Annotated in this window: 52 protein-coding genes, 3 tRNA genes and 1 pseudogene (2 of these 56 cut by a window edge); 19 read left to right on the top strand and 37 right to left on the bottom strand. The window is 67.1% G+C overall.

The features are described 5' to 3' along the window. The 7 genes from tuf to FHU31_RS06440 all read right to left on the bottom strand — a co-directional run. Positions 1-942: the 5' portion of an elongation factor Tu gene (tuf, locus tag FHU31_RS06470; protein WP_090359967.1), read on the bottom strand. It extends 249 nt beyond the left edge of the window; 942 of the gene's 1,191 nt are visible here — the first part of the coding sequence; the start codon lies at positions 940-942; its stop codon lies beyond the left edge, outside the window. Between the two features lie 84 nt (positions 943-1,026). Continuing rightward, on the bottom strand, positions 1,027-3,129 hold the full coding sequence (gene fusA, locus FHU31_RS06465) for an elongation factor G (RefSeq protein ID WP_167156826.1): 2,103 nt from the start codon (positions 3,127-3,129) through the stop codon (positions 1,027-1,029). A gap of 76 nt (positions 3,130-3,205) precedes the next feature. Beyond that, entirely contained in the window at positions 3,206-3,676 is a 471-nt protein-coding gene (rpsG, locus tag FHU31_RS06460; protein WP_090359972.1) for a 30S ribosomal protein S7, read from the bottom strand. Further along, entirely contained in the window at positions 3,676-4,050 is a 375-nt protein-coding gene (gene rpsL, locus FHU31_RS06455) for a 30S ribosomal protein S12 (protein ID WP_090359975.1), read from the bottom strand. The genes rpsG and rpsL overlap by 1 nt, the downstream gene beginning before the upstream one ends. Before the next feature lie 340 nt (positions 4,051-4,390). After that, a complete protein-coding gene (locus FHU31_RS06450) occupies positions 4,391-4,957 on the bottom strand; it encodes a TetR/AcrR family transcriptional regulator (RefSeq protein ID WP_090359977.1) in 567 nt (188 codons plus the stop codon). A 70-nt stretch (positions 4,958-5,027) separates the two neighbouring features. Next, entirely contained in the window at positions 5,028-5,561 is a 534-nt protein-coding gene (locus FHU31_RS06445) for a DUF3558 domain-containing protein (RefSeq protein ID WP_167156825.1), read from the bottom strand. Between the two features lies 1 nt (position 5,562). Then, a complete protein-coding gene (locus FHU31_RS06440; RefSeq protein WP_208410155.1) occupies positions 5,563-6,108 on the bottom strand; it encodes a DUF3558 domain-containing protein in 546 nt (181 codons plus the stop codon). A gap of 158 nt (positions 6,109-6,266) precedes the next feature. On the opposite strand from FHU31_RS06440, the gene FHU31_RS06435 reads away from it, so the two are divergent. The 3 genes from FHU31_RS06435 to FHU31_RS06425 all read left to right on the top strand — a co-directional run bounded on the left by FHU31_RS06435 (position 6,267) and on the right by FHU31_RS06425 (position 7,735). Next, positions 6,267-6,614 (top strand): DUF3060 domain-containing protein, encoded by a 348-nt coding sequence (locus FHU31_RS06435; RefSeq protein WP_409371223.1) that lies wholly within the window; start codon positions 6,267-6,269, stop codon positions 6,612-6,614. 94 nt (positions 6,615-6,708) lie between these two features. Beyond that, the gene (locus tag FHU31_RS06430; RefSeq protein WP_167156824.1) at positions 6,709-7,302 is read left to right on the top strand and encodes a M15 family metallopeptidase; all 594 of its coding nucleotides are present in this window, start codon (positions 6,709-6,711) and stop codon (positions 7,300-7,302) included. A 31-nt stretch (positions 7,303-7,333) separates the two neighbouring features. Then, positions 7,334-7,735, top strand: coding sequence for a DUF3060 domain-containing protein (locus FHU31_RS06425; RefSeq protein ID WP_167156823.1), 402 nt, complete (start codon positions 7,334-7,336; stop codon positions 7,733-7,735). Between the two features lie 10 nt (positions 7,736-7,745). On the opposite strand, the gene FHU31_RS06420 is transcribed toward FHU31_RS06425, so the two are convergent. The 4 genes from FHU31_RS06420 to FHU31_RS06405 are packed head-to-tail and all read right to left on the bottom strand — an operon-like array spanning position 7,746 to position 11,779. Next, complete coding sequence (locus FHU31_RS06420; protein WP_167156822.1) at positions 7,746-8,546, bottom strand: crotonase/enoyl-CoA hydratase family protein; 801 nt, start codon at positions 8,544-8,546, stop codon at positions 7,746-7,748. Further along, positions 8,543-9,247, bottom strand: coding sequence for a PaaX family transcriptional regulator C-terminal domain-containing protein (locus FHU31_RS06415; RefSeq protein WP_167160703.1), 705 nt, complete (start codon positions 9,245-9,247; stop codon positions 8,543-8,545). The genes FHU31_RS06420 and FHU31_RS06415 overlap by 4 nt, the downstream gene beginning before the upstream one ends. A 4-nt stretch (positions 9,248-9,251) precedes the next feature. Continuing rightward, positions 9,252-10,160 (bottom strand): crotonase/enoyl-CoA hydratase family protein, encoded by a 909-nt coding sequence (locus FHU31_RS06410; protein WP_167156821.1) that lies wholly within the window; start codon positions 10,158-10,160, stop codon positions 9,252-9,254. Next, positions 10,157-11,779 (bottom strand): acyl-CoA dehydrogenase family protein, encoded by a 1,623-nt coding sequence (locus FHU31_RS06405; protein WP_167156820.1) that lies wholly within the window; start codon positions 11,777-11,779, stop codon positions 10,157-10,159. Before FHU31_RS06405 ends, FHU31_RS06410 begins: the two co-directional genes overlap by 4 nt. 54 nt (positions 11,780-11,833) lie before the next feature. On the opposite strand from FHU31_RS06405, the gene FHU31_RS06400 reads away from it, so the two are divergent. Continuing rightward, complete coding sequence (locus FHU31_RS06400) at positions 11,834-12,157, top strand: cupin domain-containing protein (RefSeq protein WP_263988005.1); 324 nt, start codon at positions 11,834-11,836, stop codon at positions 12,155-12,157. Here the strand turns inward: FHU31_RS06400 and FHU31_RS06395 are convergent. Together FHU31_RS06395 and FHU31_RS06390 are read right to left on the bottom strand one after the other, a co-directional pair. Beyond that, a complete protein-coding gene (locus FHU31_RS06395; RefSeq protein ID WP_263988004.1) occupies positions 12,142-12,954 on the bottom strand; it encodes an extracellular catalytic domain type 1 short-chain-length polyhydroxyalkanoate depolymerase in 813 nt (270 codons plus the stop codon). The genes FHU31_RS06400 and FHU31_RS06395 overlap by 16 nt on opposite strands. Before the next feature lie 4 nt (positions 12,955-12,958). Continuing rightward, positions 12,959-13,708, bottom strand: a complete 750-nt coding sequence (locus tag FHU31_RS06390; protein ID WP_167156818.1) for a deoxyribonuclease IV — start codon at positions 13,706-13,708, stop codon at positions 12,959-12,961. Between the two features lie 139 nt (positions 13,709-13,847). Here FHU31_RS06390 and FHU31_RS06385 point away from each other — a divergent pair, with 139 nt between their 5' ends. Continuing rightward, on the top strand, positions 13,848-14,681 hold the full coding sequence (locus tag FHU31_RS06385; protein WP_167156817.1) for a putative endonuclease domain-containing protein: 834 nt from the start codon (positions 13,848-13,850) through the stop codon (positions 14,679-14,681). Positions 14,682-14,778: 97 nt separating this feature from the next. Here the strand turns inward: FHU31_RS06385 and FHU31_RS06380 are convergent, their stop codons facing one another. The 9 genes from FHU31_RS06380 to FHU31_RS06340 form a co-directional block, all read right to left on the bottom strand. Then, positions 14,779-18,732, bottom strand: coding sequence for a DNA-directed RNA polymerase subunit beta' (locus FHU31_RS06380; protein WP_167156816.1), 3,954 nt, complete (start codon positions 18,730-18,732; stop codon positions 14,779-14,781). A 70-nt stretch (positions 18,733-18,802) separates the two neighbouring features. Beyond that, positions 18,803-22,309, bottom strand: coding sequence for a DNA-directed RNA polymerase subunit beta (gene rpoB / locus FHU31_RS06375; RefSeq protein ID WP_090360006.1), 3,507 nt, complete (start codon positions 22,307-22,309; stop codon positions 18,803-18,805). A gap of 506 nt (positions 22,310-22,815) precedes the next feature. Beyond that, on the bottom strand, positions 22,816-23,907 hold the full coding sequence (locus FHU31_RS06370) for an ABC transporter ATP-binding protein (protein ID WP_167156815.1): 1,092 nt from the start codon (positions 23,905-23,907) through the stop codon (positions 22,816-22,818). A gap of 168 nt (positions 23,908-24,075) precedes the next feature. Beyond that, entirely contained in the window at positions 24,076-24,465 is a 390-nt protein-coding gene (gene rplL / locus FHU31_RS06365) for a 50S ribosomal protein L7/L12 (RefSeq protein ID WP_090360011.1), read from the bottom strand. A gap of 42 nt (positions 24,466-24,507) precedes the next feature. Further along, a complete protein-coding gene (gene rplJ / locus FHU31_RS06360) occupies positions 24,508-25,047 on the bottom strand; it encodes a 50S ribosomal protein L10 (RefSeq protein ID WP_090360014.1) in 540 nt (179 codons plus the stop codon). A gap of 283 nt (positions 25,048-25,330) precedes the next feature. Further along, positions 25,331-26,236 carry an ROK family protein gene (locus FHU31_RS06355; protein WP_167156814.1) on the bottom strand — a complete coding sequence of 302 codons (906 nt, stop codon included), beginning with the start codon at positions 26,234-26,236 and terminating at the stop codon, positions 25,331-25,333. A 66-nt stretch (positions 26,237-26,302) separates the two neighbouring features. Continuing rightward, on the bottom strand, positions 26,303-26,866 hold the full coding sequence (locus tag FHU31_RS06350; protein WP_167156813.1) for a DUF7158 domain-containing protein: 564 nt from the start codon (positions 26,864-26,866) through the stop codon (positions 26,303-26,305). Further along, positions 26,863-30,969: a glycoside hydrolase family 38 N-terminal domain-containing protein gene (locus FHU31_RS06345; RefSeq protein ID WP_167156812.1), complete on the bottom strand. Its 4,107-nt coding sequence runs from the start codon at positions 30,967-30,969 to the stop codon at positions 26,863-26,865. The genes FHU31_RS06350 and FHU31_RS06345 overlap by 4 nt, the downstream gene beginning before the upstream one ends. 9 nt (positions 30,970-30,978) lie before the next feature. Continuing rightward, positions 30,979-31,929 carry a helix-turn-helix transcriptional regulator gene (locus FHU31_RS06340; RefSeq protein WP_208410153.1) on the bottom strand — a complete coding sequence of 317 codons (951 nt, stop codon included), beginning with the start codon at positions 31,927-31,929 and terminating at the stop codon, positions 30,979-30,981. Between the two features lie 62 nt (positions 31,930-31,991). Between FHU31_RS06340 and FHU31_RS06335 the strand changes: the two genes are divergently transcribed. Further along, positions 31,992-32,516, top strand: a complete 525-nt coding sequence (locus FHU31_RS06335; RefSeq protein ID WP_167156811.1) for a DinB family protein — start codon at positions 31,992-31,994, stop codon at positions 32,514-32,516. A gap of 1 nt (position 32,517) precedes the next feature. Further along, positions 32,518-33,117, top strand: coding sequence for a DinB family protein (locus tag FHU31_RS06330; RefSeq protein WP_167156810.1), 600 nt, complete (start codon positions 32,518-32,520; stop codon positions 33,115-33,117). Positions 33,118-33,181: 64 nt separating this feature from the next. Here the strand turns inward: FHU31_RS06330 and FHU31_RS31430 are convergent. Then, positions 33,182-34,025: pseudogene (locus FHU31_RS31430) on the bottom strand (hypothetical protein). Between the two features lie 92 nt (positions 34,026-34,117). After that, positions 34,118-34,711: a TetR/AcrR family transcriptional regulator gene (locus FHU31_RS06320; RefSeq protein ID WP_167156808.1), complete on the bottom strand. Its 594-nt coding sequence runs from the start codon at positions 34,709-34,711 to the stop codon at positions 34,118-34,120. Between the two features lie 76 nt (positions 34,712-34,787). On the opposite strand from FHU31_RS06320, the gene FHU31_RS06315 reads away from it, so the two are divergent. The 5 genes from FHU31_RS06315 (at position 34,788) to FHU31_RS06295 (ending at position 40,097) form a co-directional block, all read left to right on the top strand. After that, complete coding sequence (locus FHU31_RS06315; RefSeq protein WP_167156806.1) at positions 34,788-35,789, top strand: oxygenase MpaB family protein; 1,002 nt, start codon at positions 34,788-34,790, stop codon at positions 35,787-35,789. A gap of 52 nt (positions 35,790-35,841) precedes the next feature. Then, the gene (locus FHU31_RS06310) at positions 35,842-37,212 is read left to right on the top strand and encodes an ABC1 kinase family protein (protein WP_167156804.1); all 1,371 of its coding nucleotides are present in this window, start codon (positions 35,842-35,844) and stop codon (positions 37,210-37,212) included. After that, positions 37,209-38,105, top strand: a complete 897-nt coding sequence (locus FHU31_RS06305) for an alpha/beta fold hydrolase (protein WP_167156802.1) — start codon at positions 37,209-37,211, stop codon at positions 38,103-38,105. The genes FHU31_RS06310 and FHU31_RS06305 overlap by 4 nt, the downstream gene beginning before the upstream one ends. A gap of 82 nt (positions 38,106-38,187) precedes the next feature. Continuing rightward, entirely contained in the window at positions 38,188-38,883 is a 696-nt protein-coding gene (locus FHU31_RS06300; protein WP_167156800.1) for a YciI family protein, read from the top strand. A gap of 11 nt (positions 38,884-38,894) precedes the next feature. Further along, positions 38,895-40,097 (top strand): RNA polymerase sigma factor, encoded by a 1,203-nt coding sequence (locus FHU31_RS06295; RefSeq protein WP_167156798.1) that lies wholly within the window; start codon positions 38,895-38,897, stop codon positions 40,095-40,097. A 68-nt stretch (positions 40,098-40,165) separates the two neighbouring features. On the opposite strand, the gene rplA is transcribed toward FHU31_RS06295, so the two are convergent. From rplA to FHU31_RS06230, 13 genes are all read right to left on the bottom strand, one after another. Further along, entirely contained in the window at positions 40,166-40,879 is a 714-nt protein-coding gene (gene rplA / locus FHU31_RS06290) for a 50S ribosomal protein L1 (RefSeq protein ID WP_090360043.1), read from the bottom strand. Between the two features lie 88 nt (positions 40,880-40,967). Then, entirely contained in the window at positions 40,968-41,396 is a 429-nt protein-coding gene (gene rplK, locus FHU31_RS06285; protein ID WP_167156796.1) for a 50S ribosomal protein L11, read from the bottom strand. Between the two features lie 71 nt (positions 41,397-41,467). After that, on the bottom strand, positions 41,468-42,277 hold the full coding sequence (gene nusG, locus FHU31_RS06280; RefSeq protein ID WP_167156794.1) for a transcription termination/antitermination protein NusG: 810 nt from the start codon (positions 42,275-42,277) through the stop codon (positions 41,468-41,470). Between the two features lie 29 nt (positions 42,278-42,306). Next, positions 42,307-42,765: a preprotein translocase subunit SecE gene (secE, locus tag FHU31_RS06275; protein ID WP_090360048.1), complete on the bottom strand. Its 459-nt coding sequence runs from the start codon at positions 42,763-42,765 to the stop codon at positions 42,307-42,309. A gap of 68 nt (positions 42,766-42,833) precedes the next feature. Further along, positions 42,834-42,906, bottom strand: a tRNA-Trp gene (locus FHU31_RS06270). Positions 42,907-43,061: 155 nt separating this feature from the next. After that, positions 43,062-43,574 carry a (3R)-hydroxyacyl-ACP dehydratase subunit HadC gene (hadC, locus tag FHU31_RS06265; protein WP_167156792.1) on the bottom strand — a complete coding sequence of 171 codons (513 nt, stop codon included), beginning with the start codon at positions 43,572-43,574 and terminating at the stop codon, positions 43,062-43,064. 3 nt (positions 43,575-43,577) lie between these two features. After that, positions 43,578-44,006, bottom strand: coding sequence for a (3R)-hydroxyacyl-ACP dehydratase subunit HadB (hadB, locus tag FHU31_RS06260; protein ID WP_090360053.1), 429 nt, complete (start codon positions 44,004-44,006; stop codon positions 43,578-43,580). After that, complete coding sequence (gene hadA / locus FHU31_RS06255) at positions 43,993-44,469, bottom strand: (3R)-hydroxyacyl-ACP dehydratase subunit HadA (protein ID WP_167156790.1); 477 nt, start codon at positions 44,467-44,469, stop codon at positions 43,993-43,995. Before hadA ends, hadB begins: the two co-directional genes overlap by 14 nt. 9 nt (positions 44,470-44,478) lie before the next feature. After that, on the bottom strand, positions 44,479-44,646 hold the full coding sequence (gene rpmG / locus FHU31_RS06250) for a 50S ribosomal protein L33 (RefSeq protein WP_090360058.1): 168 nt from the start codon (positions 44,644-44,646) through the stop codon (positions 44,479-44,481). A 25-nt stretch (positions 44,647-44,671) separates the two neighbouring features. Beyond that, positions 44,672-44,745: transfer RNA gene (locus FHU31_RS06245), tRNA-Met, on the bottom strand. A 39-nt stretch (positions 44,746-44,784) separates the two neighbouring features. Continuing rightward, positions 44,785-44,857 (bottom strand) — tRNA-Thr (locus FHU31_RS06240). 187 nt (positions 44,858-45,044) lie between these two features. Then, positions 45,045-46,214 (bottom strand): globin domain-containing protein, encoded by a 1,170-nt coding sequence (locus tag FHU31_RS06235; protein WP_167156788.1) that lies wholly within the window; start codon positions 46,212-46,214, stop codon positions 45,045-45,047. Then, on the bottom strand, positions 46,211-46,669 hold the full coding sequence (locus tag FHU31_RS06230) for an RrF2 family transcriptional regulator (protein ID WP_167156786.1): 459 nt from the start codon (positions 46,667-46,669) through the stop codon (positions 46,211-46,213). Before FHU31_RS06230 ends, FHU31_RS06235 begins: the two co-directional genes overlap by 4 nt. A 127-nt stretch (positions 46,670-46,796) precedes the next feature. Between FHU31_RS06230 and FHU31_RS06225 the strand changes: the two genes are divergently transcribed. From FHU31_RS06225 to recB, 7 genes are all read left to right on the top strand, one after another. Next, entirely contained in the window at positions 46,797-47,510 is a 714-nt protein-coding gene (locus FHU31_RS06225; protein ID WP_167156784.1) for an MBL fold metallo-hydrolase, read from the top strand. Between the two features lie 104 nt (positions 47,511-47,614). Continuing rightward, positions 47,615-48,736: a DUF2510 domain-containing protein gene (locus FHU31_RS06220; RefSeq protein WP_167156782.1), complete on the top strand. Its 1,122-nt coding sequence runs from the start codon at positions 47,615-47,617 to the stop codon at positions 48,734-48,736. Positions 48,737-48,955: 219 nt separating this feature from the next. Continuing rightward, positions 48,956-49,840, top strand: coding sequence for a phospholipase effector Tle1 domain-containing protein (locus tag FHU31_RS06215; protein WP_167156780.1), 885 nt, complete (start codon positions 48,956-48,958; stop codon positions 49,838-49,840). A gap of 82 nt (positions 49,841-49,922) precedes the next feature. Then, a complete protein-coding gene (locus FHU31_RS06210; RefSeq protein WP_167156778.1) occupies positions 49,923-50,765 on the top strand; it encodes a DUF8453 domain-containing protein in 843 nt (280 codons plus the stop codon). A gap of 11 nt (positions 50,766-50,776) precedes the next feature. Beyond that, a complete protein-coding gene (locus FHU31_RS06205; protein ID WP_167156776.1) occupies positions 50,777-51,496 on the top strand; it encodes a crotonase/enoyl-CoA hydratase family protein in 720 nt (239 codons plus the stop codon). Positions 51,497-51,562: 66 nt separating this feature from the next. Continuing rightward, positions 51,563-54,733 carry an exodeoxyribonuclease V subunit gamma gene (gene recC, locus FHU31_RS06200; protein ID WP_167156774.1) on the top strand — a complete coding sequence of 1,057 codons (3,171 nt, stop codon included), beginning with the start codon at positions 51,563-51,565 and terminating at the stop codon, positions 54,731-54,733. Further along, positions 54,730-57,671, top strand: the 5' portion of a protein-coding gene (recB, locus tag FHU31_RS06195; RefSeq protein ID WP_167156772.1) for an exodeoxyribonuclease V subunit beta. The gene runs 301 nt beyond the window's last position; 2,942 of the gene's 3,243 nt are visible here — the first part of the coding sequence; it begins with the start codon at positions 54,730-54,732; the stop codon falls past the right edge of the window. The genes recC and recB overlap by 4 nt, the downstream gene beginning before the upstream one ends.

The following is a 57,671-nucleotide window of genomic DNA, read 5'->3' as shown; positions in this document are numbered from 1 at the left end:
CAGGATGTAGACGCTGCCCTCGAACTCGGTGTGCGGGGTGGTGGTGCCCGGCTTCACGATGACCTGGCCGCGCTCGACATCCTCGCGCTTGATGCCACGAACCAGCAGACCGACGTTGTCGCCGGCCTGGCCCTGATCCAGCAGCTTGCGGAACATCTCGACACCGGTGACCGTGGTCTTGGTGGTGCCGGGACGGATGCCGACGATCTCGACCTCTTCGTTGACGTTGATCACGCCACGCTCGACACGGCCGGTGACGACGGTGCCACGACCGGTGATGGTAAAGACGTCCTCGACGGGCATCAGGAACGGCTTGTCGGTCTCGCGGATCGGGTCCGGGATCGACTCGTCGACGGCGTCCATCAGATCCTCGACGGACTTGACCCACTTCGGGTCACCCTCGAGGGCCTTGAGTGCGGACACCTGGATGACCGGAGCCTCCTCGTCGAAGTCCTGAGCGGCCAGCAGCTCGCGGACCTCGAGCTCGACGAGCTCCAGGAGCTCCTCGTCGTCGACCATGTCGGACTTGTTCAGCGCGACCAGGATGTAGGGCACACCCACCTGGCGGGCCAGCAGCACGTGCTCGCGGGTCTGCGGCATCGGGCCGTCGGTGGCGGCGACCACGAGGATGGCACCGTCCATCTGGGCCGCACCGGTGATCATGTTCTTGATGTAGTCCGCGTGACCGGGGGCGTCCACGTGTGCATAGTGACGCTTGTCGGTCTGGTACTCCACGTGGGAGATGTTGATCGTGATGCCACGAGCACGCTCTTCGGGCGCATTGTCGATCTGGTCGAATGCGCGCGACTCGTTCAACTCGGGGTACTTGTCGTGCAGAACCTTGGTGATTGCTGCAGTCAGCGTGGTCTTGCCGTGGTCAACGTGACCGATGGTCCCGATGTTGACGTGCGGCTTCGTCCGCTCGAACTTCGCCTTCGCCACTGTGGTGTCCTCCTGGACTTGTTGGTGCTTTGTTTAAAGCAGGTGTGTTGATGTGTTCAGTTGTGCGGTCTGCAAAGTACCGGACTACTGCCCGGTCGCCTTCGCGATGATCTCCTTCGACACGTTCGCCGGAACTTCGGCGTACGAGTCGAACACCATGGAGTAGTTGGCCCGGCCCTGGGTCTTCGACCGAAGGTCGCCGACGTAGCCGAACATCTCCGACAGCGGCACCTGCGCCTTGACGACGCGCGCACCGCTGCGCTCCTCCATGGCCTGGATCTGACCACGGCGGGAGTTCAAGTCGCCGATCACATCGCCCATGTAATCCTCGGGCGTGGTGACCTCGACAGCCATGATGGGCTCCAGGATGACCGGCTGCGCCTGTCCGGCAGCCTTCTTCAACGCCTGCGAACCCGCGACCTTGAAGGCCATTTCCGAGGAGTCGACGTCATGGTAGGCGCCGTCGAGCAGCGTCACCTTCACGTTGACCAACGGATAACCGGCCAGCACGCCGTACTGCATGGCGTCCTGTGCACCCGCGTCGACCGACGGGATGTACTCGCGCGGGATGCGGCCACCGGTGACCTTGTTCTCGAACTCGTAGGTCGCGCCGTCCTCGCCCTCGAAAGGATCGAGGCTGATGATGACCTTCGCGAACTGGCCGGAGCCACCCGTCTGCTTCTTGTGGGTGTATTCCACGTTCTGCACGGCGCGCTTGATGGTCTCCTTGTAGGCCACCTGCGGCTTGCCGACGTTGGCCTCGACCTTGAACTCGCGCTTCATGCGGTCGACCAGGATGTCCAGGTGCAGCTCGCCCATACCGCCGATGACGGTCTGGCCGGTCTCCTGATCCAGGTGCACCTTGAAGGTCGGATCCTCTTCGGCGAGCTTCTGGATCGCGGTGCCCAGCTTCTCCTGGTCACTCTTGGTCTTGGGCTCGATGGCCACCTCGATCACCGGATCGGGGAAGGTCATCGACTCCAGCACGATCTGGTTGTTCGGGTCGCTCAAGGTGTCACCGGTGGTGGTGTCCTTGAGGCCGATCACCGCGTAGATGTGGCCGGCGGACGCCGTTTCGACCGGGTTCTCCTTGTTGGAGTGCATCTGGAACAGCTTGCCCAGCCGCTCCTTCTTGCCCTTGGTCGAGTTGATGACCTGCGCACCGGAGTCGACCTTGCCCGAGTACACCCGGACGTAGGTCAGCTTGCCGAAGAACGGGTGGGTGGCGACCTTGAAGGCCAGCCCGGAGAACGGCTCGTCGGCCGAGGGCTTCCGGGAGATGATCTCGTCTTCCTTGCCCGGGACGTGGCCTTCGGCGGCCGCGACGTCCAGCGGGGTCGGCAGGTAGTCGATGACCGCGTCGAGCATGGGCTGCACGCCCTTGTTCTTGAACGCGGAGCCGCAGAGCACCGGGTAGGCCGCGCTGGTGACGGTCAGCTTGCGCAGGCCCGCCTTGATCTCCTCGACCGTGAGCTCTTCGCCGCCCAGGTACTTCTCCATGAGCTCGTCGTCAGCCTCGGCGACGGCCTCGATCATGGCGGTGCGGTACTCCTCGGCCTTCTCCTGCAGATCGGCCGGGATGTCGACGACGTCGTACTTCTCGCCGAGCTTGGTCTCGCCGCGCCACACCTTGGCCTTCATCTCGACCAGGTCGACGACGCCCTCGAAGTCGTTCTCGGAGCCGATCGGCAACTGGATCGGAATCACGTTCGCGCCGAGGCGGTCCTTCATGGTCTGCACCGAGAAGTAGAAGTCGGCGCCCAGCTTGTCCATCTTGTTGACGAAACAGATGCGCGGGACGTCGTACTTGTCGGCCTGCCGCCACACCTGCTCGGACTGGGGCTCGACACCTTCCTTACCGTCGAAGACGGCGACGGCACCGTCGAGCACGCGCAGCGAACGCTCCACCTCGACGGTGAAGTCGACGTGGCCCGGCGTGTCGATGATGTTGATCTGGTTGTCGTTCCAGAAACAGGTGGTCGCAGCCGAGGTGATGGTGATACCCCGCTCCTGCTCCTGCTCCATCCAGTCCATCGTCGCGGCGCCGTCGTGCACCTCACCGATCTTGTACGAGATACCGGTGTAGAAGAGGATGCGCTCGGTCGTCGTCGTCTTGCCGGCGTCGATGTGCGCCATGATGCCGATATTGCGGACCTTCGTGAGGTCGGTGAGCACGTCCTGTGCCACGGCTAGATTCCCACTCTTTCGCTTGCTTGGTTGCTATTGGTGTTTCCGCCGACGCCACTCCGCGTCGGCGTTGAGATCACCAGCGGTAGTGCGCGAAGGCCCGGTTCGCCTCGGCCATCTTGTGGGTGTCCTCGCGTCGCTTGACGGCGGCACCCAGGCCATTGCTGGCGTCCAGAATCTCGTTGGCGAGACGCTCGACCATCGTCTTCTCGCGGCGGGCCTTACTGAAGCTCACCAGCCAGCGCAGGGCCAGCGTGGTGGAGCGGTCGGCACGGACCTCGACGGGGACCTGGTACGTGGCGCCACCGACGCGGCGGCTGCGCACCTCGAGGGCGGGCTTGACGTTGTCCAGCGCGCGCTTGAGGGTGACGACCGGATCGGTACCGGTCTTGTCGCGAGCCTGCTCCAGCGCGCCGTAGACGATGCGCTCTGCCAGCGACTTCTTCCCATCGAGCAGGACCTTGTTGACCAGCTGGGTGACCAGCTGCGACCCGTAAACCGGATCATTGACCAACGGGCGCTTCGGTGCGGGACCCTTGCGCGGCATTAGCTCTTCTCCTTCTTCGCGCCGTAACGGCTACGTGCCTGCTTGCGGTTCTTGACACCCTGGGTGTCCAGCGAGCCGCGGATGATCTTGTAACGCACACCGGGGAGGTCCTTCACACGACCACCGCGCACCAGCACCATCGAGTGCTCCTGCAGGTTGTGGCCTTCACCCGGGATGTAGGCGGTGACCTCGACCGAGCTGGTCAGGCGCACACGTGCGACCTTCCGAAGCGCCGAGTTCGGCTTCTTCGGGGTGGTGGTGTACACGCGAGTGCACACGCCACGGCGCTGCGGGCTGCCCTTGAGGGCCGCGGTCTTCACCTTCGCGACCTTGTCGCGGCGACCCTTGCGGACCAGCTGGTTGATGGTTGGCATGTACCGGCTTTCTGTTTCTGCTCTGCTTGCGTAAGTCTCTGTACTGCTGTTTTCGCCCTATCGCTTACCCCGCGATCGGGCGTGTCGCACCCACCAGAAACCCATCGAATCGATAGCATTCCGATGCCTGCGGACATACGAATCCGCCCGGCGCGCAGGCATGCCGACCATTTTGAGGCAGCATGCGGCCCTGTCGACCAGGCACGGGGATCCACAATACCAGGGTGGCCCGCGCGCAACCAAACCCGTGCGTAGCGGCCTTATCGCAGGTCAGACACCACAGGTTGGAAGGGCATCAACCCCGTGCTTGATGCCCCGTCGCTTCGCTCGCCCCGGACGGCTAGCGCCGCTGCATCCCCGCTGCCAGCCGGAGCACCATATCGGTGAAGACGGCGTCGGTATCGACATCGTCCATGACCCCCGTCATCTCCAGCAGCACGAAGCCGTGCAAGGCCGACCAGAACTCCAGCGCCGCATAGAACGCGTTCTCGCCGTCGAGCCCGTAGGAGGCCAGCGCCGCCAGCACCGGCTCGGCCGCGGCCCTGGTGGCCGCCGTGTATTCAGGGTCGTCGCCACCGAGCGGCATCCGGGTGAACGCCGAGTACCGCCCCGGGTGGTGATGCGCGTAGCTGCGGTAGGCACTGGCCATGGTGACCACGGCGTCCTCGCGGGTCCGGCCCTCACCCACGGTGTTGAGCATGCCGATGATGTCGTCGATCACCCGCATCCGCACCGTGCGACGCAGGTCGTCCAGGCTCTGCACATGGTTGTAGAGGGAGGGCCCCTTGGTGCCGAGCTGGGTGGCCAGGGCGTTGATGGTCAGTGCGTCCCAGCCCTCGCGGTCCAAGAACACCAATGCCGAGTTCACGATGGCATCGCGACTGAGTTTGGTCACCCGCGCTGCCATATTCGCTTAATCCTTCGCTCGGCCGACCGTGTTCTCATGGACACCCGGCATTTCGGGTTAACGAAGGACTCTAGTTCACCCGGTCCTGGCTGAGCTGCGCAAGCCGCTGGGTGATCGAGCAGAGGTCGGGCAGCATGGCCGGATTCATCGTCTGGATCGACCACGTGATGACATCGTCGCCCTTGGCGACATAAATACTGCAGGCATTGGCGTCGAAGGCCTTGAATCCCCGGTTGCCGTCCACCGACAGTTCGGTGAGCGTGCGCCCGGCGTTCTGCTCCAGTGCGCGTTCGGTGTCCATGTCACTGCCGCGATACCACCAGGTCGAGATGCCCATACCCGCCCCGAACGAGCCGATGAGCGTGTTCTCCTGCCAGAAACAGCCGGCGGCGCTCACCACCGCCTGGCTGAACATCGCCTTTCCGGCCGCCGCGGTGATATCCGCATCCGTGATCCCGTTGCAGTCGGCTCCGCGGAAACCGGCGTGCTCACCGGCCTCCGATGCCGGGGTACGGGGCTTGTCGCGCTCCCCCGCGGCACCGCATCCGGCGCTCAGCGTGGCCGTCGCGCACACTGCGAGCAGTACCGTCAGCGCCCTGGTCATGTCAGAGATCCGATTGCAGGGTGGCCGACAACAACTTCTCCGCATCCGGGCACGGGTCGGCACTGTTCTGGTGCCGGTACTGGACCCACCAGCTGAGCACCCCGCCCCCGCCCGCAGCGGTCGCCGAGCACGCCACCCCGACCCCGTCCCGGCGAGCCAGGAAGGCCTTGTGCCGTTCGATGACCGTGTCGGTGAGCTGGGCGCCGCGCTGACCGGCGAGGGCCCGCTCACGATCGAGGCTGCCGGAGTCGAACCAGGCGAACACCACGTCGACCACGGCCTTCTCACGGTCCAGGACGTATTGACACACCGCACCGCTGTACGGCCGGACCACGTTGTCGGCGCCGAGGGTCTGCGCCACCGTGCTGTCCTCCAGCAGGCCGCACCGGTTGTCGGCGTAGCCGTAGCTGCGCTCGTCGGACGGGCCGCCGGGTGCGGCGGACTGCGCACTGCCGTCCACCGTCTGGGTGCACCCGGCCAGGGCAGGGATCATGGCGAGGACCACCGCGACGACCATCGCCACTGCTCGATTGCCGCGCCCACGCATCGAGCACACGCTACCGAGCAGCACCGTCCGCGGCGACCCGTCGAACCGAACCGGCCAACCGGCGATAACACGTTCTACCGAGGCCCCGGGCAACGTACTCTTCTCTCATCCATAGGAAGGTGGCGAACGTGACCGTGCAGAGAAGCCGACGGACCGCGGTGGCATGCGCCCTGGTGCTCCCGTCCGTCCTGACCGTCCTCGCCCCGCCCGCCGACGCCAAGAACGGCGACACCCACATCACCGGCCAGGGTGTCGTGCAGACCCTGGATTGCAACAACGCGACGCTGTTCGTCAACGGCACCGGCAACACGATCAACGCCAAGGGCACCTGCTGGGGTGTGGCGCTGCAGGGGTCGTCGAACATCGTGATCGCCGACAACGTCATCAACGACATCACGGTGTACGGCTACGACCAGACCGTGATCTACCACGACGGCGACCCGGCCGTCATCGACCGCGGGCCCGAGCTCGGTATGGCCAATCGCATCAACCGCGCACCCGCCTGATCTTGTGCGGAGACTGCTCGGTGTCGTCGTCGTGTGCGTCGTCGCGGTGTGCTCCGTGGCGGCATGCGCTCCGGCCTCGTTTCAGGTGAGGCCGATGTCCACCACGGTTCCGGTGCCCCCGGTGTCGGACGCGGCCGCAGCGGTGGGTTTCGTCGATGTGCGCACCGTCGTCCCCGACGCCGTCATCGATCTGCGCTATGCCACCGCAGACAATTTCGTGGGCGTTCCGCTCTACCCCGCCGGCGCACGCTGCCTGGTGCACGAATCACTGGCCGATGGCCTGACCACCGCGGCGTCGCGGTTGCGTGCCGACGGACTGGTACTGGTGTTCTGGGACTGCTACCGGCCGCACGATGTGCAGGTCCGCATGTTCGATGTGGTGTCCAACCCGGCCTGGGTCGCCAAACCCGGCCCCTACTCGAAGAGCCACGAGTCGGGACGATCGGTGGACGTGACGACCGCGGGCGCCGCCGGACTGACCGAGATGGGCACCGGTTTCGACAGCTTCACCCCGCAGGCCCACGCCTTCGCCACCGAGGGCGTGAGCGCGATAGCGCAACGGAACCGCGCACAGCTGCGCGCGGCGATGGTGGCCGGCGGTTTCACCCCCTACGCCGGCGAATGGTGGCATTTCGACGGTCCCGGCGCGGGTGAGCGGCGGCCCATCATCGACGTGCCCGTCACCTAATCTGGGAGGACCACCGGTGAATCGAGGAGTCATGCGTCTACACATCGTCGGGCCGCTGACGGCGGCCGTTCTGGTGCTCGGACTTGCCGGGTGCGGGACGAGCGACACCAAGCCCGCCCCCACCGCCACCGCCGGTACCTCCGGCGCGCAGGTGGAGATCGGCAACACCATCAACTACGGCTCGTTCGGCACCACGGCCGAAATCGACTGCGCCGAGGGCAAAGCCCTCAACATCGGCGGCTCCAACAACACGCTGACCGTGAAAGGCACCTGCTCCAGCGTGAACGTCGGCGGCGCGGACAACAAGCTGACCTTCGACCACGTGGACAAGTCGATCAGCGTGGTCGGCCTGAACAACACCGTGGTCTACAAGGACGGCGACCCCAAGGTCGACGATCTCGGGTCGGGCAACAAGATCAGCAAGAGCCCGTAGGCCCGTCCGATCAAGCCTGGGCGCCGTGCCGGCCGGCGCCGTCGGCGAAGCGCTTCGCTCCGGCGACCGACTCGGCGGCCACCGTCTGCAGGCTGGCGAACTCGAAATCCATTGCCGCCTGCTCGGATTCACCCCACTGCCGCAGCGCCGAGAGACGATCTGCACGCAGGCACAACTGCGGCAGCGCGGCCAGTTCGGCAGCCAGTTCCTCGGCCGCCCGGCGGGCATCGCCTCTGGGCACCACCCGGTTGGCCAGGCCGATCGCCAGGGCCTCCGCGGCGTCGACCGCACGGCCGGTGAGGATGAGATCCATGGCACGGCTGCGCCCGATCAAACGCGGCAACCGGACCGTGCCGCCGTCGATCAGCGGAACCCCCCAGCGCCGGCAGAACACCCCGAACACGGCGTCCTCCTCGGCGATCCTCAGGTCGGCCCACAGCGCCAGTTCCAGGCCGCCGGCCACGGCGTAGCCACTCACCGCGGCGATCACCGGTTTGGACAACACCATCCGCGTCGGCCCCATCGGACCCGGCCCGCTGCGGTGGGTCTGGTTCATCTCCGGTGTGCCGAAGGCCTTCAGATCGGCTCCGGCACAGAAAGTTCCGTTCTCCCCCCAGAGCACGGCGACGGCGGCGGTGTCGTCGTTGTCGAACTCGTCGAACGCGGCGTACAGCTGCGCCGCGGTGGGGCCGTCGACGGCGTTGCGGGCCTGCGGGCGGTCCATGATCACCGTGGTGACGGGTCCGTTGCGTTCCACCCGCACCGAATCGGTCCCCCCGGTCGCTGCGCTCCTGCCCGCCGAACCTGTCATATCGCCTCCACCTTGTCGCGCAGCGCCACCAATTCCGCCGCGAAGTCCTGATACGCCCGCCGCAAGTCCGCACCCGGCCAGTCGGCGGGCACGAGTTCGGCGGGTAACACGGGGTCGGTCACCAGATGCCGGACGATGCCGGCGGCGGCCACGAACCGCGCCGGCACATCGGCGGCGGCGTGCATCTCGGCCAGCAGGCGCCAACCCGTCTGAGACCACGCCTGCAGATCCCACAGCAGCGACGCCAGCCCGGCCGGATCGTCGTCCCGCGAGTGCAGTACCCGAACCCGGTCCGCGGCAGGCACCGGCTGGGCCAGATTGTCCGGCCGCAGCCACAACCCCTCACGAAGTTCGCCGAACCTGTTCTGCACCAAAGTATTCCGCAGTTCCGCGCGGCTGCGGGCATCAGCCCCCACGGCCGTGATCGCCAGCGTGATCCAGTCGCCGTCCCAGGTCCGGATCTGAGGGGCGATGGCATCGTCCTGCCGGCGTTGCCGCGTGAGCAGCCGTTCCGACAGCCGGTAACCGTCGTCGGAGCGAACCAGATCGCCCGCGCCGACCATCCGGGTCAGCGCCACCCGCAGGGTGGCCTCCTTGATATCGAAATCCGATGTCAGATGGATCAATTCGGCCACCGAGGCCCAGGCGGGGTGCGCACCGAGCAGCACGCTCAGCACCACCGACCGAGCCGTCAGGCGCAGCACCTCAGACCCCCGACGTGCGCCGGCCGTGATCCCCCAGCGGTTCGTCGCGGTGGCGCACCGCCTCGCGGAAGCCGTGCGCGGTCGCGTCGGCCACGAAGGCATGGCCCTCCGGCGTATGCCTGGCGATCCCGTCGAAGACCGTGCTGACCATCTGACTGGTGGCTACCCCCTGCTGCAACAGCGCGGTATTGCAGGCCAGCTTGGCCATGATGAGCTGGTTCACCGGCATCGCGGCAATGCGCCCGACCAGCCGCTCGGTGCGCTCATCCAAGTCCGCCGGCTCAGGGGCCTCTACGGCCAGGCCCCATTCGGCCGCCTGCGCCCCGGTGATGCAATCCCCGGTGAACAGCAGCCTTTTCGCGCGCTGGTCGCCGAGGCGGTGCGCCCACAGACCCGCCGCCGGCACCCCCCAGACCCGCATCGGCGGGTAGCCGATCTTGGCGTCGGAGGCGGTGATCACCTGGTCGGCATGCAGCGCGATATCGGTGCCCCCGGCCACGCAGTAGCCGTGGATCTTGACCACCGTCGGTTTGTCGGCCCGCATCAGGCTGGAGAACCCCCGCACGAACCGGCTCATCATCTGGTAGTCGATCATCGGGTCCCAGGGCCGGTCGGGGAGATGGTTGACGGCCTGGGTCCGGCCGTCCAGCACGGTCCCGTCGTAACGGCCCGCCCCGCCCGCGGACGAGGTGCCGTCGGCGTAGGCGCTCAGATCGAATCCCGCACAGAACCCCTCCCCCGCACCGGAGACGAGGATGACGTGCACCGCCGGGTCGAGGTCGGCCTGTTCCACGCACGCCGCGAGTTCCAGCGGGGTATCGGCGACGATCGAGTTGCCCTTCTCCGGGCGGTTGAAGGTGATGCGGGCGACGCGATCGGTGACCTCGTAGGTCATCGTCTGCAGGCTCATCCTTTGACCAGGGCTCGCTCGATGATCGGCGACAGGTCCAGCCCGGCCGGCAGCGTGCCATAGGCTCCGCCCCACGCCCCGCCGAGCCGGCTGGCCAGGAACGCCTCCGCGACCGCGGGATGCCCGTGCCGGATCAACAGCGCGCCCTGCAGGGCAAGGCTGATGTCCTCGGCGATCTTTCGGGCCCGATACTCGATACCGTCGAAATCGCCGAGTTGCGCCTTCAGCCCGGCGACGTGGGCATCCAGCCTGGGCTCGGAGGTCTGGGCCAGCTCGTCGAAAAGCACGTCGACGCATTCCGGTCGGGTTGCCATGGCACGCAACGTGTCCAGCGCACTGACGTTGCCCGATCCCTCCCAGATTCCCATCAGCGGGGCTTCGCGGTACAGCCTGGGCATACCGGATTCCTCGGCGTAGCCGTTGCCACCGAAGCATTCCATGGCTTCGGCGGCATGTGGGGTCGCGCGCTTGCACACCCAGTACTTCGCCGCGGCCAAACCGATACGGCGCAACAGGGTTTCGCGTTCGTCACCGCGTACCGCGGCGTCGGTGGCCCCGGCCATCCGCATGGCCAGCATGGTGGCGGCTTCGGCCTCGACGGCCAGGTCGGCCAGGACGTTGCGCATCAGCGGCTGGTCGATCAGATAGGCGCCGAAGGCCTTGCGGTGCTGGGCATGGTGCACGGCACGGGTCAGGCCGGTGCGCATGCTGGTGGCGCTGCCCAGGGTGCAGTCCAGCCGGGTCAGGTTGACCATCTCGATGATCGTCTTGACGCCGCGACCTTCCTCGCCCACCAGCCAGGCGGTCGCGTCGTCGTACTCGATCTCACTGGAGGCGTTGGCGTGATTGCCCAGCTTGTCCTTGAGCCGCTGGATGAACATCCGGTTGCGGCTGCCGTCCGGCAGCACCCGGGGCAGGAAGAAACAGCTGAGCCCGGTTGGGGCCTGTGCGAGCACCAGGAAGATGTCGCCCATCGGGGCCGAGGTGAACCACTTGTGGCCGCGCAGTGTGTAGCTGCCGTCGCCGTTGGGGGTGGCTTGGGTGGTACCGGCGCGCACGTCGGAACCGCCCTGCTTCTCGGTCATCGACATACCCGCGGTGAGACCGGCTTTGGTGGCGGGGACCTTCAGTTCCGGGTCGTAGACCCGGCTGGTCAGCAGCGGCTCGTACACCGCCGCGAGCTCGGGATTGCAGCGCAGCGCCGGCACCACGGCATAGGTCATCGAGATGGGACAGACGTGGCCCGGCTCGGGAGTCCAGACCGACATCTTGGCCGCCCGCACCACATGGGCACCCGGCCGGTCATCGGCCCATGGTGCGGCGTGCAGTCCGTGGGTGACCGCCGCATTCATCAGCTCGTGGTAGGCGGGGTCGTATTCGACCTCGTCGACGCGGTGACCGTAGCGGTCGTGGGTGTGCAGGATCGGGACGTTGCGATCAGCCAGGTCACCCCAGCGCTGAGCGCGCCGGCTGCCCCCGAGCGCGCCGACCTCGTGCACCTCGTCGATGCCCCATTCACCGCCCTCCCGGATGAGCGCTTCGGCCAGCGCAGGGAAGGTGGCGGCGTTGTAGTTCTCCAGCGGCGGGACCTGATTGGTCACGAGATGGGTATCCGGCATTCCTCCACTGTTACATTTTGCCGACAACTGCACAAGATCTGTAATGTGACGCTCGTGAAGCCCAACTCCGCCGTCCGTGCCGCCGATCTGGAACTAAGCCTGGAGCCGGTACCCGACAGCTCCGCGCGCACCGGCGTACACACCCTCACCGAGTTCGGCGGTCTGGAGCTCGGCATCTGGGAGATGACGCCCGGGGTGATGACCGACGTCGAGGCCGACGAGGTGTTCGTCGTGCTGTCCGGCGCGGCGACAGTCGAATTCGCAGACGGCACCGCACCATTGGCGCTCGGGCCCGGTGACGTGGTGCGGTTGGCAGCGGGAGCCGAGACGGTGTGGACCGTGACCGAGACCCTGCGCAAGGTCTACTTGGCCGGGTGAGCGGCGAAGAACTGCCATAGCCGGTCGGTGGCGAACCCCGGCCACTCATGGCCGCCGCCGTCGACCGTCATCAGCGTCACCGCGCGTCCGTCGGCACATTCGGCCGCCGACGTGGTGACCGATCCATCGACGGTGACCGCGGGCGCAGCACACTGATCGACGTTGCGCCAGAACGTGTTCACCGCCGGCACCGACGGCCCGTCGATATGCGCGAAGCCCTCACCCCGGCCGCCGTCGTAACGGATCCGGGTGTCCGCAGTGCCGTGGATGTGCAGCACCGATGTCGGGCGCGGGGCTGGGCAGGGATCCAACTGCGTCGCGGAGTCCGGGCCGATCGCGGCGAAGAGTGTGGTGTGGCAGGCCAGGGCGTACGTCATCATTCCGCCGTTGCTGATCCCGGTGGCGTATACCCGCTTCGGATCGACATCGACCTGACGGGCGATATCGCTGACGGCCGCGGCGATGAAACCGACGTCGTCGACACCATCGGCGGCCGACCGTCCGCAACAGCCGCCGCCCGCGTTCCAGGCGCGGCCCAGTCCGTCGGGGTAGGCGACCGCGAATTTCGCGGTGTCGGCCAACCGATCCCAGCCATAGGCTCGCTCGGCCTGGGCGGCACTGCCGAACCCGCCGTGCAACATGACCACCAGCGGAGCCTGGGCGGGCAGCCCGTCCGGGACGTAGAGCAGGTAGGTGCGGTCCCCCAGATGGTGCACGGTGGATCCGGCGGCCGCCGCGCTGAGTCCGGTGCAGCCCGCGGTGAGCAGGGCCACCGCCAGCAACGCGGCCAGGCGCACGGGCCTAGACGTTCTCGCGGAGGAAGGCGATATCGTCCTTGCGGCCCTCTTCGGAGGTCTCGCAGATGACGGGCGCGGCGGCGGCCTTCACGACGGCGGCCAGCAGTTGCGGATCGATCTGTCCCAGACCGAAATTGGCATGCCGGTCGGCGCCCGACCCGGCCGCGTCCCTGGAGTCGTTGCAGTGCACCAGGTCGATACGTCCCGTGATGGCCTGGATCCGCTCCACCGCGTCGATCAGGGCCTCCCCCGCCGCCCACGCGTGGCAGGTGTCCAGACAGAAGCCGATTCCCTTGTCACCGATGTGATCCCACAACCGGGCGATGGTGTCGAACTGGCGGGCCATGGCGTGATCACCGCCGGCGGTGTTCTCCAGGTACACCGGCACGTCGGTGTTGAGTGCGTCCAGGGCCTTGACCCACCGCTCGAATCCGGCCTCGATGTCCTTGTCGTCCGCGTGTCCGCCGTGCACGATGACGGCGGTGGCGCCGACCGCCGCGGCGGCGTCACAGGTGTCCTGCAGGATCTTGCGCGAGGGAATGCGCACCTTGTTGTTCGCCGACGCGACGTTGATCAGGTAGGGCGCGTGGACGTACAGCGGAACCGCGGAGGCACGCAGCGTTTCGGCATCCTCACGCGGCGCCGGCTTCTTCCAGCTCTGCGGGTTGCCGAGGAAGAACTGCACCACGTCGGCGCCGTCTGCGGTAGCGGCGGCCAGGGGATCTGCATTGTCGACATGCGAACCGATGAGCACGCCGTCCAGTCTAGGTGCGTGGCCCGACAGCGCCCGCGTCGAGCGTGAATCCGCTGCGCCGCAGACGCCGATTTTCCGCAGAAGTTTCACACTCGATTTCTCAGAGCTGTCACAACCGAGGCGGCCTGAGACTTCAATCATGGGAGACCCGTTCCTCGGCAGCGAAGCCTTGGCATCCGGGGCGTTGAACTCCCACAAGCTGCGCACCCGTTTCACGACCGTCTATCCGAACGTCCACGTCGACAGCGCTCTCACGGCGAGCAGCCGGGCCCAGGCCGCATGGTTGTGGTCGAAGCGGCGCGCCATCATCGCCGGCAACTCCGCCGCCGCCCTGCACCGCACGCCATGGGTCGGGGCACACGAGCCCGCTGAACTCATTCACGACAACCGCCACCCGCCACAAGGCATCCGAACCTTCTCTGACCACATCGAGCAGGACGAGATCGTGGAGATCCGCGGTATGCCCGTGTGTTCTCCGGTCCGCGCCGCGCTCGACATCGGCTGCCGGCGTCCACTCGACGCTGCCGTCGCCGCGATCGACGCCCTGGCCCATGCGACCCACCTGGAGTTCGTCGCGGTCGAGAAGCTGGCGGCGCGGTACCCGGGCCGGCGCGGACTGCGGAACGTCAGGAGAGCGCTCGAGCTGGTCGACGCCGGAGCCGAGTCTCCACGCGAAACCTGGCTGCGGTTGCTGATCATCCGGGCCGGATTTCCACGACCCCAGACGCAGATCACCGTTCGCGACGAGTACGGCTATCCGTTCGCGCGGGTGGACATGGGCTGGGAGAACCTCAAGATCGGGGCCGAGTACGACGGCGGTCAGCACCGCGTCGACCCGGAGGTCTTCGCCCGCGACATCCACCGCCTGGAGGCATTGGCGAACCTCGGCTGGGTCATCGTCCGGGTGACCAAGCGCGACCCCGAGCGCGGCATCATCAACCGTCTCAACCGAGCCTTCGCCCGCCGAGTGTGAATCCCCTGCGGCGCAAACGCTTCCAGCGCGCAGACGTTTCACACTCAACGCACGAAAAAGGCCCCCACGCTGAGCGCGGGGGCCTTTTCCGTACGAACTAGCGGTAGTCCGAGTAACCGTAATCGTCCAGCGGCACGGCAGCGCCGGTGCTCTGGCCGAAGTCCGGGCTGTAGTACTGATCCTCGTAGGACGGGATCGTGTACGCCGCAGCACGGGCCTCTTCGGTCGGCTGAACCTGGATGTCGCGGTAACGGGCGATGCCGGTACCGGCCGGGATCAACTTACCGATGATCACGTTCTCCTTCAGACCCTGCAGCTTGTCGCTGCGGCAGTTGATCGCCGCATCGGTCAGCACGCGCGTGGTCTCCTGGAACGACGCCGCCGACAGCCACGAATCGGTGGCCAGCGACGCCTTGGTGATACCCATCAGCACCGGACGTCCGGCCGCGGGCTCGCCGCCCTCGGCCACCACGCGACGGTTCTCGACCTCGAACTCGGCACGCTCGGTCAGCGACCCGGGCAGGAACTCCGTCGCACCCGAATCGATGATCGTGACGCGACGCAGCATCTGCCGGACGATGACCTCGATGTGCTTGTCGTGGATCGACACACCCTGGGCCCGGTAGACCTCCTGGACCTCCTTGACGAGGTGGATCTGCACCTCGCGCGGGCCCTGCACACGCAGCACCTCGTGCGGATCGGCAGCACCCTCCATGAGCTGCTGGCCCACGGTGACGTGGTCACCGTCGGAGAGCAGACGCTCGGAGCCGTCGTCGTGCTTGAACACCTTCAGGCGCTGGCGGCGGGTGAGCTTGTCGTAGACAACCTCTTCGCTGCCGTCGTCGGGAACGATGGTGATCTTGTAGAACTTGTCCGTCTCTTCGAGCCGGACCCGTCCCGTGACGTCCGCGATCGGGGCACGGTTCTTCGGCACGCGGGCCTCGAACAGTTCCTGCACACGGGGCAGACCGCCGACGATATCGGCGCCACCGGTCACACCACCCTGGTGGAAGGTACGCATGGTCAGCTGCGTGCCGGGCTCACCGATGGACTGCGCGGCGACGATACCGACGGCCTCGCCGATGTCGACGAGCTTGCCGGTGGCCATCGAGCGGCCGTAGCACATGGCACACACACCGGTACCGGTGGTGCAGGTCAGCACGGAGCGGACCTTCACCTCGGTGATGCCGGCTGCCAGCAGGGCATCGATCGCCGGGTCACCCAGGTCGTGGCCACGGGCGACGACGACGTTGCCGTCGGCGTCCACCGCGTCGGTGGCCAGGGTGCGGGCGTACGCCGAGGTCTCGATGTGCTGATCGCGCACCAGGGAACCGTCGGCCTGCTTCTCGGCGAGAGTGACGTTGATACCGCGCTCGGTCTCACAGTCGTTCTCGCGCACGATGACGTCCTGCGACACGTCCACCAGACGACGGGTCAGGTAACCCGAGTCGGCGGTACGCAGCGCGGTGTCGGCCAGACCCTTACGGGCACCGTGGGTGTTGATGAAGTACTCCAGCACGGTCAGGCCCTCGCGGAACGAGGACTTGATCGGACGCGGGATGTACTCACCCTTCGGGTTGGTCACCAGACCCTTCATGCCCGCCAGGGTGCGGGTCTGGGTCAGGTTGCCCGTCGCGCCGGACTTCACGATCGTGATGATCGGGTTGTCCTCGGGGTAGTACGCCTCCAGCGCCTTACCGACCTCTTCGGTGGCCTGCTGCCAGATCTTCACCAGCTCGCCGTTGCGCTCGTCGTGGTTGAGCTTGCCGCGCTGGTACTGCTTCTCGATCGAGTCGGCCTCGCCCTCGTAGCGCTCGAGGATCTCGGTCTTCTGCGGCGGCACGAGCACGTCGGCCATGGAGACCGTCACGCCCGAGCGAGTCGCCCAGTGGAAGCCGGCGTCCTTGAGCTTGTCCACGGTCTGTGCGACGACGATCATCGGGTACCGCTCGGCGAGATCGTTGATGATCGACGCCTGGGCCTTCTTGAACATCTGCGCGTTGACGAAGGGGTAGCCCTTCGGCAGCAGCTCGTTGAACAGCACGCGACCCAGGGTCGTCTCCGCGGTCCAGGCGTCGCCGGGCTTCCAGCCGTCTTCGAACAGCTCGGCCTCGACCGCGGCCGGCGGACGCTGCTGCGTCAGCCGCACCTTGATCTTGGCCCGCACCGACAGCGCACCACGGTCCAGGGCCATGATGGCCTCGGCCGGGCTGCTGTACACACCGGTCTCCGGGGTGTCCGTGGCGGCCGGCGTGTATTCGCCGGTATCGCCGGGGATCTCGGTGGTCAGGAAGAACAGCCCGGTCACCATGTCCAGACGCGGCATGGCCAGCGGGCGGCCCGACGCGGGCGACAGGATGTTGTTCGAGGACAGCATCAGGATGCGGGCCTCGGCCTGCGCCTCCGCCGACAGCGGGAGGTGCACGGCCATCTGGTCACCGTCGAAGTCGGCGTTGAACGCCTCACAGACCAGAGGATGCAGCTGGATGGCCTTGCCTTCCACCAGCTGCGGCTCGAAGGCCTGGATACCGAGGCGGTGCAGGGTGGGTGCACGGTTCAGCAGCACCGGGTGCTCGGCGATGACCTCTTCGAGGACATCCCACACCTGGGGACGCTGACGCTCGACCATGCGCTTGGCGCTCTTGATGTTCTGCGCGTGGTTCAGGTCGACCAGACGCTTCATCACGAACGGCTTGAACAGCTCGAGTGCCATCAGCTTGGGCAGACCGCACTGGTGCAGCTTGAGCTGCGGGCCGACGACGATGACCGAACGGCCCGAGTAGTCGACGCGCTTACCGAGCAGGTTCTGACGGAACCGGCCCTGCTTGCCCTTGAGCAGATCGGACAGCGACTTGAGCGGACGGTTGCCCGGACCCGTGACGGGCCGGCCACGACGGCCGTTGTCGAACAGCGCGTCCACCGACTCCTGAAGCATGCGCTTCTCGTTGTTGACGATGATCTCGGGTGCGCCGAGGTCGATCAGTCGCTTGAGCCGGTTGTTGCGGTTGATCACGCGGCGGTACAGGTCGTTCAGGTCAGAGGTGGCGAAGCGGCCACCGTCGAGCTGAACCATCGGGCGCAGCTCCGGCGGGATCACCGGAACGGCGTCGAGCACCATGCCCATCGGGGAGTTGCGGTTCATCTGGAACGCCGCGACGACCTTCAGACGCTTGAGGGCGCGAAGCTTCTTCTGGCCCTTGCCGTTCTTGATGGTGTCGCGCAGCGACTCGGCCTCGGCGTCGATGTCGAAGCTCTCGATGAGCTTCTTGATCGACTCCGCGCCCATGGCGCCGGTGAAGTACTCGCCGTAGCGGTCCTGCAGCTCGCGGTAGAGCACCTCGTCCACGATGAGCTGCTTGGGAGCCAGCTTGGTGAAGGTGGTCCAGATCTCGTCGAGCCGGTCCAGCTCACGCTGGGTCCGGTCGCGCAGCTGGCGCATCTCACGCTCGCCGCCGTCGCGCACCTTGCGGCGCACGTCGGACTTGGCGCCCTCGGCCTCCAGCTCGGCCAGGTCGGCTTCGAGCTTCTGCGCCCGGGCCTCCAGGTCGGCATCGCGCTGATCCTCGACGGCCTTCTTCTCGACGACCATCTCGGCTTCGAGCGTGGACAGCTCGTTGTGGCGCATCTCCGTGTCGACGGAGGTGATCACGTAGGCCGCGAAGTAGATGATCTTTTCCAGATCCTTCGGGGCCAGGTCCAGCAGGTAGCCCAGACGGCTGGGCACACCCTTGAAGTACCAGATGTGCGTGACGGGCGCGGCCAGCTCGATGTGGCCCATCCGCTCACGACGCACCTTGGCGCGAGTGACCTCGACGCCGCAGCGCTCACAGATGATGCCCTTGAAGCGCACACGCTTGTACTTGCCGCAGTAGCACTCCCAGTCGCGAGTCGGTCCGAAGATCTTCTCGCAGAACAGGCCGTCCTTCTCAGGCTTGAGCGTGCGGTAGTTGATGGTCTCCGGCTTCTTGACCTCGCCGAAGGACCAGTTGCGGATGTCGTCCGCGGTCGCGAGACCGATACGGAGTTCATCGAAGAAGTTGACGTCTAGCACGTAACTCCCTTTCCCCTTTCGGGACTAGAAAAACACTGCGTTCAATGACGGCTCGCGCAAGCGCTCGCCGCTAGGCCAGGTCCTCGACCGAAGCGGATTCGTTGCGGGACAGGTTGATTCCGAGGTTTGCAGCGGCACGCTCCAAGTCCTCGTCGTCACCGTCACGCATCTCGATCGCGGCTCCGTCGGAAGACAGGACCTCGACGTTGAGGCACAGCGACTGCAACTCTTTGAGAAGCACCTTGAACGACTCCGGGATACCGGGTTCGGGGATGTTCTCGCCCTTGACGATCGCCTCGTAGACCTTGACGCGACCCACCGTGTCGTCGGACTTGATGGTGAGCAGCTCCTGCAGCGTGTACGCCGCACCGTAGGCTTGCATGGCCCAGCACTCCATCTCACCGAACCGCTGACCACCGAACTGCGCCTTACCACCGAGCGGCTGCTGGGTGATCATCGAGTACGGACCGGTGGAGCGGGCGTGGATCTTGTCGTCCACCAGGTGGTGCAGCTTCAGGATGTACATGTAGCCGACCGTCACCGGGTACGGGAACGGCTCGCCGGAACGCCCGTCGAACAGACGCGCCTTACCGTCGGCATTGACCATGACCTCGCCGTCGCGGTTCGGCAGCGTCGAGCCGAGGATGCCCTGCAGCTCGCCCTCACGGGCACCGTCGAACACCGGGGTGGACACGATGCTGTCCGCCGGAACGCTGAGCAGTTCCTCGGGCAGGTTGCTCGCCCACTCAGGAGTTCCGTTGGCGACATCGATGTTCCAGCCGGCCTTGGCCACCCACCCGAGGTGGGTTTCCAGGATCTGGCCGATGTTCATACGACGCGGCACACCGTGGGTGTTCAGGATGATGTCCACCGGGGTGCCATCAGGCATGAACGGCATGTCCTCGACGGGCAGGATCTTGCCGATGACGCCCTTGTTGCCGTGGCGTCCGGCGAGCTTGTCGCCGTCGGAGATCTTGCGCTTCTGAGCCACGTAGACGCGGACCAGCTCGTTGACGCCGGCGGGCAGCTCGTCGTCATCCTCGCGGGAGAACACGCGGATGCCGATGACCTTGCCCGACTCGCCGTGCGGAACCTTCAGCGAGGTGTCGCGGACTTCGCGGGCCTTCTCGCCGAAGATGGCGCGCAGCAGACGCTCTTCCGGGGTCAGCTCGGTCTCACCCTTGGGCGTGACCTTGCCGACCAGGATGTCGCCGTCGCGGACCTCGGCACCGATGCGGATGATGCCGCGCTCGTCGAGATCGGCCAGCACCTCGTCGGAGACGTTCGGGATGTCCCGGGTGATCTCCTCGGCGCCCAGCTTGGTGTCGCGGGCATCGATCTCGTGCTCTTCGATGTGAATCGAGGTGAGCACGTCCTCTTCCACCAGACGGTTGGAGAGGATGATCGCGTCCTCGTAGTTGTGGCCCTCCCACGGCATGATCGCCACGAGCAGGTTCTTGCCCAGGGCCATCTCACCGTTCTCGGTGCAGGGACCGTCGGCGAGCACCTGGCCCACCTCGACCCGCTGCCCGTGATCCACGATCGGGCGCTGGTTGGCGCACGTGCCGTGGTTGGAGCGGTTGAACTTGCGCAGCACGTAGCTACGACGGGTGCCGTCGTCGGCCATCACGGTGATGTAGTCGGCGGAGACCTCCTCGACCACACCGGCCTTCTCGGTGACGACCACATCGCCGGCATCGATGGCTGCACGCAGCTCCATACCGGTACCGACCAGCGGGGCCTCGCTACGCACCAGCGGAACCGCCTGGCGCTGCATGTTGGCACCCATCAGGGCACGGTTGGCGTCGTCGTGCTCGAGGAACGGGATCATCGCGGTCGCGACCGACACCATCTGGCGCGGCGAGACGTCCATGTAGTCCACGTCGGCGGCGGAGACGAACTCGACCTCGCCACCCTTACGGCGGACCAGGATCTTGTCCTCGGTGAACCGGCCGTCGCCGTCCAGCGGCGAGTTGGCCTGCGCCACGACGTGGCGGTCCTCCTCGTCGGCGGTCAGGTAGTCGATCTGGTCGCTGACCTGGCCGTCGATCACCTTGCGGTACGGGGTCTCGATGAAGCCGAACGGGTTCACCCGGGCGTACACCGACAGCGACCCGATCAGGCCGATGTTCGGGCCTTCCGGGGTCTCGATCGGGCACATCCGGCCGTAGTGGCTGGAGTGCACGTCGCGCACCTCGAGGCCGGCGCGCTCACGGGACAGACCGCCGGGGCCCAGCGCCGACAGGCGGCGCTTGTGGGTCAGACCCGAGAGCGGGTTGTTCTGGTCCATGAACTGCGACAGCTGCGACGTTCCGAAGAACTCCTTGATCGCCGCCACGACGGGACGGATGTTGATCAGGGTCTGCGGCGTGATCGCCTCGACGTCCTGGGTGGTCATCCGCTCGCGGACGACGCGCTCCATACGTGACAGGCCGACCCGGATCTGGTTCTGGATCAGCTCGCCGACCGTACGCAGACGACGGTTACCGAAGTGGTCGATGTCGTCGACCTCGACGGGCACCTCGACGCCGTCGGGCGCCGTCATGCTGGTCTGGCCCTCGTGCAGGCGCACCAGGTACTCGATGGTGGCCGCGATGTCCTCGGGGGTCAGCGTCGAGTTGGTGATCGGCTGCCCGGCGTTGAGGCCGAGCTTCTTGTTGACCTTGTAGCGGCCGACGCGGGCCAGGTCGTAACGCTTCTCCTTGAAGAACAGGTTCTCCAGCAGGGTCTGCGCGGACTCCTTGGTCGGCGGCTCGCCCGGGCGCAGCTTCCGGTAGATGTCCAGCAGCGCCTCATCGGTGCCGGCGGTGTTGTCCTTCTCCAGCGTGCCCATCATGATCTCGGAGAAGCCGAAGCGCTCCACGATCTGCTCGTTGGTCCAGCCCAGCGCCTTGAGCAGCACGGTGACCGGCTGGCGGCGCTTGCGGTCGATACGCACACCGACGGTGTCGCGCTTGTCGACGTCGAACTCCAGCCAGGCGCCGCGGCCCGGGATGACCTTCACACTGTGCAGGTCCTTCTCGGTGGCCTTGTCGATCGAGGAGTCGAAGTACACGCCCGGCGACCGGACCAGCTGCGACACGACGACACGCTCGGTGCCGTTGATGATGAAGGTGCCCTTGTCGGTCATCATCGGGAAGTCACCCATGAAGACCGTCTGGCTCTTGATCTCACCGGTGTTGTTGTTGATGAACTCGGCCGTGACGAACAGCGGGGCTGCGTACGTCATGTCCTTGTCTTTGCATTCGTCGACCGGCGCCTTGACCTCGTCGAAGCGCGGATCGGAGAAGCTCAGCGACATGGAGCCGGAGAAGTCCTCGATCGGCGAGAGTTCGGCGAGCACCTCTTCGAGGCCACCCACCGGGTTGGCGAGGTCACCGCGGGCGATGGCCTTGGTGCGCCACTGCTCGGATCCGACCAGCCATTCGAACGAATCGATCTGAACGTCAAGCAGCCCCGGAACCTCGAGTGGTTCACGGAGCTTCGCGAACGAAATTCGGTTAGGCGCTCCCGGTACGGAGTTGGAAATATCGGACTTGCTCTGGCGAGAGACTGCCAAGATGCACCCTTCCAGCAACTGATGCGACCTATTGGAAGGGCTGTTCGCCGGTCCTTTTTGGCCGCTGTAATCTGCATCGGTTCGGCTGGCGTTCTCACAGTCCGAAACCTCTGGACACACGGCACGCGTCTAGGTCACTGAGCAGGACTCAGGCTAAGACCACAGTGTCAAGTGCGGGTGAGGGGTGGGCAGGATGCAGCCAGCGCAACGTCCAACGATAGCGCACGTCCGCCTGTTCTTCAAACAACATCCTTCGACCACCGCGTGTGATATCGGTTGGGCGCTGGCTGGCGTCCTCAATCCGTGCACACATGCTGCCCAACAGACTGGCCCGTTTGGGCGCTTCCGTCAAGACTTCACACGCGGTTTGCTGCGCACTTTTGGATAGTAGCGGGCACCACCGACACGAGCGCGCCTCAGAGGGCTGTGAGGAAGATCACATCAGTGTGCTCGGCGCCGCGTGGTGCGAAAACGACAACGGCCGGCGGGACCGTGATCGGTCCCGCCGGCCGGCGCCGTTCTGCTTACTGCTCGGTGGCCCGGGGTATCGAGGCCGTCGGGAACTCCTCGTCGTGGCTTTCCTGATGAGCGACGTGCCGGTGTGGCTCGCCGGCGAACTCATGGCTCTTGAACTGATGGGTGCCGTCCAGATCGTCGAGGATTGCGGCCTGGGCGGCCGGCGGCAGGGTGTGCAGGATCTCGCGCACCCGGGCCTGACGACGCGCCACACCCTTACGCTCAGGCATCCCCGGCGTCGCAATGAGCTGCGGCGGCACACCCTCGATCTCCTCCACACCACCATCACTCTGACCGGCATCCATCATCGCCTGCTCAGCCGCCGCAGTCGCCTCGTCCTTCTCCTCCGACATACCGATCGGACCAATCCGACGACCATTGAGGAACTGCTTGACCACCGGCTCCTCCGAGGTCAACAACACCTCACGCGGACCGAACATCACCAAATGCTTGCGGAACAACATCCCGATGTTGTCCGGCACCGTCCGCGCAATATTGATGTTGTGCGTCACGATCAGCACCGTCGCATCGATCTGGGCATTGATATCGATCAACAACTGCGACAGATACGCCGTACGCACCGGATCCAAACCCGAATCCGGCTCATCACACAAGATGATCTGCGGATCCAACACCAACGCCCGCGCCAAACCCGCACGCTTGCGCATACCACCGGAAATCTCACCGGGGAACTTATGCCCATCATTGGGCATACCCACCAGCTCGAGCTTCTCCATCACGATCTTGCGGATATCGGACTCGGACTTCTTGGTGTGCTCCCGCAACGGGAACGCCGTGTTGTCATAAATGTTCATCGACCCGAACAGCGCACCGTCCTGGAACAGCACACCGAACAGGGTGCGGATCTCGTAGAGCTCCTTGGCCGAGCACTCCAAGATATTGGTCCCATCGATGACGATCGAACCCTTCTCCGGGCGCAGCAGACCGATCAACGACTTCAAGAACACCGACTTACCGGTACCCGACGGGCCCAGCAACACGCTGACCTCACCCTCGGGAACCTTCAGCGTGACGTCTTCCCAAATCTTCGACGACCCGAACGACTTACTCAGTCCAGTTACGTCGATTGCGACGCCCATACGGTTTCCTTCCGACTACGACCCACCGCGCCACGTGCTACCCCGCCTGTGGCTTGAGTCACTGTAGCGCACGGCTGATTTCAGCAACACAGAAGTGAGTTGGCAAACAGGCCTGTCGACGACGATGGGCCGGGTCGTTACCGACCCGGCCCATCAACGAGGCTGAAACTACTTGACGGTGACCGATGCGCCGGCGGCCTCGAGCTTGGCCTTGGCGTCCTCGGCGGCTTCCTTGGTGACCTTCTCCAGCAGCGGCTTGGGGGCGCCGTCGACCAGGTCCTTGGCTTCCTTCAGACCCAGACCGGAAACGATCTCGCGGACGACCTTGATGACGCCGATCTTCTTGTCGCCGGCACCCTCGAGGATGACGTCGAACTCGGACTGCTCCTCGGCGGCCTCGGCGGCAGCGCCACCGGCGGCGGGGGCGGCCGCAACGGCGACCGGAGCGGCGGCGGTGACGTCGAAGGTGTCCTCGAACACCTTCACGAACTCAGAGAGCTCGAGCAGGGTCAGTTCCTTGAAGGCGTCGATGAGTTCTTCGGTGGACAGCTTTGCCATGGTGATTCCTTATCTCTATGGGTGGTGGTGGTTTTGTTGGTCTCAGGCGGCAGTGTCTGCCGAACCCTCTGAGGCCTTCTTCTCTTGCAGAGCTGCGGCCAGGCGGGCGACCTGGGACGCGGGCGCGACGAACAGCGCAGCGGCCTGGGACTGCTTGGCCTTCAGGGCGCCGGCGACGCGCGACAGGAGCACCTCGCGGGACTCCAGATCGGCGATCCGCTCGACCTCGGATACGGACAGCGCCTTGCCGTCCATGTAGCCGCCCTTGATGACGAGCGCCTTGTTGTCCTTGGCGAACTTCTTGATCGCCTTGGCAGCGTCGACGGGCTCGCCGTTGATGAACGCGATGGCGGTCGGACCGGTGAAGAGGTCGTCCAGACCCTCGATCCCGGCCTCGGACGCCGCACGCTTCACCAAGGTGTTCTTGGCGACGGTGTACGTCGTTCCGTCGCCCAGCGACCTGCGCAGCTCGGCAAGGTTGGACACCTTCAGGCCGCGGTACTCGGTGACGACGGTGGCCGTCGCCTCCTTGAACTTCTCGGCGATGTCGGCGACCGCGGTGGCCTTGTCAGCGTTGGCCATGCTTGCCTCCTCGTGATGGTTGGGATGTCCACCAACCGCCAGAGCCCGGATGGGCGGCAAAAGGGCCTGAAATCACAAACGCCCCGACACAGGACAGGTCGGGGCGCACAGGAAATACTGTTACCTCGTCCTCCTGCGTGGGCCGCCCGGGAATCCGGGACCTTCAACCGATTGCTCGGTGACCGACGGTCTTCGGTGGAACCCGGCAAGGATAGCGGACGCACGGCCGATCAGCCAAAACGAGCGCCACCGGTACCGCAGCGCTGTGCGATTGGGGACGCACTCACCTGGCCAGGGCCAGCGCGGCGGCCCCCACCAGTCCGGCGTCCCCGCCGAGTGCAGCGGGGACCACGCGGAGATCCCGCAGGAACGACAGTCCGGCGTAGGTGTGCAGCGCCGCCCGCAGCGGATCGAAGAGCAGAGCTCCCGACTTGGCCACCCCGCCACCGATGACGACAAGGTCCAGATCGCAGGTCGCCGCGACCCCGGCGATCATCATCGCCACCCCGGTCGCGCCCCGGCGGAACGCCTTGAGCGCGATCTCGTCACCTGCGACGGCGGCGTCGGCCAACACTTTCGCGTCGGCGCCGGGCGGGGCCGCCCAACCGTTCTCCCGCGCCCAGCGCACCAGATGCGGGCCCGACGCCACGGTCTCGACACAACCCCGGCCCCCGCACGTGCACGGCTCGCCCTCTGGTTCGACGATGACGTGACCGACGTGGCCGGCATTGCCGGTGCGCCCGTCGTACGGGGCGCCGTCGAGCACCAGTCCCCCGCCGATGCCCGTCGAGACCACCATGCCCAGCAGGAACTGCGCGCCGGCGCCGGCGCCGCGCCACTGCTCGCCGAGCGCCATACACAGTCCGTCACCACCGAGACGTACCGGGGCACCGGTCAGCTGCCGAGTCCGCTCGACGATCGGGAACGCTTGCCAGCCAGTGATATTGATAGGGCTGACCGTTCCGGAATGCAGATCGACGGGGCCGGCGGAGCTGATGCCGACACCGCGCACCGGGCCACCGGCGCGGTCCAGTGCATCGCGGATCAGCTGCGCGGCGACCTCCCATACGGTGTCTGCGTCGGCGTGTGGGGTGGGCTGCTGCGCGCGGTGCGTGAGCGTGCCCGCCGCATCGACCAGCCCGACGGCGATCTTGGTGCCGCCGACGTCGAGCGCGAGGGTGAGTGCCATCAGGTGCCCATCTCTATCAGGTGACACCGATCTGCTCGCCGAGGCATGGTCTGTCTGCCATGGCGGTCAATGCCGGTGGGTGTTGTCGGGTTGGCGCGGGTCTCCGGGATGCTCGTAACCCGGCGCCAGCCGGACCAGCTCCGCGCAGCGCGTGTCCAGCCAGTGCCGGAACACCCGTCTGCGGGCGGCCGCCCGCAGATGAGCGGTGACCGCGGGCCGCGCCTGCTCCAGTGCGATCGCTGTGCGGCGCGGGCCGAATCGAGTCGGGTTACGTTCGTGGTAAGCCGCGATATCGGCTTCGGAGACCTCGACCGCCGCGGTGATCCGTGCGAAAACGGCACGGGCGTGCGGTGATTCGAGCACCGCGGCGCCGATGCTGCCGATCTCCAGTCGTGCCGCCGGGTCGGGCAGCACATCGTGCAGGGCCGGCGGATCGGCTCCGCCTTGCTCACCTGCCACCACCGCCTCGGCCACCAACAGCTGGGTCAGCCAGCGGCGCAGCTGTCTGCCCTCGCTGGTTCCCGGCCGGGGCAATGCGGCAGCCCGCGATCCCGCCCGCAGCCGACGTTCGCGTTCGTCGACAGCGGTTTCCGGGATCGGCGTACCGGCCACCCAGGCCACCGCCGTCATGGCAGCACCCGTATCTCGACCGCCGGCGAGTACACCAGCCGGCCCGCGCAGGCCACCCTGACCAGCGCCCACCACCGGCCCGGATCCAGCCAGGGCGGCGGGGCGACGTCGAAGTCCAGTTGCCGAGTCCCGCGCGCGGGTACCTCTGCCCCGACGGCCGGCGGACCCAACCATTCCCAGGTCCCCCACGGGCTGATGAGGTGAGCTTCGACGGCCAGGTCGGCGCCCGCATCGGTACCGACCGTGACCGACAGCGCCGCGCGGCCGCCGGCCCGCACGCTCACCGGTTCGGGCCCGGAGACCAGCCGCAGTATCTCGTCATCCGTTGTTGCCTGGATCGACAGGATGCAGACGTCCTCGACGACCTGATGCCACGCCGCGGGCAGCCCGCGTCCGCCCGCGGCGAGTTCGGCGCGAACGGGATAGAGACCGCGCGGGATGCCCGCCGGTACCGTCACCCCCACCTCGGCCTCCAGGTACTCCCCCGGCGGCAGCACGAAGGACAGGTCGGCCGGCTCGGCGATCCAGCCGGGCGGCATGACCATCCGGACCCGGCCGTGCAGCGCCGTATCCGTACAGTCACTGGCCGCGGTGAGACGAAGGCGCACAACGGTATCCGACTCAGCCACGAGATGGCTGGGATGCAGATGTGCCACCAACGGCAAACCCCCCAACGGCGCGGGACCACGGTTGTGCAACCAGTAGCGCGCATAGAGCGGTTGGGCGTACTCGGCCTCCGGGGCCAGCGTCTGCTGATCGGCGTTGGCGATCCGGATCCCGTCCAGCCGGCCGCGCAGGGTGGCGATCTGATAGCCGTGCAGCGCCGTGGTCGCCGGACCGGACGGCCGCTCCAGCAGGTCCGCCTCGGTCAGCTCCGAGACACTGCAGATACCCGATCGGACCACGAATTCTGCGCTCCGGCCGTGTGTTTCGACAAGACGAAGGGAAATCGAGGACGGCTCGACCCGCGCGGTCGAACCCGCCACGAACGGGTTGCCGGCGGCCTTGAGCGCACCCAGGGTGACGCGACCCCCCGTCGAGTCGACGTCGAGTAGCGCGCCGTGGGCCGGCAGCCCGTCGGCACCCGCCCGCCGGTTGGGCACGGCGATCAGCGGATGCGAGAACTCCGCGCTGCGGGCCGGTATGTCGGCGTCACGCCAGTCCCCCTCGCTGGCCACCAGCGCGTAGTCGAAGGTGTGCGACCAGTGCTGAAGCTGGAAGTTGGAGCCGTCGGGGGCGGTGCGGCGTGGCGGGTCGATCCAGGTTCCCGAGGGCCAGCCGGTGCAGGACCGCATCAGGGAGGTGTGCAGCGTGCCGTCGGGTTCGACGGCGAAACCGGGCACGCCCCGGTTGCACAGCGCGACGGTCACCGACTCGAACGGGGTCAGCCCGGCGGCTGCGTCCTGGTGCACGGCGATCTCTGCGTCGGCCAGATCCCGCACCAGCGCCCCGATATCGCCGACGACGATGAGGACCGGCAAGCTGCGGACACCGCGCAGGTCGGCACCGGGTATCCAGGTGTCGGCGAGCGCCGAGGCCGCGGGGACCCACACCCGGGCCGTGCCGCCCGCGGCGAGCTGACGATCGAGCTCGTGCCGGTGTTCGGGCGAAGTGTGCAAAACCGCTGCGGTGAACGAATTCTCGTCCGGCGATCCGAGCGCGATCCGCGCATCGGGCAGGTTGGAGTCCACCGACAGGTCGCCGTAGCGGGGTTTGTCCGCCGCGCTGCAGGTGGCGGTGACGCCGGCGCGCACGAGGGCAACCATCAGGTCGCGGACGTCGAATTGTTCTTCGGGCGTCACGACTTCGGCCACCGATACGGCCCGGACCCCCGCGCCGACGCGCACCCGCAGCATCGAGGACAACCCGAACCAGCCGTATGCCGGGTTGTCCAGTGTGTACGGATACTGCGCGGAGTCGACGGCGTGCGCCGCCCCGTGCGGGTGCAGGAGTCCGAAGCCGCGACCGATCACCGCGTCGCCGACCTCGCTGACCGGCATCGCACCGGGCACCGGGCACGGCCAGCGAAGCCGCAGTAACTTGTCGGCGCCGGTGAATTCGTCAACCGTGGTGCGGCATTCGATACGCGAGACGCCGTGCCACAGCGTGATCGTCTGGGTGTAGCGAAGGATGTCGTCGATGCGTCCACGGACGGTCAGCCGCTCTCCGAGCGCGCAGCGGGAGGCCCGCACCTCGGCGGGATACGCCGAGGAACACACCACCGGGCCGGTGGGCAGCAGGTGCCACGGCCCCTCGCCGGCCTTCGGGTGTGCCGGGTACTCGTCGTAGACGGCGAGTTCGTTGCCCACCGTGGCGCCCGCGATCAGCTCGCGTCCGCCGGCGAGCACCGAACTCACCCCGCCGCCGCGGGCCGGGTCGACGCGGACTCGATGGTACTCGTTGCGTATCTCGTTGCCGTCCAACGGCTCCCACCCTGATCCCGGGCTGTCGTCATCGAGCCGGTAGGCCCGCCAACCCAGCGACCCGACGTCGCGGGCCAGCCAGCTCACCGTGTGTCCGTGCGACACCGACGGGACGGGGTCGCCGTGCTGGTCGCGCACCACGCCGGCGAACGGGCGGTCGAGCTGCGCGGTCACCACATCCGACCTGCGGTGCGCCAGCGGATTCCACACCACCATCGGCGCATCCACCGCACCGCTGAGCAGGCCAAGCGCGTTGTCGCGGGCGGCCCGGCCCAGTTCCCACGCATCACGCCAGCCAGTCAACAGGTCGAGATAGACCTGGTCGGATTCGGAGCCGGTGATCGCGTCGTGGTGGGCTCCGTAGGCCAGTTGCACCCAGGCCTTCTCCAGCGCGGCCTGCGGATAGGTGGCGCCGCAGAGTGTTCCGGCGAACACCGCGAAGCGTTCGGCTTCCAACACCACGTTCTCGGCGGCACGGTTGGCCTGCTTGGTGTCGATGTAGGAGACGTCCTTGCCGGTGTAGATCGGGTTCATGTCCCGGGTCTGCACCGAAGGCAGCGCGGCCCGGTCAGCCAGTTCGGCCCGGACGGCCGCGAAGAACTCCTTGGGCAGGGCGCACACGAATCGCGGCCAGGTGTAGCGGGCGTTCCAGTCGCGGTGGATCTGGGTGACCCACTTGTTCGGCGGGGTGTAGTCGGTACCGACGGGCAGGAGCACATTGCGAGTCAGCGCAACCTTTTTCAGGCTGGAGAACAGTCCGAACGTCTGCTGCTCCGCCTCGGCGAGGCCGGCGGAGGCGTCCATCCACCAACCGGCCGCATAGTGCGCCGGCATGTAGTGGGTGAGCAGGCCCCGACCGGACGGTGCCACCCATTCGAACTCGCTGGCGAACTGCATGCGCTCGGGGTCGCCGTGATCGGCCATCGGACCCCACTGGTGGTGCGGACCGCGGGCCCACGAACTGGACGTCAGCCCGGCGTCGGCGGCCATCCCGGGGAACTGCGGGTCGTGGCCGAACACGTCGAGCTGCCATGCCGTCGCCGGGTCGGCGCCGAGCACATCACGCTGAAAGCCGATGCCCGCCACGAAGTTCCGGATCGCCGTCTCCGGACTGGTGAGGTTGGTGTTGGGTTCGTTGTAGGTGCCGCCCATGATCTCGATCCGGCCGTCGGCGATGAAGCGGCGCAGATCGGCCCGTTCCTCGGGGTGGGTGTCCCAGAACGGCTTGAGGTAGTCCACCTCGGCGAGCACGAACTTGTACTCGGGCTCCCGGCGGGCCATCTCCAGATGCGCCGTCACCAGTTCGAATCCGTTGGTCTGCCGGCACGCGCCGGGTGGATCCTCGGTCCAGACGCTGGTGTAGGCAGCCTGGGTGTTCCACCAGACCGGGTCGTAGTGGAAGTGGCTGATCATGTGCATCGTCCAGCCGGGCTCCGCGACGACGAAGGTGAACGGCAGATCACCTGCCCGCGCCTGACGCAGTTGGCCGGGGACCGGATGGTCGACGTGAACCGGGATCTCGCAGGTGTCGCCGAGGACCGGTCCCTCGCCGCGCAGGCCCTCGCCCTCGATCCGGATCGTCTCGCCGGCGGCGTCCTGACAGGTGACCCGCACGATCTGCAGCGGCGCGCCCGCCGGCCCGACGAACAGTTCGGTCGACTCCGCTGCGGTCAGACGCATGAGCGCACCTTACGTTCGCGCGGCCGCCCTGCGAAGGCGTTCGGCGGCAGCCCGTACCGCCTCGGCCACCTCGGGCGGGTCCAGGACTTCGAACTCACACCCGGGCATGGCCAGGTACAACGCCATCCGCGCGGGATCGTCGGCGCCGGTGGTGACGATGCACGCGTCGGGCCCGTCCGGTTCGATCTGCACCGACGTCGCGGAAAAGGTCTGGGCGACAACATCGTGCGCGGCGTGATAGCGCACCCGGGCGATGTAGCGGTACGGCAACGAACTGATGGCGCGGCGCACGTAATCGGCGGCGTCGGGGGCAGATCGGGGGACGAAGGTGCTGCCGAGTGCACGGACGTCGGACATCCGGTCCAGGCGCAGGCTGCGCCAGTCGTCGCGGTCCCGGTCGTAGCCCAGCAGATACCAGCGCCGGCCGGTGGTGACCAGTTGATAGGGCTCGAGGCGGCGCACGGTGGCATTGCCGCGGATGTCGACGTATCCGCAACCGATGTGTTCGTGGTCGCGGCTGGCACGGGCCAGGGTCATCAGGATGTCGGGGTCGACGGCGTCGTCGGAGGCGGCGGTCAGGGTGACGGTGTTTTCGTGGACCGCGGCCACCTGGGCACGCAACCGTGACGGCATCACCTGGTCGAGTTTGGACAGTGCACGCAGCGCCGATTCGCCGATTCCGGCCACGCTGCCGCCCGCGGCCAGGCGCAGGCACACGGCCATGGCGACGGCCTCGTCCGACTCGAGCAGCAGCGGGGGCAGGGCGGCCCCGGCACCGAGTTGGTAGCCGCCGCCGTGCCCCTTGCTTGCGTGCACGGGATATCCGAGATCGCGCAGACGCTCGACATCGCGGCGCACGCTGCGCGTGGTGACCTCGAGGCGCTGGGCCAGCTCCTCGGAGGTCCAGACCCGGCGTGACTGCAGCAAGCCGAGCAGTTGCAGGACCCTGGCGGTGCTCATGTCCACCATCCTGACGCATTCATAGGACCGAAACTGTCCTATATGGATGTCAGTGTGGGTTCATGTACACCGAACTGCTGGCCGACCAGCTGGACTTCCACTGGACACACCAGCTGCGTCCGCGCTTCGAGGGCCTGACCGATGACGAGTACTTCTGGGAGCCGGTGCCCGACTGCTGGAATGTGCACCCCGGTGCGAACGGGACGACCGTCGATTTCGCCTATCCCCCACCACGACCGGAACCCTTCACCACCATCGCGTGGCGGCTGGCGCATGTCATCGTCGGCGTACTCGCCATGCGCAGCCACTCCCATTTCGGCGGACCGCCCGCCGACTACGAGACCTGGCAGTACGCCGCCGACGCGGCGGGCGCGCTGCGCCAGCTCGATGACGCGTACGCACGCTGGATCGCGGGGGTGCGTGCACTCACCGAGGCAGACCTGACCAAGCCCTGCGGACCGACCGAAGGACCGTACGGCGCTGAGCCGATGGCCGTCCTGGTCCTGCACATCAACCGCGAAATGATCCACCACGGTGCGGAAATCGCCTGCATCCGTGACCTTTACATCCACTCGAAGGAGAACTGATATGCCCGGAATGCCCGCCCCCGCCGCCGGCGAGCGCCAGACCCTGATCAACTTCCTGGCGTTCCAGCAGGACGCGTTCCTGGCGGTGGCCTACGGACTCACCGACGAGCAGGCGCGCTCCGCGCCCGCTGCCAGTTCGTTGTCCATCGGCGGGCTGGTCAAGCATGTGACCAACTGCCAGAAGGGCTGGACGGAACGGGCCGCGCACGCGCCGTCCATCCCGGTGCCCGATGCCAGGCCGATGGAAGAGCTCATGGCCGAATACGAGGAGCAGTACGTGATGCGCGAGGACGAGACCCTGCCCGGCCTCCTGGAAGCCCTGAAAGCACAGAATGCCGCGACCCTGCAGGTGTTCGCCGACGCCGACTTCGACACTCCGGTGCCGGTGCCCCACGACGTGCCGTGGTTCCCGCAGGACATCGACCACTGGTCGGTCCGGTGGGTGCTGCTGCACCTGGTCGAGGAGTTGTCCCGGCATGCCGGGCACGCCGACATCATCCGCGAAACAGTCGACGGCGCAACCATGTACGAGTTGCTGGCCGCCGCCGAGGAATGGCCGGAGACGGACTGGATCAAGCGCTGGCGGCCGGCGTCGGTCTAGCTTCGGCGCCGAGGTCGACCAAAGGACTGTCCGCAGCACCGTGTGAGCAACCCTTTCGTCGATCTCAACCCGACCAGCCGCGGGCCTTCAGAGCGGCGCGGGCGTCCGCGACGACATCGCGTCCGCGGTCCTCCTTGATCACGTGTACGAGGTGCCAATCCAGCCGGCGCAATTCGCGATTCGCCCACACGTCCTTCGCGTACTGCGCGCGCTCGGTCAGATGTTGCTGACCGTCGTACTCGGCACCGACCTTGAACTTCTCCCAGGCCATGTCGATCCGCCGGACGTAGCGGCCAGACTCGGTGCGGACGACGAACTGCGTGGTGGGCGTGGGCAACCCGGCGTCGGCGAACAACAAGCGCAACCACGTCTCCTTCGGCGACTCGGCACCACCATCGACAAGAGGCAATGCGGAATTCAGCCGGGTCAGCCAGCGCCGTCCAGGATGGACCTTTGCGAGCAGCTCGACATCTTCGACGGCGAACGGCTTCGCATTCATCAGGGCGTCGAGACGGGCCACCGCCATATCCCGGGTCAGGTGGCGCCCCAGGTCGAAAGGCCGTCCGGACCGGTGACGTCACCCGAATCCCACGCACTGTGATGATCTCGCCCTCACCCAGCGCCTCCCTGCGCACCACGAGGCCCGGCTGAGGCCGACATGCCGCGATCAACTCGACGTCCACGTCATCGTCGACCCATTTCGCCCCGTGCAGCGCCGACGCAGCCACACCTGCGACCACGGCACCGGGCGCGACGAGCAACGCCCCTTCGATCCGATCCCACAACGAGGGCAGATGGTGCTTGGGGATGTAGATCCCCCGGAATATCGGTCGATAGCGGTGACGAAGCTGGGCACGGGTGAGGCGCCCGGCCGTCACCGCGTCACCCCCGACGAATGCAACCGGCACACCTTCTTGGACGCGCCATGCCGCCCGGCGGATCCATCTCCGTCGAGATCGACGACATGGTCGCTGTCACCGCACCGGGAACGACCTTTTCGTCAATCTCGGCCGAGCACGAGCCCGAGCGCCGCGTCGACCACCGCATCCAGGTCCGTACCCAACGCGCCCGCAAGCCACTGCTGGGCCAACTCCGCCATCGCGCCGGTGTACATCGCCGCGCCGACCCGCGCGACCACCGGGTCGGCGCCCGGCTGCACCTCGGCGAGCACGGCGGCCAGCAGCAGATCCTGGGTGGCGGCCCGGCGCGCGATCAGCACGGGATTGGACCGGGCATCGGTGAACAGCACCCGGCCCCGGCGCGGGTCCGCCGAACCGAAGTCCAGCACCGCCGCCATACCCGCCCTGGTGCGGGCGCGCAGCGCGTCGGCGGCCGATGCCATCGCCGCGTCCACCGTCTTGGCGAGTTCGGCACTCACCTTGTCGTACACCGCGCCGAGCAGCTCGTCGGTGTCGGCGAAGCTCTCGTAGAAGTACCGGGAGTTCAGCCCGGCGGCCCGGCACACCGAACGCACCGACAGGGCCGCCTCGCCACCGTCGCCGAACAACGCATAGGCGGCGTCGACCAGGAGTCCGCGCCGCTCGGCGCGCCGGTCGGTCAGCGGGACACCCGCCCACCGGGTTGGGGTCGACATCGGTCCAGATTAGTTCTGGCTACGGCTGTGACCAAAATGTATTCTGGTCACAATCGTGACCAGAAGGGATGTGGGCATGGATCTGCCGCACCAGCACGTCGAGCGGTTGTTGCAACGCAAGTTCGATCAGGACATCCGCAAGCACTACTTCCGCGGCCTGGAGTTCGCCGAACCCGCGGGCGATCCGGGCTGGTTCGGCCCGGGCAGCGCGGTGTGGCACGTGCACTCGCACACCGAGGCCCTGATCTTCGGCCTGCAGTGCGCGGCCTACATCGAACGCCTGGACCCGTCGATCTACTGGATGGGCATGCACCACTCACGACTGGTCAAGCGGGACGACCAGGGCAATGCCATCCCCGCGGTGGACCCCAAGGGCGCCGCGGTCCGGCTCGGGCACTCGATCGCCTTCTTCATCGGGACGGCCTACGGCAACACCGAGTCCGCCGAACGGGTGGCCCGCACCGTGCGCGCCATGCACCACACCATCAAGGGCACCCGGCCCGACGGCGCCGCCTATGACGCCGACGACCCGCAGTGGCTGCGCTGGAACTACGCCACCGTCGTGTGGGGCATCGCCACGGCCCATGAGCTGTACCACCCGAATCCGTTGCGCGGCAAGAAACTCGACCGCTACTACGGCGAGTTCATCCGGGTCGGCCACGCGCTGGGCGGCACCGACCTGCCCACCACCAAGGCCGAGACGCTGGACTGTCTGCACTCCTACCTGCCCCGCCTGGCGCTGACCCACGGCGCAGCCATGGCCACCGGCCCCAACCTGCCGATGCCGCAGAGCGCCATCGACTGGGCGATCCGCGACACCATGCCCAGATGGGCCAAGCAGCTGATCGGTCACACCGACCCCAACCCGATCGAGCGGGCCGCCCGGCGGGCCATCGTGTGGTCTGCGATCAACGGCCTGCACACCGCCGCCGGCCCGGCACGCGAATTCAGGGAGGCGCAGCAGCGCGTCAAGAACGGCACCACCGTGCCGCACACCGAGCCCAGCTATGTCCCGGGGACCGATCCGCAGGTCAGCCGCGCCGATATCGAGCGCAGTTTCGCCGCCAGCTCTCTGTGACGCACACCACTCAAGTTTTTGGCGTTACCGGCGGTTTTGAGACACTGCAGGGATGAGCACTCAGCCAACGAGACCCAAGCACCGCGAGGTCGCCAGGCTCGATCGGGTGCCCCTGCCGGTTGAGGCCGCCCGGATCGGGGCCACCGGCTGGCAGGTCACCCGCACCGGCGCCCGCGTCGTCGCCAACCTCCTCACCAAGGGCAGTCTGCAGCAGAAGGTCCTCAAGCAGATTCCCCAGACGTTCGCCGACCTGGGACCCACCTACGTCAAATTCGGCCAGATCATCGCGTCCAGCCCCGGCGCGTTCGGCGAGCCGCTGTCCCGGGAGTTCCGCGGACTGCTGGACCGGGTGCCGCCGGCCGACAAGGACCAGGTGCACAAGCTGTTCGTCGAAGACCTGGGCGACACCCCGCAGAACCTGTTCAAGTCCTTCGATGAGGTCCCCTTCGCATCCGCCTCGATCGCGCAGGTGCACTACGCCACACTGCACACCGGCGAGGAGGTCGTGGTCAAGATCCAACGCCCGGGCATCCGCCGCCGGGTGGCCGCCGATCTGCAGATCCTCAAGCGCGGCGCGCAGGTCGTCGAGCTCGCCAAGCTGGGCCGGCGGCTGTCCGCCCAGGATGTGGTCGCCGACTTCTCCGACAATCTGGCCGAGGAGCTGGATTTCCGCCTGGAGGCGCAGTCCATGGACGCGTGGGTGGCGCATATGCACGCCTCCCCGCTCGGTGAGAACATCCGGGTGGCGCAGGTCTACTGGGACCTGACCAGCGAACGTGTGCTCACCATGGAACGCATCCAGGGCACCCGCATCGATGACGTGGCGACCATCCGCAAAAAAGGGTTCGACGGCGAGACGCTGGTGAAGGCCCTGTTGTTCAGCGTGTTCGAGGGCGGGCTGCGCCACGGCCTGTTCCACGGTGATCTGCACGCGGGCAATCTCTACGTCGACGACGACGGCAAGATCGTCTTCTTCGACTTCGGCATCATGGGCCGCATCGACCCCCGCACCCGCTGGCTGTTGCGCGAACTGGTCTACGCCCTGGTGGTGAAGAAGGACCATGCCGCGGCCGGAAAGATCGTCGTGCTGATGGGTGCGGTGGGCACCGTCAAACCCGAGGCCCAGGCGGCCAAGGATCTGGAGAAGTTCGCCACGCCGTTGACCATGTCCTCACTCGGCGAGATGAGTTACGCCGATATCGGGAAACAACTCTCCACCCTCGCCGACGCGTACGACGTCAAGCTGCCGCGCGAGCTGGTCTTGATCGGCAAGCAGTTCCTCTACGTCGAGCGGTACATGAAGCTGCTGGCGCCGAAGTGGCAGATGATGAGCGATCCGCAGTTCACCGGCTACTTCGCGAACTTCATGGTGGAGATCAGCCGGGAACACAAAGAAGGCGACAAAGAAGAGGGCAACGAATGAGCGTCCGCACCGGGACCGCGACCCACGGCGACATCGAGATCGTCTACGAGGACATGGGCAATCCCGATGATCCGGCAGTCCTGCTGATCATGGGCCTGGGCGCACAGCTCCTGTTGTGGCGCAAGGGATTCTGCGAGAAGCTCGTCGACCAGGGACTACGGGTGATCCGATTCGACAACCGCGATATCGGACTGTCCACCAAGCTGCCCCACGCCCGCAGCGGCGCGCCGCTGCCGACCCGGATGGCGCGGTCGCTCCTCGGCCTGAAGAGCCCGGCCGGCTACGTCCTGGAGGATATGGCCGATGACGCGAACGCGCTGCTGGATCATCTCGGCATCGAGCGTGCCCATATCGTGGGTGCCTCGATGGGCGGCATGATCGCCCAGGTCTTCGCCGCCCGGCACAGCCACCGCACGCGCAGCCTCGGGGTCATCTTCTCCAGCAACAACCAAGCCCTGCTCCCGCCGCCCGGGCCGAAACAGCTGCTGGCGCTGCTGCAGAAGCCCACGGACTCCTCCCGGGAAGCCGTCATCGAGAACACGATCCGGCTGACCGAGATCATCGGCAGCCCCGGCTTCCCGACGCCGAGGGACAAGGCCCGCGCCGACGCCATCGAGAGTTACGACCGGTCCTACTATCCGGCCGGGGTGGGCAGGCAGTTCGCCGCCATCATGGGCAGCGGCAGCCTGCGCCACTACAACCGGCAGGTCACCGTGCCGACCGTGGTCATCCACGGCAAAGCCGACAAACTCATGCGCCCGTCGGGCGGCCGGGCGATCGCCCGTGCCATCCCGGGTGCACGACTGGTCCTGTTCGACGGAATGGCCCACGATCTGCCGGAAGCCCTGTGGGATGACATCGTCGGCGAACTCAAATCGAATTTCGCCGGCTGATCCTGTCGGATCGGGTCGTAGTCGTTCGTCGTACAGGTAGAGAGTGGGACGCTAGGGTCCCGCCCCTACCGGAGGAACGACCATGTTCTATTTCGCACTGCTGCTGACCCCCGAGCGCGATCTGAACCCCGCCGAGGGCGCCGCCGAGATGGCGGCCTATCACGAATTCCATGCCAAGGCCGCGTCGGCGATCCGGGGCGGCGACGCGCTGGCCGCTGCGGGCGACGGCAAGCTGATCACCGGCTGGCCGGGTGAGCCGGTGGTGACCGACGGCCCGTTCGCCGAAGGCGCCGAGGTGGCCGGCGGCTACTACGTGTTCGAGGCCGATAATCTCGATGACGCGCTGGAGCTGGCGCGCCAGATCCCCGCGGCGCAGTACGGTGCCATCGAGGTGTGGCCGATGGTGCACTGGAATGCCCCCAGCCAGCCTGTCGGCGCGGATTGGCTTGCGCTGCTGCTGGAGTCACCCGACGAGGTGAACGTCCCCGGTTCACCCGAGTTCGAAGCCAGGGTGGCCCAGCACGTCGAGGTCCATCAGAGCATCGGTGACCACATCCTGGGCGGAGCACCGTTGCACCCGCCGGCCACCGCCACGACGGTACGGGTTCGGGACGGCCAGACGGTGTTGACCGACGGGCCCTACGTCGAGGGCGCGGAGGTGGCCAACGGCTTCTACCTGCTTCGCGCCGCCGACCGGGACGAGGCGGTCAAGCTCGCCTCGATGATTCCCGCCGGCTCCGTCGCGGTGCGCCAGCTCGCCGGGATCGCCGGCCTGTAAAGAGCCGCGCAATGACCAACCTGGACGGCGTCTTCCGTCGCGAATGGGGTCCGGCGGTCGCGACACTGGCGCGCTGGTGCGGTGACCTCACCCTGGCAGAGGACGCCGTCCAGGAGGCCTTCACCGAAGCGCTGCGCGCCTGGGCCGACGGACCCCCGGACAACCCGGGCGGCTGGCTCATGACGGTCGCACGCAATCGCGCGCTGGACCGGATACGGCGCGAATCATCGCGCCCCGGAAAGGAACTCGCGGCGATGCCAATCCCAACCGATGACCGGCCGGTGCACCCGGTGCGCGATGACGAGCTGCGGATGATGTTCACCTGCGCACACCCCGCCCTGGACCGGCCGTCACAGCTGGCGCTGACCTTGCGCCTGATCTCCGGGCTGACGGTGCCAGAGATCGCCCGAGCACTCATGCAGTCCGAAGCCGCCGTCGGGCAACGGATCACCCGTGCCAAGAACAAGATCCGGCACGCCAACATCCCGCTGCGGGTCCCGCCGGCCGAGTTACTCGGCGAACGGACACCGCACGTGCTGGCCTGCGTGTACTCGGTGTTCACCGAGGGCTACTGGTCGACCGGCGGCCCCTCGGCCATCCGCGACGACCTCTGCGACGAGGGGGTCCGACTGGCCGGCGAACTGTGCGCCTTGATGCCCACGGTCGCGGATGCCCATGCCCTGGCGGCCCTGACCCTGCTGCACGACTCGCGGCGGGCCACCCGGGTCGATGCCGGCGGCGCCCTATTGCCGCTCGAGGAGCAGGACCGCAGCCGCTGGGACCGAACCCGGATGGCGCGCGGCCTGGACCGGCTGACCCGGGCGAGCGGCGCGCAGGGACCTTACCTGCCGCAAGCGGTGATCGCGGCCGTCCATGCCACGGCCCCGAACTGGGCGGCCACCGACTGGCCGACGATCTGCGCAGCCTACGATCGGCTCATCGCTGTCGCCGATTCACCGATGGCCCGGGCCAATCACGCGCTGGCACTGGGCTTTCGGGACGGTTTCGCCGTCGGGCTGGCGGCGCTGGACCGGGTGGCCGATGATCCGCGACTGGCGCGCTCGAGTGTCGTCGCCTCCATCCGGGCCGACCTGCTCCGGCGGTCCGACCGGCTGACCGAGGCAGCCCACTGGTACCGAATCGCCTTGGACCGCAGTGCATCCGATCCGGCGCAGGATTTCCTGCGCCGGCGCCTCGCCGAGTGTGGGGGCTGACGCCGAAATGCCGAGTGGCCGGTCATCTCGCGATGACCGGCCACTCGGTGACGTGTAAGGACAGGCTTTTAGACCTGCTCCTCCGTGAAGTTCCGGGTCACGGCCGGGTCCACCGGGATGCCGGGGCCGGTCGTGGTGGAGACGGTGATCTTCTTCAGGTAGCGACCCTTGGAGGACGACGGCTTGGCGCGCAGCACCTCGTCGAGCGCCGCACCGTAGTTCTCCGCCAGCTTGGTCTCGTCGAAGGACGCCTTGCCGATCACGAAGTGCAGGTTGGCCTGCTTGTCGACACGGAAGTTGATCTTGCCGCCCTTGATGTCGTTGACGGCCTTGGTGACATCAGCGGTCACGGTGCCGGTCTTGGGGTTCGGCATCAGGCCGCGCGGGCCCAGCACGCGGGCGATCCGACCGACCTTGGCCATCTGATCGGGCGTGGCGATCGCGGCGTCGAAATCCAGGAACCCACCCTGGATCTTCTCGATCAGGTCATCGCTACCCACCACGTCCGCGCCGGCGGCCAGGGCCTGCTCGGCCTTCTCACCCACGGCGAACACCGCGACACGGGCGGTCTTACCGGTGCCGTGCGGAAGGTTCACGGTGCCACGGACCATCTGGTCGGCCTTGCGGGGATCGACACCCAGGCGGATGGCGACCTCGACGGTCGCATCCTGCTTCTTGGACGAGGTCTCCTTGGCCAGACGCGCGGCCTGCAGCGGGGTGTAGAGGTTGGTGCGATCCACCTTCTCGGCGGCTTCGCGATATGCCTTGCTGTTCTTGCTCATTGTGATTCCAATCGTGTTGTTGGAGTTGTGGTTGTCGGGCCGGAGCGGGCCCTCCCACGACTTCCGTGCTTATTCGAGACTTTCGTGCTTATTCGACAGTGATACCCATGGAGCGGGCAGTGCCGGCGATGATCTTCGCGGCAGCGTCGATGTCGTTGGCGTTGAGATCTTCCTTCTTGGTCTCGGCGATCTCACGCACCTGATCCCAAGTGACCTTGGCGACCTTGGTCTTGTGCGGTTCGCCGGAACCCTTCGGCACACCGGCAGCCTTGAGCAGCAGCCGAGCGGCGGGCGGGGTCTTCAGGGCGAAGGTGAAGCTGCGATCCTCGTAGACGGTGATCTCCACGGGGATGACGTTGCCGCGCTGCGACTCGGTCGCGGCGTTGTACGCCTTGCAGAACTCCATGATGTTGACGCCATGCTGACCGAGCGCCGGACCGACCGGCGGAGCAGGGTTGGCCTGCCCGGCCTGGATCTGGAGCTTGATGAGCCCGGCGACCTTTTTCTTCGGGGCCATGTTGTTCGGTGTTCCTTACTGTTTCTTCCTGGAAGGGCGTGGGTTGCCCTGTGTTGTTGAAAACTGAGCCACTAAATCTTGGCGACCTGGGTGAACGTCAGCTCGACAGGTGTCTCGCGGCCGAAGATCGACACCAGCACCTTGAGCTTCTGCTGCTCGGCGTTGACCTCGCTGATCGAGGCCGGCAGCGTCGCGAACGGGCCGTCCATGACGGTGACGGACTCGCCGACCTCGAAATCGACGAGGATCTCGGGCCGTTCCAACGTGGCTTCAGACGAGGCCGCCGATGCCGCGGAGGAGCTCTTCGCGGCAGCCTTCTTGGCCGCCCCCTGCGGCAGCAGGAACTTGACCACGTCGTTGAGCGACAGCGGTGACGGGCGCGAGGTCGCACCGACGAACCCGGTGACGCCCGGGGTGTTGCGCACCGCGCCCCACGACTCGTCGTTCAGTTCCATGCGCACCAGGATGTAGCCGGGCAGCACCTTGCGGTTGACCTGCTTACGCTGGCCGTTCTTGATCTCGGTGACCTCTTCGGTGGGCACCTCGACCTGGAAGATGTAGTCGCCGACGTCCAGGTTCTGCACGCGGGTCTCGAGGTTGGCCTTCACCTTGTTCTCGTAACCGGCGTAGCTGTGGATGACGTACCAGTCACCCGGCTTGAGGCGCAGCTCCTTCTTGAGCGCGGTCGCCGGATCGACGTCCTCGTCCTCGGCGGCCTCCTCAACGACAGGAGCCTCGGTTTCCGCAGTTTCGGCAGTCTCGGATTCTTCAGCGCCTTCTTCGGCGCCCTCGGCGGTCTCCAGAGTCTCGTCGAGCACGTCGACGGCATCACCCGAAGGCGTCTCGGCGTCGAGCTGTTCGTCGCCGTCGAAGCTAGTCACGGTTGTCAGTCCTCTCTCAGTTCTTCCGGTCAGCCGAACACGATCGACACGAGCTTCGCCAGCCCGACGTCGACCCCGCCGATCAGCGCGACCATGAATGCCAGGAACACCAGGACCACCGTGGTGTAGCTGACCATCTGCTTGCGGTTCGGCCAGATGACCTTGCGCAGTTCGGCAACGACCTGCTTGAGGTAGTTCCACACGAAGGCGAACGGGTTGACCCGCTTGGCGTCGCTCTTCTTCTTGGCCGGCTTCGCCGCCTTGGTCTTCGTGCTCTTGGCAGTCGGTTCGGCGCCCTCGGTGCCGTCGGCGGACTCGGTGTCGGTATCGGACACCTCATCGTCCTCAACCGGGGCCACCGCGGCACGCCGCGTCCGCTTACCGGTCGGGCGCAGCGGGCGGGTCACGACGGCCGTCTGGCCGGCCGCGTCCTCGGTGCCCGTTGCTTCGGTGCCTTCGGAGCCGGCACTGTCGCGCTCGTCGCTCACCGCACGCCTTTCATCTGGTTCGGGTGGTCACCTTCGCAGTGTCCACACTCGTCGAGTATTCAGTTGAGCAGGGGCGACAGGACTTGAACCTGCAACCTGCGGTTTTGGAGACCGCTGCTCTGCCAGTTGAGCTACGCCCCTTCGTGGCGGCCCTCACACAACTCGCGCGCTCCCCGACCGGCCGATTTCCGAACCGACGGACAGCGCGCTGATGTGGGAAAACCCCGAGGACCGAGTGTACATCGGCCCAAGTCTCAGTTACTAATCGCCTTGTCGCTGCTCCCTCATCACCGAGACTAGCTCTCGATGACCGCCGAGCGCCGCACCTGACCGGTTTCGCGGTCGTACTGCACCGACACCGAATTGTCGCCTTCGTGGCCCATCAGGGTGGTGAACGCCTCCATGATGATCACGCCGTCGTCGTCGGCGAGGATGTTGCGGGTCACGACGATATCGGCGCCGAACCGCTCATCGACCGACTTGATCTCCAGATGAGCGTGCAACCGGTCGCCCACCTTGATCGGCCGGTGATACACGAACCGCTGATCCACCTGGATGATCTGCATGGTTTCCATGCCGACATCCACGTTACGGAAGAAGTCCTGCTGCACCAGCAGCGCGAGAATCGACGGGAACGTCGGGCCTGCGACCAGCGTGTCGTGGCCCAGCTCGGCGGCGGCCGCCTCGTCCTGCGAAGCCGGATCGTCGGATTTCACCGCCCGCGCGAACTGCTTGACCTGCTCACGGCCCACCACGAAGACCTCGGGGTACTTGTAGACCATCCCCAGGATGTCAGCCTTGATGGCCATGGCTCAGGCCAGCTTCGCGATGGCGATGGCGCGGCCGAAGATCTTCTTTCCCCCGGTGGTCGCCGAGAGGGCGATCGTCACCGACTTCGATTCGGGTTCCACCGATTTCACCCGGCCGTTGAAGACGATCTCGGCGCCCACACCGTCGTTGGGCACGGGGACGACCGCGGTGAACCGGACGTTGTACTCGGTCACGGCGGCCGGGTCGCCGACCCAGGACGTGACATAACCGCCGCCGAGGCCCATGGTCAGCATGCCGTGCGCAATCGCGGTGTCGAGGCCGACCTGCTTGGCGATCTCATCGTCCCAGTGGATGGGGTTCAGGTCGCCGGACACACCGGCGTAGTTCACCAGGTCCTGTCGGGTCAGCGGGATGACCTTCTCCGGAAGGGTGTCACCCACGTTGACCGAACTGAACTCACGCAGCGCCATCAGAAAAACCCTCTTCTCCGTCTCCTGCACGACCGGCAAGGGTCGTGTAGGCCTCCTGGACAACGTCACCCTTGTCATTACTGATCACGTTCTTGGTGACGATGATGTCCGTGCCGTGTGCCTGTCGAACCGAATCTACGTAGACATCGCAGTACAGCCTGTCGCCCGCCCGGATCGGCGCCATGAACTTCAATTGCTGGTCGACCTGCACGATCTGTGCATCTTTGACGCTGATGTTCGCATGATCGAAAAACGCATACTGCGCCTGGTAGCCGAAGATGCAGATGAAGGTCAGCGGCGCCGGCAGTGAGTCATGCCCGAGGTCGGCGGCGACAGCTTCATCGTGGAAGTACGCATCGTCGTTCTTGACGGCGACGGCGTGCTCGCGGATCTTCTCCCGGCCAACCTCGTACACGTCGGGGTACCGATAGTGCATCCCGACGATGTTCGACGACAGAGCCACGACGAAGAGTTAGCGCGACTCTTTATGCGGCTGGTGCGCGCCACAGTTGGGGCAGAACTTCTTCAGCTCCAGCCGGTCCGGGTCGTTGCGCCGGTTCTTCTTCGTGATGTAGTTACGGTGCTTGCACACCTCGCAGGCCAAGGTGATCTTGGGCCGTACGTCGGTACTCGACGCCACGTCATTGCCTCTCGTTGTTTCCCTGTAGCGGTGGGGAGGCTCGATCTCCCGACCTCACGATTATGAGTCGTGCGCTCTAACCAGCTGAGCTACACCGCCCCGAATAGACGAAGGCGGCGATCCGCCTGGCGTCCACCGAGCCCCCTAACGGAATCGAACCGTTGACCTTTTCCTTACCATGGAAACGCTCTACCGACTGAGCTAAGGGGGCCTTGCACTTCTTTGGCACTACATCAGCCCGAGGGCCTTAAAGAGGGTACATTCCCGGCGTTTCTCCTGCCAAAACGGCAGCGTATCGGGGTCGACTGGCCCGTTCGACGCTGTTTTCCACACCAGGGTCGCGAGTGTACGGGCGCAGCGACCCCGGTGCAGAAATCGGCGTTGACCAGCCGGCGCGGTTACAGCAGCCAGTCGTTGGGGCTGAACAGCTCGCAGTGCACCCGTTCGACGCCGCGCGCGGCCAGCTGGTCGCGCACCGCCCGGACGAAGCCGTCGGCGCCACACAGGTAGACCTCGGCGCCGGCGGGCAGCTCCACCTCGTCGAGGTTCAGGAAGCCCTGATGCGCGCCTTCGGTGGCGTCCTCGTACCAGATGTCCAGGGTGACATCGGGCAACGCGGCCACCAGCTCACGTTGCCGTTCCCGCAGCGGGTGGGTCTGGGCGCTGCGGTCGGCGTGCAGGACGACCACACGCGTGGCCGGGTCCAGCGCTTCCAGGATGCTGATCATCGGAGTGATGCCGATGCCCGCCGAGATCAACACCAGCGGCGCACCGGGAGCGGGGCGCGGCAGGTCGCCGAACGGCACGGTGACGTCGAGCAGGTCGCCCACGCGCAGGTTGTCCCGGATCCATGTCGACACCTCACCGGTGGGCTTGACCGCGAACGTGAGCTCCCCGTGCTCGCCCGCGTCGATCAGGCTGTACTGGCGCAGCTGGCGCGCGCCGTCGGGAAGGGTCACACCGACGGACACGTACTGGCCCGCCGTGCTCGGCAGCGCACCGGCCGTCAGCGGGGCGACGGTCACCTGGACCGCGCCGGACGGATCGTCCACCCGGGCCAGCACCTGAGCCCGCCGGTACACGTCTCCGTCGCGCACACCGGCTTGGGCGTACAGCGAGCGCTCCAGGTCGATCAGCGCGTTGGCCATGATCCAGAAGACCTGGTCCCAGGCGGCCGCGACCTCGGCGGTGACGGTGTCCGCGCCGAGCACCTCCACGATCGCCGCGAACAGGTTGTCGTGCACCACCGGGTACTGCTCGGCGACGATGCCCAGCGAGGCGTGCTTGTGCCCGATCCGCGACAGCAGCTCCACTGGATGCGGCAGCGCAGGGTCGACAAGGTGCGTGGCGAAGGTCGCGATCGACGCCGCCAGCGCGCGCTGCTGCGCGCCCTGGGCTTGGTTACCGCGGTTGAACAGGTTGCGCAGCAGCTGCGGGTGGTTGTCGAACAACCGGCGGTAGAACGCCTGGGTGATGGTGTCGATATTGGCGCCGATCAACGGCAACGTGGCGGTCACGATCTCGGCGTGAACCGGGTCCAGTTCAGTGCTCTCGGTGGTGATGGTCATCGTGGTGTCCTTTCTGGGTGGGTCAAGGGAAGGGAAACGAGGGGCAGCAGGGTGCTGCCCGACAGGTCGTCGATGGTGTAGCCGTCGAGCTGGCGGTAGAAGGCTTCTTTGGCCTCCGCGAGCACTCGACGCAGCCGGCACGCGGGGATCAGCGGGCAGGGGTGGGCGCCGCCGGCGCAGTCGATCACCTCGGCGTCGCCCTCCAGGCGGCGGACCAGCCAGCCCAGCGATGCGTGTCGGCCGGCCTCGGCGAGTTCGAGTCCACCAACGCGGCCGCGCCGGGCGTTGACCATGCCGAGCTCGACGAGCCGCGAGACGGCTTTGGCGATGTGGTTCTCCGACGCGTCGGCGCCGTTCGCGATGGTGCGGGTGGTGATTCGCCGGCCGTCGGTCTCCGCGGCGGCGAGCAGCATCATCGTCCGCAGTCCGAGGTCGGTGAACCGGGTGAGGTGCATGCGTCCGACGCTAGTAATTACGCATCTGAGATGCGACATTTCCGCTTGTGCGGTTAAACACCCCATGACATGCGGTTTTTGGACCTGCGGTTATCTCTGTCACGGGGCGCCGTCCTACTCTGTCCCCATGTCCGAAGACCGCCTGTACTTCCGTCAGCTGTTGTCCGGCCGCGATTTCGCCGCAGGCGATCCGATCGCCGAACAGATGCGCAACTTCGCCTACCTGATCGGCGACCGCGAGACCGGCGACACCGTGGTCGTCGACCCCGCGTACGCCGCAGGCGACCTGGTGGACACCCTGGAAGCGGACGGCATGCACCTGTCGGGCGTGCTGGTGTCCCATCACCACCCCGACCACGTCGGCGGCACGATGATGGGGTTCACGCTGAAGGGAGTGGCCGAACTCCTGGAGCGGGTCAGCGTGCCGGTGCACGTCAATGCCCATGAGGCGGAATGGGTTTCGCGCGTCACCGGTATCGCGCCCAGCGAACTGACCCCGCACCAGCACGGTGACAAGGTGGCGATCGGCGATATCGAGATCGAACTGCTACACACGCCAGGGCACACCCCGGGCAGTCAGTGCTTCCTGCTCGACGGGCGACTGGTGGCCGGGGATACCTTGTTCCTGGAGGGGTGCGGGCGCACCGATTTCCCGGGCGGGGACGTCGATGCGATGTTCCGCAGCCTGCAGGCACTTGCCCAGTTGCCCGGCGACCCGACCGTGTTTCCCGGACACTGGTATTCGGCTGAGCCGAATGCATCGTTGTCTTCGGTCAAGCAGTCGAACTACGTCTACCGGGCGAGCAATCTCGACCAGTGGCGCATGCTGATGGGCGGCTGAACGAGGTCGAGGGCGCAGGCAAAAGTCTCGCGGCGTATTCCGGGCTCGGCTATCCTGCGGGGTCACAGCGCCCATCCGGCGCATGATGGGGAGGAAGTCCTACGATGACGACACCGCCGACCCCGGCCGGCTGGTATCCCGACCCTGACGGCACGGGTGGTCAACGGTATTGGGATGGCACGGCGTGGACCGAGCATCTGACCCCCGCTCAGGCGCCACCGGCGCCTCCCGTTCCCCCGGCTCCCGCAGAACCTTCCGCGCCGCAGGAGCCGACATCCTGGCCGTCCGAGTTGCCGCCGTGGCCCGATGTCGAGATGCCGTCCTGGGAGCAGGCGGCCAGCGAGCAGCCCACCGCCGTCGTGAACATCCCGCAGCCCGAGCAGCCGACACCCGACGGGTCACCGTCTGAGCCGGAATCCGATGCGGACACCCCGGAGTCGGCCGAGGAAGCACCCGAGAACCCTGAGCCGCCCACCGCGCTCGAGCCGGATACCACCGTGGTGAAGCTGCCCGAACCGCCTACCACGGTGGTCCCCACCTACACCCCGGCGTCGTTCTACGACGAGCCGGCGGCGGCCCAGTTCGCCGAGCCGGCAGCCGCAGCACCGGGGCCCACCGCGCCGGCCGCAGGAAACGCGAACCTGCTCAAGAGCTACGTCGGCGGCGTCGGCGTCCTGCTCATCGCGCTGATCGCGGTGCTCGTGTTCGCCCTGGTCATCCACAAGCCCGAGCCCAGCCAGCTGAGCCTGCCGGGGGCGACGTCCACCCCGACCACTTCGTCCTCGGCCGAGACGTCCACCGAGGCCTCAAGTCCGTCGGCGACCGAATCCGCGCCCGCGGCACCCGCGGCGGGTAGCGCGGTCGACGGTGATGTCACGTTCACCCAGAACGGCATCGATATCGGCCCGACCGTCGTCGCACCGGACAACGACCAGCTGACCAAGACCGCCACGGGTGAATTCATCGTGGTGCATCTGACCTTGGCCAACACCGGTCAGGCGCCGGCGACGTTCGTCGCCGACCAACAGGTGCTCACCGCGGACGGCCAGACCTATACCCCGGACACCGAGGCCACCTTCTACCTCGGCGGTGCGTCGACCGTGGTGTACCCCAACGAACCCGTCGATGTCGCCATCGCGTTCGATGTCCCGCCTGGCAGCGTGCCCGGCTCCCTGCAGGTGCACGGCGACGTGTCCAGCGCCGGCGCCGTACTGCCGCTGAGTTAGCCGAACATTCCCCGCTGCTGCGGTTCAGGTTTACCGCAAGAATTTCCATGTCCGTCAAACGATGGACAGACGACTGATTTCGTAGCACGATAGCTTTATTCAGCTGGATTTCGTCGAGATGACTGGATTCTTCGGCGAATCCACGGACCGGCGCCAGCCGGGCCGCGTGGGCAGGATTATTCGCTGGATTCGCTCGTGCTGCATCCGTCGGGGGTTGCTGTGACAAATATCGTGCTGTGCTTCGGCCAAGGGGCACATTCCGGTCGTACCGACCTCACCGGCCTGCTCGCACAACTCGACGACACCCAGCTGATCTGGTCTCACGACCTCCCGCTGCGCCGCCGCAACGCCGCCGATGAAGCGCGCGCCGCCATCACCGAGGGCTATCGGCATCTACTGACGCACTGGCACCCGGGCGACCAGATCTTCGCCTTCGGGGCCGGCCGCGGCGCGGCCTGCGCCCAGGCCTTGAGCAGACTGCTCGGCACCATCGGCGTGCTCGACGGCGAACTCATCGACTACGTGCTCGCCACCTATGCGGTCCCGCGTACACCGCGCACCGACCAGGACTGGCGGGACCTCGCCGCCGTTGCCGCCGGGCTGACCTCCCACCCCGATGTCGGCATACCCGTGCGGTTCCTCGGCCTGTGGGATACCACCCGGACACCGGGCACCGCCGGACCGGTCGAGGTGGTCGAGGGCCGGCACGCCATGGCCATCGACGGCGGACCACCGCTGCAGCACGTCGACGGTGTCGAGGAAGTCTGGTTTCGCGGAACGCACCGCAGCATCGTCGGTGACGCCGTCGTCCTGGACTGGATCCTCGACGGAGCCACCCGCGCCGGATTGCGGATCCGCACCGAACCGGCGGCCCTCCCGGTCCCCCGGCGTGAACCGCGCGCCCGCGGCGTACGGCGGGTGCCGCACGCCGCGGCGGTGCACGCCAGCGTCGAGATGCACCTGCGCGCCCATCCGAGGTACTGGCGCCGACTGCCCGCCGAAGTCGTGTGGGCCGACACCGACTGGCCGGCCCGCACCGAACGCCTGATCCGGGCCGACACGCTGCGCCCCCTGACCGCCCCGGCACTCGCCACCGCCAGCTAGCAATGCCGGGAGTCGCGGTTTACGCGACACTTAGCGAAGCGCTACTGTCCAGAGCGCAATCGGACGAACGGGTGGGGGCGCTGTGCAGTGGTTTCATGATCGGTGGACCGACCTCGTCGGCCTGGGGTCTGCCACCTGGCTCACGATCGCGGCGTGGGCCGGGCTGTTGCTCGCGGTTCTCGCACTGATCTTCGTGGCGCGGGTGATCACCCGGAACCGGCAGCTCAGAAGCGCTGAACTGCGGCCGCACGTGGTGATGTACATGGAGCCCAACGCCACCGACTGGCACGTCATCGAACTCGTGGTACGCAATTTCGGCAAGACGGCCGCACATGAGGTGCAGTTCGAATTCCCCACCGCGCTCACCGTGGGCCGCTACGCGGAAGCCTATGCCGACGGGCCACCCGAGATCGCCGAACTCACTCTTCCCAGCGAACTCACTCAACTCGCACCCGGGCAGGAGTGGCGAACTATTTGGGATTCGGCCATCAACCGCGAGGAACTCGGCGGGGAGATCCAGTCCCGGTTCGAGGGCGCCCTCACCTACCGCGATCGCACCAAGAACGAGAAGGGCAGGCGGCAGGAGTTCCACACCGAGGTGGTGCTCGACTGGGCGACCTTGCCGCCGGTGCAGCGACTGGACCTGATGCTCAACCACGACCTGGCCAGACGGGAGAAGCAGAAGTTGGAGCTGCTGCGCAGCACGCTCACCTACTTCCATTACGCATCCAAGGAGACGCGTCCCGAGGTGTACCGGGCCGAGATCGACCGGATGAACCGCGCGGTGCGCGAGACCCAGGACCGCTGGCGGACCCGCCAGGTCGACGAGACCACCGAGCTCGACTTCCCGTGGATCGAGGAGGCCCGGCCCGCGGGCAGGCATCACTCGAGCCCCGCCATCAAAATTCGCAACCACGCTCCGTAACATCCGCAACTATGACGAGCCCGGTGAGTTACTCGGTGAACGAATCCGTCGCGACGATCGCTCTCGACGACGGCAAGGTCAATGCCCTGTCCCCCGACATGCTGGCGGCCATCAACGCCGGACTGGACCAGGCCGAGTCGGATATCGCCGCCGGTACCGTGAAAGCCGTCGTCCTGGCCGGTAATTCGCGAGTGCTCAGCGCGGGATTCGAGCTGAGTGTGTTCGCCTCCGGCGATCCCGCTGCCGGGCTGGGCATGCTGACCGCCGGATTCGAATTGTCGGTGCGCGTCTTGAGTTTCCCGGCCCCGATCGTGATCGCGGCCACCGGGCACGCCATCGCGATGGGCTCCTTCCTGCTTCTCAGTGGCGATCATCGGGTGGGTTCGGCGAAGGGCCGGTGCCAGGCCAACGAGGTGGCCATCGGGATGACGTTGCCGATCGCGGCCATCGAGATCATGCGGATGCGGCTGACCCGTGCCGCGTTCTTCCGCGCGGTGTCGGTGGCGGCGACGTTCACCGGGGACGCCGCGATCGCGGGTGGCTGGCTCGACGAGATCGTCGAACACGACGACGTGCTGGCCCGCGCCCAGGCGGTGGCAACCGAATATGCCGCGACCCTGCACCTGAAGGCCCATGTGGCGAGCAAGCTCAAGGCACGCGCATCGGCCATCGAGGCGATCCGAGCGGGAATCGACGGGCTGGCCGAGGAATTCGCTCTCACCACGAAGTGAGGCTCGGAAGGCCGGCCCTGAACACCTGCTCCTGACCGGGCCACCGACTGGCTAGGGTGAGCAGCGATGGCTCTGCACCTACACCGCGCCGAGCGGACGGATCTGCTCGCCGACGGACTGGGAGCGCTGCTGTCCGAACCCCTGCCCGACCCGTTCGCGCGGGAGTTGGTGCTGGTGCCCGCCAAGGGTGTCGAACGCTGGCTCAGCCAGCGACTGTCGGACCGGTTGGGCGTCTGCGCCGGTGTGGAATTCGCCAGCCCGCGCACGCTGATGGCGACGCTGTCCGGCACGTCCCGCGACGATCCCTGGTCCCCCGACGCCCTGGTGTGGCCATTGCTGGCCACCATCGACGCGAACCTCGACCAGCCGTGGTGCACCACCCTGGCCACCCACCTGGGCCACTTCGACACCGGAGACGAGCACGAACTTCGCCACGGCCGGCGGTACGCGGTGGCACGCAGATTGGCCGGACTCTTCGCCTCCTACGCACGCCAGCGCCCCGAACTGCTCATCGACTGGACGGGCGTCGAGGCGGACCTGTCCTGGCAGCCGCCGCTGTGGCGGGCCCTGCTGTCCAGAATGGGCATCGACCCTCCGCACATCCGGCACGCGCACACCGTGTCGCGGCTGCGGGAAGCGCCTGCGGACGGACTCCCGCCGAGGCTGTCGCTGTTCGGCCACACCCGGTTGCCCCGCACCGAGATCGAACTGCTCGACGCCCTGTCCACCCATCACGACCTGCACCTGTGGCTGCCCCACCCCAGTGACCGCATGTGGCAGGCGCTGTCCACTCACAAGGGACGGATCCCGCGCCGTGACGACACCGGTCACCGCGCGCTCGGGCATCCGCTGCTGGCCACGCTCGGCCGTGACCTGCGCGAACTGCAACGGGCCCTGCCCACCGCCGCGACGGACGAATACCTTTCCACGGCAACATATCCGGATACTCTGCTGGGCTGGCTGCAATCCGATATCGCCGCCGACCGGCTGCGTCCGGCCGGCCGCCGGCACCGGATCGCGGACCGCTCCGTACAGGTGCACGCCTGCCACGGCCCGGCCCGGCAGGTCGATGTGTTGCGTGAGGTCCTGCTCGGCCTGCTCGCCGACGACCCCACCCTGGAGCCGCGCGACGTCCTGGTGATGTGCCCCGATATCGAGACGTTCGCCCCGCTGATCTCGGCCGGTTTCGGGTTGGGCGAGGTGGTGCACGGAGCTCATCCGGCGCACCGGCTGCGGGTTCGGCTGGCCGACCGCGCGCTGGTGCAGACCAATCCGTTGCTGTCGGTGGTCGCGCAGCTACTGACGCTGGCCGGCGGGCGGGCCACCGCCAGTGAGGTACTGAACCTGGCCGCATCCGCCCCGGTGCGCGCCCGGTTCGCCTTCACCGACGACGATCTCGACGCCGTGACCGCCTGGGTTCGGGAGGCCAATATCCGCTGGGGTTTCGACACGGAGCACCGTGCCCCCTACGGCGTCGAGTTCCTGCACAACACGTGGCGTTTCGGCGTGGACCGGGTGCTGGCGGGTGTCGCGCTGTCGGATGACTCACGGACCTGGCTGGACACCACACTGCCGCTCGACGATGTGAGCAGCAATCGCGTCGAGCTGGCCGGGCGGTTCGCGGAGTTCGTCGACCAGCTACACCGGACCGTCGTCGCGCTCAGTGGCACCCGCCCACTGGCCGAGTGGCTGCAGGCACTGTCGACGGGCCTCGACGCGCTGGCACACGATGACGAGGACTGGCCCCGCGCCCAGGTCCAGCAGGAGTTCGCCGCCCTCCTCGACGGGACGGCCACCGCCACCTCGACCGTGCTGCGGCTGAGCGATATTCGCGCGCTGTTGGACCGGCGACTGGCCGGCCGGCCGACCCGCGCCAACTTCCGCACCGGCACCCTGACGGTGTGCACCATGGTCCCGATGCGGTCGGTCCCGCACCGGGTGGTGTGCCTGGTGGGCCTGGACGACGGGATGTTCCCACGGCTGGGCGCCATCGACGGTGACGACATCCTGGCCCGCGACCCGATGACCGGTGAACGCGATATCCGTTCCGAGGACCGACAGCTGCTGCTGGACGCCATCGGCGCGGCCACCGAGACACTCGTCATCACCTACACCGGCGCCAACGAATACACCGGGCAGAGCCGACCGCCCGCGGTGCCGATCGCCGAACTGCTCGACACCCTGGACCTGAGCTGCGAAGGAGAGGTGTCGGTACTCACCCAGCATCCGTTGCAGCCCTTCGACATCCGCAATGTGGAACCGGACGGGTCCGGCCGCCCGTTCACCTTCGACCCCACCGCCCTGACGGCGGCCAGGGCGATGTCGGGGCACCGCGAACCGCGGCCGGTCTTCGTCTCAGGTCCACTGCCGGCCCCACCCCGCACCGATGTCGAACTGGCCGACCTGGTCCGGTTCTTCAACGACCCGGTGAAAGGCTTTTTCCGGGCCCTGGATTACACACTGCCGTGGGATGTCGAGGGTGTATCCGACGAGATGCCGGTGTCGATCGACGCCCTGCAGGAGTGGACGGTCGGCGACCGGATGCTCGCCGACATCACCGCCGGGCTGACACCTCAGGACGCGCAGCAGGCCGAGTGGCGCCGGGGCACCCTGCCCCCGGGCCGGCTCGGCTGGCGTCGGGCCATCGAGATTCGAGACCAGGCAGCGCAATTGGCCGCGGAGGCATTGCGGCACCGCAGTGTCGACGGCGACGCCTTCGACGTCGACATCGAACTGGAACCGGGCCGGCACCTGACGGGAACGGTGACCCCGGTCTTCGGCAATCTGCTCTCGGCGGTGACGTACTCCAAGCTCGACGGCAAGCATCTACTCAAGGCCTGGATCCCCTTGCTGGCGTTGGCCGCTCATGACCCGAAGCGGGCCTGGTCGGCGACCTGTGTCGGGCGGCCCAGGCGGGGCACCACCCCGCGGGTGCAGACTCTGGAGGCCCCCGACTCGGCCCTGTCGGTATTGCGCGACCTCGTCGGGCTCTACGACGAGGGCCGCCGAACCCCGTTGCCGCTGCCGATCAAGACGTCGTACGCGTGGGCTGCCGCACGCGACGCCGGCGACGACCCGGAGCAGGCCGCCAACTACCGCTGGAAGAACGAATGCGAGGACAAGGCCATCGAGCGGGTGTGGGGCCGCGGCGCCCGGCTCACCGACCTGGCCGGCCTCGACGAGTACGCGCAACGCCTGTGGATTCCGCTGCTGCGTGCCGAAAGAGGCTGGCGGTGAAGGCCTTCGACCTGCTCGGTCCGCTGCCGGTACCGCAATCGACGACGGTGCTGGAAGCCAGCGCGGGCACCGGCAAGACGTTCGCACTGGCCGGTCTGGTCACCAGGATGGTCGCCGAAGGCGTGGCCGCACTCGATCAGATGCTGCTGATCACGTTCAGTCGGTCGGCCAGCCAGGAGTTGCGCGAGCGGGTGCGCGCCCAGATCGTCAGCGCGCTGGCGGCCATCGACGATCCGGAGCGGGCCGCCAACGAGTTGGAACGGCACATCTGCGCCACCGATCGGCAGGCGCGGCGCCTGCGCCTGCACGACGCGCTGGCCGGTTTCGACGCCGCGACCATCGCCACCACCCACCAGTTCTGCCATATCGTGCTGAAATCCCTCGGGGTGGCCGGGGACAGCGACAGCGGTGTGACGCTGGTGGAGAGCCTCGACGAGCTGGTGGTCGAGATCGTCGACGACCTGTATCTGGCGCATTTCGGCATGCAGCGCGACGACCCGGTGCTCGGGTACCGCGCAGCGCTGAAGCTGGCCCGGGAAGTGGTCAACCACCCCGCGACAGAGCTGCGACCGGTCGATCCGGAGCCTGATTCGTACGCGGCGGTGTGCCTGGCCTTTGCGCGGGATGTGCTGGCCGAATTGGAGATCCGTAAGCGGCGCAGCGGAATTCTGGGCTATGACGATCTGCTGACCCGGCTGGCTGCCGCACTCGACCAACCCGATTCCGCCGCGCGGGTGCGGATGCCGCAGCGCTGGCCGATCGTCATGGTCGACGAATTCCAGGACACCGATCCCGTCCAATGGCAGGTGATCGAGCGGGCCTTCACCGGGCGCTCGACGCTCGTACTGATCGGCGATCCCAAGCAGGCGATCTACGCGTTCCGCGGCGGCGATATCGACACCTATCTGCGGGCGGCCGACACCGCGGGTGACAAGCAGACACTGGGCACCAACTGGCGCAGCGACGCCGCTCTGGTGGATCGGCTGCAGGTGGTGCTCGGCGGCGCGCAATTGGGTGGCCCGGGAATCGTCGTGCACCCGGTACACGCCCACCATCAGGGACACCGACTGGCCGGCGCACCCCGCAATGATCCGTTCCGGCTGCGGGTCGTCACGCGCGGCAATTCCCATACCCGCACCATGCAGATCGACCGTCTACGCAGCCATATCGGCAAGGATCTCGCCGCCGATATCGGCGCCCTGCTGGCCAGTGCGGCCACCTTCGACGGAGCCGCCGTGCAAGCCCGTCACATCGCGGTGATCGTCGAAACCCACAAGGACGCCAGGGCATGCTTCGACGCCTTGTCCGAGGCCGGGATCCCCGCGGTCTACACCGGTGACACCGACGTGTTCGGTTCCGAGGCCGCAGCGGACTGGCTGTGCCTGCTGGAGGCCTTCGACCAGCCGCACCGCCCGGGTCTGGTGCGCGCCGCGGCGACCACCGCGTTCTTCGGTGAGACCGCGGAAACCCTTGCCGCGCGCGGGGACGCGTTGACCGACCGGGTGGCCGAGACCCTGCGCGCCTGGGCCGGACACGCGCGGGAACGCGGGGTCGCCGCGGTGCTCGAGGCCGCACAGTTGGCGGGGATGGGCAGCCGGGTGTTGTCCCGTCAAGGGGGCGAGCGGCTGATGACCGACCTCGCGCATATGACGCAACTGCTCCAGGACACCGCGCACAACGAGGGATTCGGGCTGCCCGCACTGCGCGACTGGTTGCGCACCCAGAGTTCCGGCGGCGGCGGCACGGCCGAACGTAATCGGCGCCTCGACAGCGATTCGGCCGCGGTGCAGATCATGACGGTGTGGGTGTCCAAGGGACTGCAGTACCCGATCGTGTATCTGCCCTTCGCCTTCAACCGCTACACACCCGACCCGGATCCCGTCCTCTACCACGAAGATTCGGTGCGCTGCCTCCACCTGGGCGGGGCGGCGCCCGCGGTGGTAGCGGCGGGTAAGGCCGAGGCGGCCGCCAACGACAGCCGGTTGACGTATGTGGCGCTGACCCGGGCCCAGTCACAGGTGGTGGCCTGGTGGGCACCGTCGTACTACGAGCCCAACGGTGGCCTGTCGCGGTTGTTGCGCGGGCGGGCACCAGGGACGGCCGAGGTGCCGGACGTGTGTGTGCCGGCCAAGATCTCCGATACCGACGCGTTGGCCCGCCTCCGGGCATGGGCGGACGCGGGCGGGCCGGTACTGGAGGAGTCGGAGATCGCGCCGTTCACCCCCGCCCCGGTGACGGCACCGGCCACGGACCTGTCGGTGCGCCACTTCCACCGGATCATCGATACGACGTGGCGGCGCACATCGTATTCGGGACTGTTGCGGGCCGCCGAGGATTCCCGGACCGCGGGTGTCTCCAGTGAGCCCGAGGTGGTCGAACTGGACGACGAGATCCCCGACATCGCATTGACCTCCCCTCCGGCGGGCGCCGATACGCCGTCTCCGATGGCCGATCTGCCCACCGGCGCCACCTTCGGTTCGCTGGTACACGCCGTCCTGGAGACCGCGGACCCCTTCGCCGCGGACCTCGCGGCGGAGTTGCAGGCCCAGGTGGCGGTCCATGCGTCCCGGTGGCCGGTGCCCGCCACCGCCGGTGAGATCGCGACCGCCCTGGTGCCGCTGCACGACACCCCGCTGGGTCCGCTCGCGCCGGGAAAGACGTTGCGGCAGATCGGTTTGCCAGATCGGCTGTGCGAGCTGGATTTCGAGTTCCCGCTGGCGGGTGCGGATCACACGCTGGCCGACGTCGGCGCCCTGGTGGGCCGCCACCTGCCTGCCGCTGACCCACTGGCCTGTTACGCCGAACGGTTGTCGACGGGGACGTTGGGCCGGCAATCCTTGCGCGGGTACCTCTCCGGATCCATCGACGTGGTGCTGCGGGTGCCCGCCGGCGGGCATACGAAATATGTTGTGGTCGACTACAAGACGAACTGGCTGGG

Source organism: Mycolicibacterium fluoranthenivorans (assembly GCF_011758805.1).
GTDB lineage: Bacteria > Actinomycetota > Actinomycetes > Mycobacteriales > Mycobacteriaceae > Mycobacterium > Mycobacterium fluoranthenivorans.
This window is presented reverse-complemented; position numbering and strand designations above follow the sequence as displayed.

What these genes read in the sequence shown, in the direction of transcription:
- FHU31_RS06330 (WP_167156810.1), top strand. Translation starts at nt 32,518, where the DNA reads ATGCCCGGAATGCCCGCCCCCGCCGCCGGCGAGCGCCAGACCCTGATC.
- FHU31_RS06205 (WP_167156776.1), top strand. Translation starts at nt 50,777, where the DNA reads ATGACGAGCCCGGTGAGTTACTCGGTGAACGAATCCGTCGCGACGATC.
- FHU31_RS06320 (WP_167156808.1), bottom strand. Translation starts at nt 34,711, where the DNA reads ATGTCGACCCCAACCCGGTGGGCGGGTGTCCCGCTGACCGACCGGCGC.
- FHU31_RS06305 (WP_167156802.1), top strand. Translation starts at nt 37,209, where the DNA reads ATGAGCGTCCGCACCGGGACCGCGACCCACGGCGACATCGAGATCGTC.
- FHU31_RS06410 (WP_167156821.1), bottom strand. Translation starts at nt 10,160, where the DNA reads ATGAGCCTGCAGACGATGACCTACGAGGTCACCGATCGCGTCGCCCGC.
- FHU31_RS06310 (WP_167156804.1), top strand. Translation starts at nt 35,842, where the DNA reads ATGAGCACTCAGCCAACGAGACCCAAGCACCGCGAGGTCGCCAGGCTC.
- rplL (WP_090360011.1), bottom strand. Translation starts at nt 24,465, where the DNA reads ATGGCAAAGCTGTCCACCGAAGAACTCATCGACGCCTTCAAGGAACTG.
- rplJ (WP_090360014.1), bottom strand. Translation starts at nt 25,047, where the DNA reads ATGGCCAACGCTGACAAGGCCACCGCGGTCGCCGACATCGCCGAGAAG.
- hadC (WP_167156792.1), bottom strand. Translation starts at nt 43,574, where the DNA reads ATGGCCATCAAGGCTGACATCCTGGGGATGGTCTACAAGTACCCCGAG.
- recC (WP_167156774.1), top strand. Translation starts at nt 51,563, where the DNA reads ATGGCTCTGCACCTACACCGCGCCGAGCGGACGGATCTGCTCGCCGAC.
- hadB (WP_090360053.1), bottom strand. Translation starts at nt 44,006, where the DNA reads ATGGCGCTGCGTGAGTTCAGTTCGGTCAACGTGGGTGACACCCTTCCG.
- FHU31_RS06370 (WP_167156815.1), bottom strand. Translation starts at nt 23,907, where the DNA reads ATGGGCGTCGCAATCGACGTAACTGGACTGAGTAAGTCGTTCGGGTCG.
- FHU31_RS06425 (WP_167156823.1), top strand. Translation starts at nt 7,334, where the DNA reads ATGCGTCTACACATCGTCGGGCCGCTGACGGCGGCCGTTCTGGTGCTC.
- FHU31_RS06315 (WP_167156806.1), top strand. Translation starts at nt 34,788, where the DNA reads ATGGATCTGCCGCACCAGCACGTCGAGCGGTTGTTGCAACGCAAGTTC.
- FHU31_RS06385 (WP_167156817.1), top strand. Translation starts at nt 13,848, where the DNA reads ATGGGAGACCCGTTCCTCGGCAGCGAAGCCTTGGCATCCGGGGCGTTG.
- FHU31_RS06420 (WP_167156822.1), bottom strand. Translation starts at nt 8,546, where the DNA reads ATGACAGGTTCGGCGGGCAGGAGCGCAGCGACCGGGGGGACCGATTCG.
- FHU31_RS06430 (WP_167156824.1), top strand. Translation starts at nt 6,709, where the DNA reads ATGTCCACCACGGTTCCGGTGCCCCCGGTGTCGGACGCGGCCGCAGCG.
- FHU31_RS06350 (WP_167156813.1), bottom strand. Translation starts at nt 26,866, where the DNA reads ATGACGGCGGTGGCCTGGGTGGCCGGTACGCCGATCCCGGAAACCGCT.
- FHU31_RS06225 (WP_167156784.1), top strand. Translation starts at nt 46,797, where the DNA reads ATGTCCGAAGACCGCCTGTACTTCCGTCAGCTGTTGTCCGGCCGCGAT.
- FHU31_RS06295 (WP_167156798.1), top strand. Translation starts at nt 38,895, where the DNA reads ATGACCAACCTGGACGGCGTCTTCCGTCGCGAATGGGGTCCGGCGGTC.
- FHU31_RS06450 (WP_090359977.1), bottom strand. Translation starts at nt 4,957, where the DNA reads ATGGCAGCGCGGGTGACCAAACTCAGTCGCGATGCCATCGTGAACTCG.
- FHU31_RS06405 (WP_167156820.1), bottom strand. Translation starts at nt 11,779, where the DNA reads ATGCCGGATACCCATCTCGTGACCAATCAGGTCCCGCCGCTGGAGAAC.
- FHU31_RS06235 (WP_167156788.1), bottom strand. Translation starts at nt 46,214, where the DNA reads ATGACCATCACCACCGAGAGCACTGAACTGGACCCGGTTCACGCCGAG.
- rplA (WP_090360043.1), bottom strand. Translation starts at nt 40,879, where the DNA reads ATGAGCAAGAACAGCAAGGCATATCGCGAAGCCGCCGAGAAGGTGGAT.
- rpsG (WP_090359972.1), bottom strand. Translation starts at nt 3,676, where the DNA reads ATGCCGCGCAAGGGTCCCGCACCGAAGCGCCCGTTGGTCAATGATCCG.
- FHU31_RS06355 (WP_167156814.1), bottom strand. Translation starts at nt 26,236, where the DNA reads ATGGCACTCACCCTCGCGCTCGACGTCGGCGGCACCAAGATCGCCGTC.
- FHU31_RS06345 (WP_167156812.1), bottom strand. Translation starts at nt 30,969, where the DNA reads ATGCGTCTGACCGCAGCGGAGTCGACCGAACTGTTCGTCGGGCCGGCG.
- FHU31_RS06335 (WP_167156811.1), top strand. Translation starts at nt 31,992, where the DNA reads ATGTACACCGAACTGCTGGCCGACCAGCTGGACTTCCACTGGACACAC.
- FHU31_RS06300 (WP_167156800.1), top strand. Translation starts at nt 38,188, where the DNA reads ATGTTCTATTTCGCACTGCTGCTGACCCCCGAGCGCGATCTGAACCCC.
- rplK (WP_167156796.1), bottom strand. Translation starts at nt 41,396, where the DNA reads ATGGCCCCGAAGAAAAAGGTCGCCGGGCTCATCAAGCTCCAGATCCAG.
- FHU31_RS06440 (WP_208410155.1), bottom strand. Translation starts at nt 6,108, where the DNA reads ATGCGTGGGCGCGGCAATCGAGCAGTGGCGATGGTCGTCGCGGTGGTC.
- FHU31_RS06220 (WP_167156782.1), top strand. Translation starts at nt 47,615, where the DNA reads ATGACGACACCGCCGACCCCGGCCGGCTGGTATCCCGACCCTGACGGC.
- FHU31_RS06230 (WP_167156786.1), bottom strand. Translation starts at nt 46,669, where the DNA reads ATGCACCTCACCCGGTTCACCGACCTCGGACTGCGGACGATGATGCTG.
- FHU31_RS06340 (WP_208410153.1), bottom strand. Translation starts at nt 31,929, where the DNA reads ATGAGCACCGCCAGGGTCCTGCAACTGCTCGGCTTGCTGCAGTCACGC.
- FHU31_RS06445 (WP_167156825.1), bottom strand. Translation starts at nt 5,561, where the DNA reads ATGACCAGGGCGCTGACGGTACTGCTCGCAGTGTGCGCGACGGCCACG.
- rpsL (WP_090359975.1), bottom strand. Translation starts at nt 4,050, where the DNA reads ATGCCAACCATCAACCAGCTGGTCCGCAAGGGTCGCCGCGACAAGGTC.